The organism is Elizabethkingia occulta (assembly GCF_002023715.1).
Taxonomy (GTDB): Bacteria; Bacteroidota; Bacteroidia; order Flavobacteriales; family Weeksellaceae; genus Elizabethkingia; species Elizabethkingia occulta.
On record NZ_MAHX01000013.1, the window covers coordinates 403,700 to 461,370 of the forward strand.

The following is a 57,671-nucleotide window of genomic DNA, read 5'->3' on the forward strand; positions in this document are numbered from 1 at the left end:
GGATTCGATTTGGGTATCCGCTACCAGCCGATGGATAATCTTTACCTGAATGCTGATATCAATTATTCTCATGCGAGATTTGTAGATGAGGCAAAAGGAGAAGATTATATACCACTGGCTCCTATAGTAACGAGTACAGGATCTGTAAACTGGGATTTTCTTAATGGTTTTTCACTGGGACTTCAGTACAGGTATTTGGGTGGAAGACCAGCCGTAGAGGATAACAGCATTAGAGCAAAATCTTATTTTGTAAACGATCTTATATTGTCTTATAACCGTGCAAAATGGGGAGCAAATTTCCAGATTAGTAACCTGTTTAACGTAAAATGGAATGAAGCGCAGTTCGCTACTGAAACCCAATTGAGAAACGAACCTAATCCAATTACGGATCTTACCTATACTCCGGGAACACCGTTCGGTGTGAAAGTGGGAGTTTATTATAAATTTTAAAAAAAAATAATGCAGGGAATATGTGCTCTGCATTATTTTTGTATAATTCATAAATGAATATTCATAGAATAAATGGAAGTATTATCTAGTTTTCAGTATAAAAAGCAGTTTCTTCCGAATATTACGGAAAAGATTCTGGAAAACAACGCTGATATACAGCTTTACAGAATTGAAGACTATCTGAAAGGAATTCTCATGCCGGTTATACCTTACCGCACGACATTTAATTTTATGATATTCGTTACCAATGGCCGCATCAAGCAATATCTGGATACAACCGAATATGTAGCAGAAAAAGGAGAGGTTATCTTTATAAAACAAGGAACTATTACCGCAACTATAGAGCTTTCCGATGATATTGAAGGTTTCTTTCTGGCTTATGAAAACAGTATCCTGTCCGAGCAGGAACTGCCCAAACATAAGACCAGTATATTCTTTATGACACCGTTTCTACATCTGGATAATCTTACCTATACCACTATTACCCAGCTTCTGGTTATTCTGGAACAGGAGCTTTTGCTGAATAACCTGGATGTAAATGATATTACCATAACCATGCTTCACCTTATTCTGGTAAAAATGCTAAGCTCAGATTCTGGCAGCCATCACAAAATGGCGACAAGACCCATGGAACTATCACTCCAGTTCCGGGATTTACTGTTCAAACATCATATCACCGAAAAGCGTGTTGTATTTTATGCCAATAAGCTTTCTGTTACCGAAAACTATCTGAATAAGTGCATTAAAAGCGTTACCCGAAAGTCGCCGAAACAATGGATTAATGAAATTGATATTAACTACGGAAAAGCATTGCTATACTCTACAAGAGATATTGCAGAAATAGCCTATGAGCTTAATTTTCAAACGGCCTCACATTTTACCCAGCTTTTTAAAAAGATTACAGGAATCACACCTAAAGAGTACAGAACGTTATTTCTGAAGGATAGAACTGCTGTAGATTGATTTTAAAATTCGGTATGGGCTAATTTGAAAATTATAAATGACCTTCATTCATCTTCATCACCGAAAGCCATTTCGATAGCGATATACTGAACAACCAGTTCGCAGATATTTCCGTTTTCGTCATAGCCAAAGTACGCAGGATAGACGCCATCTCCAAAGCCTGTTTGTATCATAGGAACGCTAAGATCGGTACCAGGGATTTTGAAATTGATCCAGTCCCCGTCTGTTCTTTGGAATTCCGGATTATTTTCGTAACTTTTCTTAAATTCCTGAGCAAAGAAATTGTCGTAGATATTTCCTTCCGGATTTTCTTTTTCCCACTTATCCACAAAGCTGCAATAAAGGTCTCTAGTTTCGGTATCTACAATTGTAGCAAGACCGGCATCGACATTGAAACCAAAATATTCTCCCGAATTAAGGGTGCTTAAATCTTCATTGCCGATTAAGGCTTCTGTATAAGATACAGCTTTTTTTTCTGTAAATTTTACACGTGTAGCAACATATCTGTGGTGTCCTTCGTCTACCTCTACCACCAAAGTAGTTAAAGGAAACGTTCCTGTTGGTACTTTAATGAAGTACGGAAGTTCTTCCTGATGTAGGTATACCAAAGGATCTCTTACCATAATATTGCCGGTTGGAATAACTATTTCTCCCATATCCAAACGATGTAGTTTTTTATTACTAATCTCATCCTGAGTGAAATACTCATTGAAGTCACTGACAGGAGATAATAATATTTTTTTTTCGTCGTAATTGTATAGCCATTCTTGGGTTGGTGTAAAATTCATGTGATTTGTTTGTGATGTTGTTTAATATTTCTTTTGTTAAATATATATATTTAATCTAGTTTTCGGGGAATAATTATGTTAATCTTTCATTAATCTTTCATTCAGGTTTGGTGAATAATCATATGTAAATTACGGATTATTATAAATATAAATTCGAATTTTTCTTTTATGATAAAAATATAATTTACCGACGCTTTTTTGTCTGTATTTCACAGGTGTAAAAAGATAAAAATACATAATATATTATTTGTCCGAAAAATTATTGTTTTAGTGCATTATTTTATTAATATACTCCGAATTATTATGCATAGCTCAATATAATACTTTGAAACTTGGATTATTAACATTGTTTTAATTAGAATTAATATACATTACTCAATTTGTTAAAATTTTATTAAAACCGGGTATTGTTTTTTTGCTGAATTTTGACAGAATAAAAAAACATAACCATGAACTCCCTGAAGAGCTGTTTATTTATTCTTATTTCTTTTTTTAGCTGTGGTATTTCTGCCCAGAAAAAAACATCACCAAAAAAAGTAGTTTTTATTATTGTAGACGGTATTGCGGAGGATATGCTGGATAAAGCAGAAATTCCCAGCCTCAACAGAATTAAAAAAGACGGTGCTATGCTGAAAGCTTATGTTGGAGGAGAAAAAGGAGGCTATAGTGAAACGCCTACTATTTCCGCAGTGGGGTATAATAGTCTTTTAACAGGAACATGGGTGAATAAACACAATGTTTTTGGTAACGATATTAAAGCACCTAACTATAATTATCCAACAATTTTCAGGCTTTTCAAAAATCAGTTTCCGAATAAAAAGACAGCAGTATTTTCTACATGGGAAGATAACCGGACAAAGCTTATAGGTGAAAATCTGGATGCTACAGGGAAAATAAAAATGGATTTTGCCTTTGACGGAATGGAAAAAGATACAATGCGTTTTCCACATGATAAGCAGAGTGGATATATCCGTAAAATTGATAGTGTAGTTGCGGGGAAAGCTGCCAGCTATATCAGACAAAATGCTCCGGATGTATCCTGGGTATATTTAGAGTTTTCAGATGATATGGGACACCGCCATGGTGATGGTGATATTCTGTATAAAGCTATTTCTTTTGAGGACAGATTAATCGGACAGATTTATGACTCTGTAAAAGAGCGTGAAGCAAAGTATGGAGAGGATTGGTTGGTTGTTGTAACAACGGATCACGGAAGAACTGCAAATAACGGAAAAGGACATGGAGGCCAAAGCGACAGAGAGCGCAATACATGGATAGCGGTTAATAAACCCAATATTAATACTTATGCGAAGAACAATCGTGTAGCGATTACGGATATACTACCAACGATGACAGATTTCCTGAATCTGAAAGTACCTGTGGATGTCCAGCAGGAAATTGACGGTGTAGATTTACTGAAAAAGATAACAGCTTATCATCTTAAAGCCAGCCTGTCATCCGATAATACACTGGAGGTTAGCTGGAAGACAACAGAGCCGTCTAAAGAAATAGGTGAGGTATATATTGCCGATACCAACAACTTCAAAAACGGAGATAAAGACTCCTATCAGTTACTGGGCAAAGTGAACCTCAGCAATGGAAAGTTTATGTCTAAACTCATGACTGCTAATTCCAATATTTATAAAATAGTTCTGAAGACCAAGGCTGGTTTTCTGAATACATGGATCAGAAGATAAAACACACTAAATAAGAATCTATTCATGAAGTTACAACTTTTAATTGCACTGGGGCTGGTCTCCGGTCTGGAAGCGTATGCTCAAAATGTACCCAGGACAAGTGGTACGGACACTCTGAAAACAGGAGAGAAAAAAATTGATGAGGTTGTTATTACAGCTTTGGGAATCAAAAAAGAAAAGAAAGCATTAGGTTATGCTGTTCAGGAAGTAAAAGGCGATGTCTTTGAGAAGGCGAAAGAACCGAATTTCATTAATTCCCTTTCGGGACGTGTTGCGGGATTGAACATCCGAAACAGTACCGATCTTTTTCAGGATCCGGGGATTAATCTGAGAGGTGCAAAGCCACTGATTGTAATAGATGGTGTGCCGGACAGAACCGCCGATTTATGGAGAGTTAATGCGGATGATATTGACAATATCAGTGTCCTGAAAGGACCAACTGCTTCTGCACTTTATGGTTCTGTGGGTAAAGACGGAGCGATTATGATTACCACTAAAAAAGGTAAGAAAGGAAAGCTAACGGTTTCTTTTAATAATTCCACCATGTTTCAGACTTCCTTTATCCGCATTCCCGAAGTTCAGACGGTTTATGGAGGTGGGAATAATGGAAAGTATGCATATATCAATGGTCAGGGATCGGGTAGTGAAGGTGGCGGATGGATTTGGGGTCCCAAGCTGGATCAGAAAGATCCGAATACTCCCAGTGGATTTTTCGAAACTCCTCAGTATAACAGCATTTTAGACCCGGTTACCGGAAAATTGATTCCGTTACCCTGGATTTCCCGGGGTAAAAACAATATTAAAAATTTCTTTGAAACAGGTCTTATCCAATCCAATAATGTAAGTGTAGACTGGGGGAGTGAGAAAGCAACTTTCAGACTTTCACTTTCCAATATTTATCAGAAAGGTATTGTTCCGAACACGAATCTGAAGACAACATCTATCAGTTTGGCAGGATCTGTAAATCCGGTTAAAAATCTGACAATTAACTCAGCTTTAACTTATAATAAAACATATACTTCCAATTTTCCGGAAGTAGGATACGGACCCACTAACTATCTTTATAATCTTGTTTTGTGGACAGGAGCAGATGTGGATGTAAGGGATCTGAGAAATTACTGGGTACCTGGCAAAGAAGGTTATCAGCAGAGACATTACAATGTGTCTTATTACAATAACCCGTATTTCCAGGCTTATGAATACCAAAGGCCTTACTACAAAGATAATATCATGGGGAACGTAAATCTGGAATATCAGATTGTGCCAAAATTAACTGCTAAGGCACGTGTCGGCGTTAATGTTTATAGCCTGAACCGTGAGTACCGTGAGCCTAAGAGTTATATAGGCTATGGAAATAAATCATTAGGAAACTATAGTCAGGTTAATAATAATTATTTTGATATCACTTCGGAATTAGGTCTGAAATATCAAAACAACTATTCGGATAATTTTACACTGAGTGCGGAAGCTTATGTAGCGAATTATTACAGAGAAATGAAAAATAGTGAAATACGGACTGATGGTTTGGTGACTCCGGGCTGGTATAATCTTTTTAATAGTATTGGTCCGTTATTTATTCCTACAGACGGAAACAGAAACAGGAAAGAATATGAACAAATCAATAGTGTGTACGGTTATGTAGATATGGAGTTTTACAAAACATTCTTCCTGAATATGACAGCTCGGTACGATAAAGTATCAACATTGCCAAAAGGGAATAATGAGTATTTCTATCCATCGGTTTCCGGATCATTATTGCTGAATCAATTGTTTAATCTTCCTTCGTGGATTAATCTGGCAAAAGTACGGGGATCATATGCAAGTGTAACATCCGGAAAAATTGGGAATGACACTTATGGTTATATTTCTGCGTTTGAAAAAAGAGCAGGATGGAATGGGCAGCCAGCATTTGCTTTTGGTAATTCATTGATCGACCAGAATATAAAACCTGAGACAACAGATTCGTGGGAAATAGGAACTAATCTTGTTTTCCTTAGAAACAGAATTAATTTTGATGTCGCTTACTTTAATGCCAGAGATTACAATCAACTGGAAGAAGTTCCATTGTCTGAAGGTTCCGGTTATAAGAGTTTTTTAACCAATGGAAATGTATATAAAAGAAAAGGTATAGAATTTACACTAAGTGCAGATGTAATTAAAAAGACAGATTTCAGATGGAGTACACAAGTTAATTTTAGTCAGTATCGTAAATATCTGACCGAAGCATATGGAGGAAAACCCTATACTACAATTTACAATCAATCCAACGGAAGAAATAATATTGTTATGGTGGGAGAGCGTGCTGATAAGCTGACGGCTGTAGCGTACGAAACCTCACCAGACGGTCAGTTAGTATTGAAAAACGGATACCCGGTGTCTTCTTTAGCACCAATGGAAGCAAATATGGGCTACTCCAATCCGGACTGGACGTATGGCTTCTCTCATAATTTTAGTTATAAAAATTTCTCACTTTCACTATTATTTGACGGTAGAATTGGCGGAATGATGTATTCTACAACCAACCAGAAAATGTGGTGGGGAGGTATTGCACCGGAAACAGTTAATCAGTTCCGGGATGATGCCAATGCCGGAAAAAACACCTACATCGCTCCGGGAGTCAGAGTTACAGAGGGTTTTATCACCTATGATAAAAATGGGAATGTGGTCTCAGATACCCGAAAATTTGCACCAAATGATGTTGCCGTGAATTACAATGCTTATATGCAGAGTACAAGTAATGCCTTTGAAAGCAATTACCATTACTATAAGCAAACGTTTATTAAGCTGAGAGAAGTAACGTTGACTTATAACTTCGGAAAATCTTTTGTTGACAAGCTAAACTTGTCTTCAGCTAGTATTTCTTTGGTAGGCAGAAACCTTTGGTTGTCATCAAAAATTAAGAATGTAGATCCGGATTCAGGATTAGATAATCTTCAGACACCAGCAACGAGGAGCTTTGGGGTAAACATCAACGTGAAATTCTAATTAAAAACACAAAAGAAATGAAATCAACAAAAATATATTTTTTAACAATAATCACGGTATTAGGTTTGTCGGGCTGTAGTAAAGTTGAAGATTATCAGGATGATCCTAATCGCCCGACACGGGTTGGACCTGAATCTTTGCTTCCGGACATCGAAATAAATGCGTTTAAAACTATTGATGCAAGTGCTGCTTTAGCCTCCAGACAGCTGACTTATATTAACGGTGTGAATAGAGAACAGTATTATGACTGGCAACGAAGCTCCAGTTCTTTTGGAAATTATGATAATATCAAGCAGGTACAGAAAATGATAGGTGAAGCCGACAGAACGGGAAGTCCTGTTTATAAGTCTTTGGCCCGCTTTTTTAGATCTTACTTTTTTATCTCACTTACCGAAGCCTATGGTGATATCCCATATAGTGAAGCAGTGAAGGAAGGTGTTTTCTATCCAAAATATGATGATCAAAAAAATATTTATAAAGATGTGCTTAATGAATTGGCTTTAGCCAATACAGAGCTTTCTAAATTCAATACAAATATTAGCGGTGATCTTATCTATAATGGTGATCTGCTTAAATGGAGAAAATTGATTAATTCTTACAGGTTAAGAATTCTAATGGATCTATCTAAAAGAGCTGATGATTCGGATCTGAATGTAAAACAAACTTTCGCTGATATTGTGAATAATCCGTCTCAGAATCCTATTATGGAAGGAAGTGCAGATAGTGGTGCTTTGCCGTTTTATAATCTAGTGAATAACCGTTATCCTTATTTTAACAGCAATGATCTGAAAACAGCCTATTATATGGAGGAGAGTTTCGTGAAAAAACTTAGAGATACAAATGATCCAAGGTTGTTTAAAATGGCCGAGAAGAAAACAAGTAGTGTAAACACAGATCCTGGTAACCCCTTTAGTTATTATGATGGCCTTTATGGTAGTGGTGATTTAGGGGAAAACTCTAAAAGGGCATCTGATGGTCTGGCATCGAGAATTAATCCAAGATATTTTGACGACCCGATTAATGAACCGACGCTTTTGATGGGATATGCCGAATTACAGTTTATTTTGGCCGAAGCTGCTGTAAGAGGCTGGATTGGCGGGAATGCAAATGCTTTCTATACAAAAGGGATTAGCGCTTCTATGGATTTCTATAAAATCAGTAATACAGATGCTGCAACTTATCTGGCACAGTCGGAATTGCAATTGAAAACCGGTAGTGAAATAGAACAGATTATGAACCAAAAGCATACTGCCTTATTCTTTAATACCGGATGGAGAATTTTCTATGACCAGAGAAGAACAGGATATCCCAAGTTTAATACTGATGGAAAAGGTATTCTGAATGACGGAAAAATTCCTAAAAGAAGAATGTATCCTTCTTCAGAAATTACTAACAATAATACAAACCTTACCAATGCTGTTAACAGACAATATCCTGGTGGTGATAATATTAATGGTGTTATGTGGCTGATCAAGTAGCATACATTTTAATGAAAATATACAAGCCTGAATATTATATTCGGGCTTGATTTTTTTTTAACTAAAGCGTTCTTTCTTTTTGCTTTAATAATGAGTTTTAACTAAAGTGTTTAAAAATTCAGAGCCTATTTGGATTTTAATTCAAGAAAGCATTAGGCTCCGATAGATTAGTTCGTCAGGCTTACCATGAACTAAGCTCACTATACACTTAGATCAGCCTGAGATCATTCAATATGAAAATGTTTTGGGAGAACAATGTCACTCTGAGCTTGTCGAAGAGTATTAACTATAAAATTTAAACAGGTTCTTAGAATAAATAGTTGCAGATAATAACAAAACCTGACTAATTAGGATAATGTATTGCCTTGTTTAGCTCAGCAGGATTGTTGTATTTTTTAATAAGCTCCTGCATATTCTTCGTCTGTGTGTTTAGTTCGTCCAGGGTTTGTATTTCTCTTCCGTTGATGTTAATCTTCCAGTCTGCATTTGTTTTTGCAAAATTATTTCTTTCATAGGCAAACGGGTCATTGTAGTATTCCATAAACAACTTTTGTTTCTGTTGCTCGGTAATCGGGACAGCTTTGTTTCCAAAAAATGATTCAACAAAATCCTGGGTGGGATAGGTCTCTTTTAGATTCTGGCTTTTCACAAGCGTGTAAATAAAGTTTTGTTTATCATCCTGAATTTCAAAAATAAGCCCGGGTAATCCGCGGAACTTAAAAGGACCTTCGTTAAAAGGAATATCTTTGCAAAACCACGCGGTCCAGTTTCTGCCACCAAATCCGGTAGTCGCTTTCTGCAGTGTGTAATTCTGAACTTTTTTAGTTTCATTAGAGATTTTCCAGTCTACTTTATCATTTGTTTTATAGGTGTAATAGCCAAATTTAATTGTAGTGAAATTCTCGTTTTCAAAAGAGTTTATTTTACGTTTTACAATTTGTCCGGACATATCGACAAATTTATTATCGCCTCCCGTTTTTTTGTTAATGGAGTCAGTTGTTAGTAGATCTCTTCCATAAAATTTCACTTCTTTGGGGTTGATATCCAGAACCATATTGAGCTTGGCGCGGTCGGTTTCTGTAGAATCATATTTGAATTGTAGCTCGTAAATGTATCGATGTGTTTGCGATTTAGCAAAAGATATAATAAATAAAATTGCTAAAAAAATAGTGTTTTTCATACGATATAAAGCATTAGTGTTGATTAAAAATATTATAAATCATTATGATTCATCTTTATTTACTAAATTATGAAAAATGCTAATATGAAAAAGAATCGTATTAAATAAATAATACGATTCCCAAAAACACACTTGATGAAATGATTATTCATTATTATGAATAATCGATATATAAAAATATATCATTGTAAATTTATAAAAAAATAATGATCTTAACTAATATTTTATGTGTGAAAAAAATCATTATAATGCTAAATAATCTGTTTTTTTACTTTTTTCCTCTTCAATCTTTAATTTTTTTCCATTCATAAAGCTTGGAATCAGATTGTTATCCTTATTCATTGTTAAACGTGTTCCGAAATCAAAAAGTATTTCGGTAAAGTAAATTAGACTAATTCTTAAATGCCAACCACGATTTTTCCAACTGTTGTCCCGCTTTCTATCTGCTGGTGGGCTTCTTTTATTTCGTCCAGCGCATACACTTTATAAATATGCGGCTTTATAATTTCTCTTTCCAGTAAGCCGGCAATATGCTGCATGTCGGTTCCGCTGGAATATACTTTCATATAAAAACTGGCGTGCAGATGTTTGGAGCGTGCTGCCTTCTCATCTTCTTCTTTGTATCCCGAAGGAAGTCCAATAATAGTTCCAAAATGTTTAAGAACCTGTATAGATTTAGCAAAATTATCACCACTAATGGCATCCAATACAAAATCCAGGTCGTGCAAAACCTCCTCAAACTTTACCGATTTGTAGTCTATATGTTCATCTGCTCCTAATCCAAGTACAAAATCTTTATTTTTAGCCGATGAGGTTCCGATAACATAAGCGCCTAAATGTTTGGCTATTTGTACGGCAAAGTGACCAACACCTCCGGAAGCAGCGTGAATAAGTGTTTTGTCATTTGGGCGAAGTTTACCATAACTATTGAAAGCCTGCCATGCGGTAAGTGCTGCAAGAGTACTGGCTGCCGCCTCTTCATGGGATATATTTCGGGGCTTTTTTGCAAGATGTGCAGCAGGAGCAGCAACATATTCTGCATAGGCCTTACCATGTCCGGTAAAGTTAACCATTCCGAAAACTTCATCTCCGGTTTTAAACTGTGTTACTTTTGTACCAACAGCTTCTACAATTCCGGATACATCCCAGCCTAAAATAATTGGATCATAAGCCAATAATTCTGGAGCCCAGCCGATACCTTTGCGGATTTTAGAATCCACAGGATTGATGCTGATCGCTTTAGCCCTGATCAGTACTTCATCCTCTCCGATAGAAGGGACAGGAGTATCTTTGATTTCCAGTTGATCGATATCTCCAAAAGCGTTCAGTACAACAGCTTTCATTGGCTGGTTAAATTTATAAGGATTGATAAATTGGGTAGAAAGTTATTTGCTTTTCAGATTTACCTGAGGAATGTTGAAAGCAGAAACAGCATTCAGGCTTGTCTGAATGTTGGATTTAAGATCCGTCAGAAATTTTTCGATGTCCGGAGCGTATCCTCTTTCACTAAGTCCGAATAAAACTATACCAGGATTACCAGAACTATCGGTAACACTACGGTAACGGTAAATATTGCGCTCGATAATAGCGACACTGCCTTTATTATCATTAGCACTTAGTAAAAAGTCTAAAATAATCTCGCCATTGTTTTCATACATCTGAAACTGAACAATAGGATTGGTTTCCTTTAGTTTTTTCAGTTCATTCAGTTTTAGACCTGCGATATCTTTTACAGCGTAATTGCCAGCGATATAATCTATCATCAGCATTTTTTTGTATTTGTCTGTCTGTTCTCCGGAAGTCAGATATTCCTGTTTGTAATAATTGGCATTCGGATGAGAAGACCAGTTAAGTTTCCATGAGGCATTGTTGAATTGTACAGGCCCGGGAATACTCAGGAAATCTGTCGCCTTTTGCTGCGCTTTTACAGACATGCTGAAGAGTATAGCGATCAGTGCCGGAGCAAAGAGTCTAAATAATTTCATACTAATTGTGTGAGTGGTGTTTTACAAAAATATCGAATTATTATCATCAAACGGTTATTTTATTCATAATTTTTTAAAGCATTTTTCAGATGTGCTGTAATCTGTTCTGAGAGGCATACAGGCTCCAATATTACGGCTTCCTGACCAAATGATAAAACTTCCTGCATAAAATCGTAAGTAGGATGCAGGAAAAACTCGAACCATATATGTTGTGGTGTTTCTCTGAAGCTTTTTTGTGAAGTATGCAGCGGAAAGCTACGGATATACTCACCTTGATGGCGGGAACATTTCAGTACAATGCGTTCAGGTTTTTGTTCCGCAAGATTCATCACACCAAAGGCATTCTGAAAATGTTCTTTAAAATTCAGATTGTACTTTTCACGATATTTTCCATTGCTTACCTCCAGATAATTAATTCTGTCCAGTCCAAAAGATTTCAAGGCTTTGTCTTTGGTATCTACAGCAATCAGGTACCATCTGTTTTTGGATTCTTTTAGAGCTAAGGGTTGTACCTTGCGGGAAGTCATCAGTCGGGTCTGATAGCTGAAATGCTCGAATGTTACCACTCTTTTATTACGAATGGCAAAAAACAGATCGTAGAAATGCTCGAGTCCGGTAGGTTTACGGGTTTCGAAGAATACAAAAGAAGAGAAGTCGGGATGTAGATTCAGAGCATTACTGATCTGAAAAGATTCCAGAAGTTTTTGGTTGTACTCGTCGATTTCCATTACCGGTCGACTCTCTATGTAATAACGGTTGTCGCCTTTCTTTTTGTTATGGATATTAAGGTTGAAAAGGCTGGCGATTTCTTTAATATCCCTTTGCAGGGTTCGGATAGAGTAGCCGGTGATCTTGGCATCCTGAAATTCGAAGGAGCCCAACAGATACTCTTCCAGTTGTGCATAAGTTGCAGGAGAGCTTTCTAATCTCTTAATGATAAGAGCATAGCGGGTAAGATAGAAATCTTTTTTCATGGGGTTATGTTTGTTTTATGGTCACTCTCAACCTCCATGATCACTGAAATCAAGTAGGTTTCGTAGCCATTAATCTTAGATAACAAAGATAAAAGAGTAGAGCGACAAGATGTGTCGTTCTATATTTTGTGGATAACTTTTTTGGAAAAAAGAGGTTTATTTTAACCCGGTCTTGAACTCAGAAAATCGATTATATTTCAATTGTTTTTTCTTTTAGAAAAGCTGTATTGATGTGAGCGTTTCGTTCGTATTAATGAGAATATAGTCTTTTAATAAAATAAGCTGCCTGAAAAGGCAACTTTTTAGATATTTTATTAGTTGTAAACTAGAGGCTCACATGGGCAATTTAGCTTTAGACTTATATTTATCCAGGGATGTTAGATACTAATTTTTTCTTATTTCATATAATAAATATAAGGATAGAATAAAATTACCTATAATAAATATAATAATAGCATAAAAAAATATACTTCCCTTTTTATTTACTCTTTCTGGTAATTGATCAAATTTTTTAATATAATCTTTCCATATACCATTATTATCAAAGGTAAAATAACTAAGTAAAAGGACTAAAATACCTAATATAATAAAATGTATTTTTTTTACTATGAAATTTTCATCAATTAAAATTGTATAGTAATTAAAAAGAGAAGCTACAAACCATACTTCAAGTGCGATCATAGCAAGACTTGCTTTAAAATCTGTTAAAAAAACTCCACCAGATATTGCGGAAGTATAATCTATTAACTTATACATTTTGTAAAAAAAATAATAATAAGCGCGTTTTATATTTGTCATAATTACAATTTTATTGCCGAGTTATTAATATATAACCCCGCCGATGAGAGCGTCTCGCTCGTATCAATGTAAATATACTATGTTTAATAAAACAAGCTGCCTAAAAAGGCAGCTTTTAAATGTTTTATTAGTCATGAGCAAGATGTTTCTGCTAGCGGGGAGCTACTAGTTTGGATATATCAAATTTTATAGGATGAATAAAAAGTATTACCTAAAGGTGTAAAGTAAATACATTCTAATTTTTCATGAGAGATTAATATTGGACAATCGTCATATAATTCTAAAAAATTAAAAATATTTTCTAAAAAGACATGATAAAGGGTTGTTATAATGGTATTCTTATTTATACAGAAGAATACTAGCTCCTCTTTTTCCCAATTTAATATCGATTTTAAAAATTTTTGTAAACCTAAAATATTATTAGAGTCATAATAATTCCTCCAATCTCCTATGTTTTTTGAATTATAAATTATTGGATTATCATCATTTATTTTATAAAAATTATTTGAACTTTTATCAATTTTATCACTCCATAATTTTGAAGCTTCGTCTTCATCTAGTAGATAAATATTTTCGATTTTCTCATCAAAATACTCACTATAAAAAGTTTTCTTAATAATAGTATTACTCATCTTTTAATTTGGTTTGTTATAAAAAATATGGCCTGAGGATTTTCCATCTTTCCATTTTATATGTTGTTTATCATTACCAACTTGTAATTCTCTTTTGTTTTGAACATTATGAGTTTCATAACCTTTCTTATATTGCTTATTTGTATAGTTTTTATACCTATTTATATCACCTTTTGCTTCTTTTAATAAATTTTTAGCATCAGTTGCGGTGTTAGTTAGAATATCAATTTTTTTACTAGTTTTTATACTTTGAATTGCCTTATCCCATGCTTGAGTTCCTTTCTCAACAACATCCATTTTTGTTGTTTTTTTTAACTCTTCCGCAATTTTTATAGCAGGAGCTTTTCCTCCTTGACTCATTAACATCCCCTCTGGTCCACCTAAAGTGGCTAAACCAATGGTTGCTAAATCACTAACTGTGTTAATCAATTTTTCTTTCCCCGACTCTTTAGGAGTACCTGTAACAAGAACTAAAGAACCGTCGTTGACTTCATATTTATTATTAATTCTATCGTTTGTTACCCAATTTATAGCACGGCCCACAAGGTTTGACACAGAAGCTCTAACACTATTAATTCCTCCTCCAATCATTTCAGCAAATTCTATAGGATCACTAGGCAAATTACTTTTATTAATATCTACAGGTTCCAACCCTTCTAATTCTCTAGCATTTACAACTCTATTTCCACTGAATGAATATGGTGTCCATATCTCATAATCTTCGGTTAATGGATCGATGTTAAAGAACCTTCCCAGTTCTGGTATATAGTTTCTCCACTTAAAACTATACCATCCATTCTCCTGTAATTCTTGTCCCTGATATTTGTACTGATAAGCATTATTGGCTAAAGAACTCGAGTTATATCCCTGATGTTTTAAACCAAACGGGTAATAATTATTTTCTTCAATGATCTCCGCTCCTCCGGAAGCACCTTTAGTGTAGCTCAACCTTACATTTCCAAGGTGATCCGTATAATTGTAAATATACTTATTTTTCACTACATCATAATACCCCTCCGAAGTCGGCACAAACTGTAACACACCATTCTCATACTGGAACCCATCCAGGTAATCCGTAGTTTTACCCCCAAATACCTTTCTTACCTTAGTCCCATCCGCGCGGTATACATAATCTGTATTCCCCATAGAAGCTGTAATACTACTCGGTAAATTCAGATAATTGTAAGCAATATTCGAAATCCCCTTATCCAGATGATTCACCATATTACCATTGATATCATAACCAATCGTATTTCCACCTATTGGATAACCCGCTGCATTTCCAGAAGCATCATTCACCCTTATCAGTTTATTACTATTCCCCGATTGATCATACGTATAACTCAGCTGATCCATTACCCCGGCACCCAGACCCGTTCTTTGCAATCCGGTGATATTTCCGTTCAGATCATAATTTAACTTCTCTGCATAAGATCCACTAGCAGCTCCGGCATTATCCCAATAGTTTCCTTCTTTTAATCGGTTTACCCCATCATATTGGTAACTATAACGTCTTAGTGTTCCGTCACTTTGTGTTGCCCAGTCAGTTTCCGCAATATTGCCATTGTACTTTTTAGAAGTTCCCGAAGGATTAATATACTTCAGCTCAAATCCGAAAAGCTTATTCAGCAAATTCTTTGGATCATTCATTTTGGTTAAAGCCCCACGAATATTGTATTCGTTTTTGATGGACTGAATACCATTTCCAATGTTTCGGGCTTCCAACTGTCCAAGCTCATTGTAGATATTCTCCGTCAAAACTTCCACCGGGCCACCATTTAGCTGATGGGTATGTTTTACCAGACGGTTCTGATGATCGTAAGAAAAATCTTCTTTTATGACCATTTCCCCTGATGAAGCATCCCTTTTGTGATAGGTTGTAGTACTGGTAGGTACTCCGGAGAAAGCTAATACAGAACTTGTCCTTGTATAACCGCCAAGATGGTTCTGAGATTCTGTGGCTACAGGTCTTGCTTTATCATCATACCAGGTATAAGATTTTGTCCAGCCATTATCCTCAATATTCTTCACCATAGAAGCGACTGGAAGTCCTTTTGTACTTCTTCCATTTACCGGAGAAGAGCCCAGAACCGAAGCACCATTAAATACAGCCGGACTTCCCGGTGGATATTCATCATAATAATTAACGGTTAACAGAGTAAAGTTAGCAACAGGATAGGCTGAACTGCTGTAATAAACAGTTGCTCCGTTTTGTGCAAAACCGGAAGCACTTCTTTCTTCGTTATTAACGCCAAAATTAACCATATTGCTTTGTTGGGCATCTCTTCCCGGAGCACTATCCAGTAATCCTGTGTAAGCCACTCTTCCGAATTTATCATACTTGGTAAAGAGCCATTTATTCTGCTGGCGGAGTTTTCCGTCCTGGGTTAATACCAGTCTGTCTTGCTTGTCATAGACCATATATTCCCAGTCTTTCCCCGGAAGCTTCTTTTCCACCAGTCTGTTCTGACCGTCATAACGGTACTGATAAGCCAGTTCATTAAGGAGTGTAGCATCAACACCTTTGTGAATGGCTAAAGGCGGAATAACAAAAGCAAGCTGATTGTACTCGTTGTATACATAATAAGTATCCATATCATGGGAGCCATCATTCTTGCGAACCAGAAGAGTTTGTCCCTGTCCGTTTTTAAATTCTATTGTTAAGTTTCCGTCTTCATCGGTAACGACATTCTTGTACAAACTATTGGCTCCATAGGTACCACTCAGTCCTAGAACAGAAACTGTTGCATTATTACTCCAGGAAGTACTGGTGGTATAACGGTAGACTTCACCATCGGCATTAGCAGCATATTGGTATTGTACTTTTTTGCCATCCCAGTCAGAACCCGGAGCAGCCTGAGCGAGAACTCTGTCCAGAGGAGAGTTTTCGAGTGTTTTCTCTCCATAAGCCAGAGGATCTGTAGATCCGTCAGCTTTTTTGTAATGATTTCGGGCTGCAGCCTGAACTCCCGATTGGATATTTCCGTTTAGAGAGTTCATTGGAACCGGAAGCCAGGACTGCACCTGACGCCCGAAGCTGTCATACGGAATGTCAGTAACCAAGTCATTCCCATTTGGTGTAGACTTAATAGAAAGCTCCTGTTTGGGTCTGCCGAGTCCGTCAAAATAGGAGATACTCTGCTGCTGAGGGGCAGCAGGATCCGAAGAAGAGCGCGGAGCCAGATAAGTACGCGAGTAGATGTAATTCTCATTCACCGAAATAGAAGCCGTCGGATCAGGAGCATAATTATTAGGCGTAGGGTTGGGGTTTGAAGACGCCCCCAGAGAAGCCCTGAAGCTATTGACGGCAGGCGAAGCGGCATTGAACCCTGGCAGGAGCCTGATGCTGTAAGGATCCGTAACAGACTTGTTTTGTTCTGTAACCGGATTGGTAAGAATAATTTGGGCATGGGATGAGAGAGTCCCTGCCATGAGAATTCCCATGGTATAAAAATGTTTGAACTTAAACATAACGATTTGGTTTTTAAAGATTAATAATTACTTTTTGCGATTTTTTGTGTTTTTGTTTTTCAATTATAAGTTTCACCAGCTATAAGGTTATAGAAGTTATGGAGGTTAGAAAGGAAGCTATAAGTTATAAGGCCGGACATTGAATGTCTAACTTCTAAAGTCTAACCCCTAACTTCTTTTGTTAAAGCAAAGATCCTAGCTGGTGACGCCAAAACTTGACGTATTAAAAAAGAGTTTTTGCTTTTTGTTTTTTTGGAAAGATCATAATAAAGATTATCAGATATTCAGTTATAAGACTATAAGGGCTAACCTCTAACCTCTAACGTCTAATCTCTAATTTCTAAGTAGAAGAGAGAACAGGTGATGAAAGCACCAACCTGCTTTTCTCTCTTAATTTCAGTATTTTGCACCTCGTAATTCTAACTTCCGACTTCGTACTTAATTCTTATCATATTCAAATGATAGAGATACTTGTTTGCTAAATGTTCCGCTAATGAAGCGTACGCTAACTTCACCGCTTGGATGAATATATACTCTCCATGTATTCCCATTTGAAGAAGCCAGAACTTGTTTTTCACTAGTTGTAGGGCTACACGAACTACCTATATATCCTAGAACGACTGTACTAAATTGGTTTACAGAATCCGAGAATCGTGCACCTATGGTGCCTCTAAAGCGTCCGGGAGTAGTTTCTGCAAATCTGGAACTGATAGAAACAACATCATATGCATTCTCAGAATTAATTTCACATTCTCCTGCAATACAGCTTGCATACATATCCGCAGAATTTTGTCCGTTCTGGTTGATATCATTTTGAGCCTTTTGATCAGCATCTTCTTGGCTAATATTGGAATAATATTTACCTGCAGGGACTGTATAATAATATGTTCCGGGAGTTGTATCATTCGGACAGTTGGATCTGGTAAAAGTTGCTCCTTTTATTACATTATAAAATCCATTAATTCGACATGATGCATTTTGATTAGCTGCATTTTGGCCATTTTGATCAATGTCATCTTGAGCTTTTTGATTGGCATCTTCCTGACTGATTGTTGAAAAGTATTTTCCATTTGGTACAATATAAATGTATGTTCCACCAGTTTCGTTACTTTGACAATTATTTCGGGTAAACATTTTATCGAATTGAGCGTTAAAATATCCTGTACATGATGCATTTTGATTGGTAATATTCTGCCCGTTCTGATTAATGTCATTTTCAGCTTTTTGATCAGCATCCGCCTGACTAATAATTGAATAATATTTACCGACTGGTACTACATAGTTATATGTACCAGGAATAAATCTGTCAGGGCAATTATTTTTAGTGAAAACTTTGTTTTTCTCTGAACTATAATAAGTATGCGGATAATGATACTGATATTCTTTTAAAATCTTATTATTGACATCAGAAACTAGCTCTAACCTATTGGTTATATTGTTGTATTTGTAATTCTCACGAATCCCAGAAGGTGGAGTAATGCTACTAACACCAGCTAAAGGATCATAGGTATAGGTAGTAATCTTATATTCTGAGAGTTCAGCCCGGTTTCTGAATGTATCCAATGCATTAATTAAAGTTTGCTCAGATATCGTACTTCCTTCTGCTTGATCAATATCTGATGCAAATATAATAGGTGCTATATATGCAGAAACTTGATCGTAAGAGGTTCCTTCAATTCTTGCAATTGGCAAAGTCTGATTATATCCCCAAATAACAGTTGTTGTATTTGATCCCTTTTCAGTAAACTGTATAATATTTCCTTTATTATCGTAACGATCATAAGCTATTTCATTTTTTGCAACTGCGGGATTTTGAAGGTCGAAAATCTGAGAAAGGGTTGGCAATATCAAATTATTTGTTTGGGTGTTTTTCAGATAATCTGTAAATGTTTTTGAAACTAATTTATTATTAAATTTGGTTTCTGTTCTTAAAGGAATACTTACCATATTAGCATTAATCATATCAGTTTTGCCTTCTTCTTCAGCATATGTATAAGTTGTTTCACTAACATTTCCGTCTGGAAAAGTTATTTTTTGAGACTTAAGCTGATTACTACCTGTTTCATCATAGCTATAGCTAGTATTGGTTATAAGTGATTTGTCGTCAAGCCATTCTATAAGTGTTTCGGCCGTTTTATATACAGAACCAGAAACTAGTAAATTGATATGAGTTGTAAATTTAGCTTCAGGTTGATAAGGAGTTATAAAAGAAATATCTGGAGTATGATTCTGAAATTTCACCTCGGGATTTATTAATGAAATAAAATAATTAACAAAGTATCCCTGATTTTTATTAACTGATGGAAGTGCTGAGCCTAGTGTTAAATTTGAATAATCAAGATTTAAATCTCCAAATTTGTATGTATTCATTATACTTTTTATTGGTGTTATGAAATCTCCGGCTTTGAAAGTTGTAGTAGATTTCAAAAGTCCCCTTTTCCAACTGTTATCTGTGAGAGGTATTGTAAAATGATGAGAACCATAGCTGCTATACTCCGGATCTTTTTCATAAGTAAAACGATACTTGGTCATACCTTTATTATTATTATCCTTGTCATAGGAATATTCTTCTACTGTTTCATAAAAATTTGGAAATCCATTAAAAGCGATTAACTGATTGATTGCACTGGAAGAATAAGATGTAAAAGAATAAGATCTTACAGCATCTCGTAGGCTTAATGGTATTCCTTCATACTCACCTTTAAATACATTTGCAAAAACAATGTTTGAATATTTTGGCTCAATACTATGACTGTCATAATATTTGAATTTTTTATAAGAGCTGGGTATTGTGTTGTTAATATTTTCATATGTTTTTATTGATTCTATATTCAGCCCTCCGCTGGTACCTAATGCATAGATAAATTCATCTTTGCTTTTAGTAGGATATTCAATAGATTTGAGTACGGTTAGTTGAGAAGTTTCCAGATTTGATGATTTATATGGAGCTGTTGCCATTTCATAAACTTCATCTTTGGTTTTGTATGCTGTATAAAAATGACTTTGATTATTAAAATAACCTAAATGATCCTTTTTATCCGCGGCATTTTTATCTGGTAAAGTAATATTGTTGTCCTCGTAATAGTTAAAATTGTACAAAGCTCCATCATTAAAAGCTACGGAGTTTAGCTTTAATCTGTACTTTTTTGAAGTAATAACGTTATCATTGGGATTGTTAACCCCTGTCTTACCAAAATAATCATAGTCTAAATTACAGATGATTTTTCTACTCCCTTCAGTAATAGTAATTTCTTCTATACTTCTTGGCTTTTGATTCTCTGGTACAGCTACGATATTTTCAGGTGGAATACCTAGTTCAAGATGTGAATGATTTAAATCTTTCCGGGCTTCAGCACTATATTTTAGGTTTACAATTTCTTTTCCATTTACAGTTATTTTATCAAGCCTGTTAGTTGTAATAACAGTTCTTCCCCAAACCTTTGAATCTCTATAAGTACTATTAATTTGTGAAAAATCATCCATGGATGATATTCCAATTCTAGGATCAGAATTGACACTGGTTATATAATTGAAAACTTCAGGATGCTCTATTCTGTAAGTAACAGGACTGTAATTAAAAGAGATAATATCTCCATTACTCGTTTCTATTTTCTTTAAAAAATATTTGGCTACTCCTGCAGTAGGATTTCGGGGAATACCTTCATTATGTTCTGTACCATTTGAATAATATGTTGCCATAGAAAATGCATCTTGCCATTCCGGATTTTCAGTTTTAGAAAAATAGTATTTATTACCTTTGGAATCTTTCATTATATAAAATTCGGATGTGTGCTCTATTTCATTTCTTGTATAAGGAATTGTGAGATACTTCTTTTTATTAGAATCATAAAAGAATTTTCCGGATTCACCAGGAAAAGAATAATAGAATATATCTTGTTCTGTTTTAAGGTCATAGGTAAGGGTAGGTAAAAATGATTTTCTTGTTACATAACCATCAATTGGATTCCCAGTTCTTAACTGTGACGCATATAACGTATAATTTTGATTACCACCAAAGGCAGAATTCATTACCCATTCGTAATCTGAATTTGAACACCTAGCCTGTACTAGTGGATTAGAATCATCTCCATTACATCTTGGATCGAGAATTCGATTTTCATCGAAATTAATTCGGTTTTCAGGGCCACTACCTTGTTTTTTTGTTTGGGTAATTGATCCTCCTATTTCTAAATCCCAACCCAGTCCTACAGATGTGGCATTTTCATTGATCTGAAATCCTGAACTTCGGTAGTTCAGCTGAATAGGGATTTCAATGTTTTTTAACTTTATGGTATAAATAGGTAATGAATAATTGATTCCTCCTGTTGAATAGTTTACAGGAATATCTACTTTTTGAAATAGTTTACTAGTTTCCGGAGATGTTTTGAATAAATTCATCTTTTCAACGGAAGTTGTTTGCCCTTTAATATTGTCAAGTTTCAACAAAGGAGCAAATATGGATAGTAATATTATTGTTTTGTAAAATTTATAATATCGTTTCATAATATATATTATTAAGTAATGTTATTAATATTTGATTGAGTTAGTAAGAAGGCTCCTAAGGCGACCTGCTTTTGTGTTTTTTTAGTGGTTTCATAATATTTTATTTTTTTAGTGTTTTTCTTTCTGGGACAAAGATCATAGCCCGTGGCGACAGAACTTGACGCATTATATTTTTATTTTAAAAATTTTTAAATAATTAGAAATATTGGGATGAGAAGCCCTAGGCATACCGGATTTTCGGTATGCTAAAAAGGGAGCGAAAAATTGAAGAAGCTTATAGAGAGGTAATCCGAAGTGTTTTTTGTCGGATTCGTTTCAGGTGTCTATGTGGCTGTCAAAATTTTGAAAAAGCTTTATTTTTTAATCACTTTAATCTCATTTCGCAAATCCTGAATTTCCTGTTGCTGCTGACGCAGTAATTCTGATTGCTCTTTATTCAGCTTATTTTGCTCAATAGAATAAAGCGTCAGTTCCTCTATTTTCTGTAAAAGTAATTTCTGACTTTCTCCAAGTGATATACCATTTTCGGTGACTTCTTTGGTATTGGGAATGTTAGGCAAATGTCCTTTTTCATGGATATGCTGTTCTACCTCATCCAGTGTTGGAAGCTGATAATCTTTCTCGAATACAAAGTCAGCCCATCCGGTCATATCTACTTTTACTTCTTTGGCATGCACCGTTCCGTTTACATCCAGTTTGTTTTGCGGATTGGTTGTGCCAATGCCGACATTACCATCTGTGGCAATCGTCATTTTAGGTGTTTTATTTGTGACTAAACTATAAGGATGATTGGTAGATGTTCCTGCCATTCCGCCTGCTGGAGAACCATAAAAACCATAGTCATGAGACCAAATTCCTGTAGTGATCATAGAAGTAGAATTAATAAACTTGGAAGTCTCATTTCCTTTTACCTCCAAAACTTTATTCCAGCTTTCTGAGTTTTCAGGATTAGTGGTGCCAATTCCAATATTTCCATCCGCAGAAATAGTCATTTTAGGTGTTTTATTTGTGATTAAGCTATATGGATGGTTTGTAGAAGTTCCTGCCAGGCCACCAATTGGAGAATCGTGATAGCCAACCTCGTGAGACCATATACCTGTTGTAATATTTGCAGAAGATGTAATTATTTTTGAATGTATATTCCCTTTTACTTCTAAAACTTTATCCCAGCTTTCTGAATTTTCAGGATTTAATGTACCAATGCCAATATTCCCATTTTTACTGGAAATTGATGAGCTATATGAAGGCAGTGTACTGCATATAATCCACCATTGTGTTCCCGTTGATTTATATTTGTCAAATTCTTCCTGGCTTGTGACAACGGAACTGTAGCCTGTAAAATTAGAATCATCAAAAGACTGATTGAAATATTGTCCTTTTACAGCTGCTTGTGCATGCCAACTTATGTTAATCTTATTATTAGCATTTTGTTCAAGACTATTGATGCCATCCCAAGGAATTACATAAATAGAAAAATCGACTCCTGGGTTTTTAGCAGCTACGATAGCATAACCGGTAGCTCTTGCATTTTGCATTTGGGTTTCACTTAGTGTTTGGGACTTCAATACAAATGCACATGATAAGGTTAGTAATAATAATATTTTTTTCATTTTTTCTCTAATTTTAAAATACGTTTCTCTAGTTTTTTATTTGTTTCAGAATATTCCTTTATCAGCTTGTTTTGCTCAATAGAATAAAGCGTGAGTTCTTCAATTTTCTGTAAAAGTAATTTCTGGCTTTCTCCAAGTGATAGACCATTTTCTGTTACTTCTTTGGCATTGGGGATATTAGGTAAATGTCCTTTTTCATGGATATGCTGCTCTACCTCATCCAGTGTTGGAAGATGATAATCTTTTTCGAATACAAAGTCAGCCCATTCAGTCATATCTACTTTTACTTCTTTGGCATGCACCGTTCCGTTTACATCAAGCTTGTTTTTAGGATCTGTTACCCCAATCCCTACATTATCATTGTAATAAACACTATGCCTGTTATTACCATTCAAAGGATTGGTATAAATGTTACTAAGGACTGCTGTACTAATAGTAGTACTTTCCGCTGAATGTTGAGTGAGCCTGATATTATAAGGGTTGGCATTAGGTGAGGTATGATAAATCGTTAATTTGTATTGATTGATTGCAGGATCCCATACGATGTCACCAATATAAATATTGTCTAATATTGGACCGGCAGCTTCTACAATTCTGGATGTCGGGGGATACCATATAAAATTAGAGGGACTGACTCCGATTTGGAATAGTTTTTTGATAATCCCAACACTATTTTGATAGATATATGTTCCTGTAATATCAACTTCGATCCAGCCGTTGATATAGCTATTTCCGAATAATATATCAACAGCTTGATTAGGTTGTTCATGTGGAAATCCCACACTGAAATCTTTTTGCTGGAATGTTTGTGCATTCAATGAAACGGCAAAAAGTAAAAAAAGAATGTATATGCTATTTTTCATGATTATTAATTTTTTTGGTTATTGTTTTCGAGATTTTGGAGGCGTTGTTCCAGTGTTTTATTAATCTGGATTTGTTGATGCAGTAATTCTGATTGCTCTTTATTCAGCTTATTCTGTTCAATAGAATAAAGTGTCAGTTCTTCAATTTTCTGTAAAAGTTTAATCTGAAAATCACCGATGCTTACCCCATCTTTTTGCATTTCGGCAGCTGAGGCAATCTCCGGTAAATGTTTCTTTTCTTTAATGTGTTTTTCCACACTTTCCAGATCGGGAAGCTGATAAGAATCTTCAAACACAAAATCAGCAGTTGGAGTAGTGGTCACTTTAATTTCTTTGGCTTCGAGTTTGCCATCTAAAAGAGCATTTCCGTTGCTATTTAATAACAGTAGTCTTTTTCTTTGCCCTTCATTGGTATAATCATAAAAATCAAAACCACCAGCACTTCCTTTTCCTCTGTTAGCTATGAAATTAGTTTCCCCACCTCCTCCGGATAGGTTCCAACCAATAGCAAGTTTGCCCGTATTTTTAAGCATATCCAAACTATTAGGTAAGCTGGTTATATCAAGATTTCCAGTATCTCCACCGACCATTATAGTTCCATTAATATCTAATTTGGATTGTGGGGAATTGTTACCAATTCCGATATTTCCATTTTTGCTATACAGATTGTTTATATTCATACTTTGTGTATGAGCATTAATTTCCCAATTGGAAACATATACTCCTGGAGGAATATTAAAGTTAGGTTCAGTGATAGGAACAGCTGAAAGGTTTATTTGACTCCCCGCAGTTGCTGTATAGGTGCCATCATTTTTTTTAATAATTCCATCTGTATTATAAGTAGTACCTCCCCGTAGATAAACAATAATACCAGACTCTGCCCATTCGGCTAGTACTTTCCCTATGTAGCTGTATACTCCACCTGTATAGTCACTATTTTTCATTCCATAAGTATAGTTTTCCAGTTTAATCATGGTGTTGCCAGAACCCCAGGCATAACCAATTCCGTTAATCGTTGCTGTGCCGTAGGCCAGCCAATCCCGGTTATCATGTATCATTGGTCGGGAGATTGAAAAAGGTTTATTGTTGAAGCTGAATAGTACCGGAACATACTGGTCTTGGGTTCCTGCTGAGGTAAATGTTTGAACGGTTTGAGCTTTCAATAAGCTGACAAATGCTACTGAAGCCAATAGTAAAAGGTTAATAAGATTTTTCATGATTTTGAATTTTTTGTAGTGTTTCTTTTAATTGTATATTTTCCTGCTTAAGGTTTGTGACCTCTTTGTTGAGCTGTATCTGATAAAGAGTGAGCTCTTCAATTTTTTGTAAAAGCTTAATCTGAAAATCTCCGATGTTTACACCCTCTTTCTGCATTTCCGCTGCGGAAGCTATTTCAGGTAAATGTTTCTTTTCTTTAATGTGTTTTTCCACACTTTCCAGATTAGGAAGCTGATAAGAATCTTCAAAAACAAAATCAGCAGTCGGAGTAGTGGTCACTTTAATTTCCCTGGCTTCGAGTTTGCCATTTAACCTTGCATCATCACCTTTTACTAAAAAAGAAGTTCCTAGCAAAGTTCCGCCGGAAAAATCATTTGCATAATTTAGTGTTAGCGTATTGTTATTGTCATGTACGATAGCTCTTCCTCCTGAACCTCTTCCCAAGTATCTCAAGAAAATATCAGCACCACCATTGTAACTGAAAAAATTATCTAGCCCAACCCTGAAGCTGCCATTGACATCAAGTTTGTATTGAGGGGACGCATTGCCAATTCCTACATTACCGTTATCATTTAGTTGCAATGCAATATCACATATGCCTCCTTCACAGCGATTTACGGCGTCGTATCTCATAAAACTTAGCCCCTTTGAAAAAGTATTTCCTTTCCAGATTGCCCATTCTTTTACCTGTCCGGGTTGAGTATAAGAATCATCAATGAAGCGCAATCCGGAAGATATGTAACTATCACTCCCACGTATAATTGGTGAGCTTATTCCTCCACCAACTTTAAGATCTATATCTAGTTTGCTTAAAGGGTTGGTAGTACCAATTCCGATAAATCCAGTGTTTGGATTTTCGGTTGCTAACATTTGTCCCTGGGGTGTTGCCAGTTGGGCAAAATAAAAACCGGGAATTGTGAGTAGTAGTATGCTTATTTTTTTCATAATATTTTATTTTTAAGGTTAGTAATGAATTGATTTTTGTAATTGCCTGTTACGGCGGTTTCGTGATGTTCATAGGTGTAAGGTTTTAAATGAGAAGGGGAGTGAGTTGTTGGTTATCAGTTGCCAGCTGTCAACCATCAACAGGACAAAGATCCTGACCCGTGGCGACAGAACTTGACGCATTAAAAATTATTTTCAATTTTTTTGCTTTTCTGTGTTCTTAAGGGATAATAAATGGGAAGATTTCAATTCCGGCAACCAACAACCAACAACTATTCACCATTAGCCCGTTTTATTCCGGATGAGTTTCTGTACAATCTGATTCAGCATTTCTTTGTTCTCGTCAATATAAGCAAGACCCGCCTGAATAAGATTTTCAATGTTTTCTTCCCTTACATTGTCCATAGATGGAGACGCGTTTTTCAGAGAAGGATTAATCCGATAGTAATTTTTCTGATTACGGCTTCCCAATGTCTGAAACATCTGAGAAAGCTGATAATCTACAGTTTCCGCGTTGGCAGAAAGAAGAATGTCTATTAAAGGTCCTATCCATGCCAGTTTTCCTGCATTTTCCATTTTCTTGAATGGATAAGATTTCGCTTCAGATCCTGTTCCGATAGAAATAATTATCATATCATTTACTGTAGGATAATCTGGCTTTTGATCGGTTTTAAAAATTTGGCCGAATGGCATTTTCCGGGCTTCGGCATAAGCACATAAAGCCGGATTATTAGCGTAAACACCACCATCGATAAGACTGAAATTCTGTCCATATTGCGACTGAATTCTTGCCGGACTAAAATAGGTAGGTGCTGCAGATGTAGCACGACAGATATCTTTCACCAGAAAATTATCTGTGCTAATGCTTGCATCGGCAGAGTTAAAAAGCTTTGCCCTTCTGTTTTCGATGTCGTAACTTGTAATCAGGCAAGGTTTTATCAGTTCTTTTAATTCCAGTTTTCCGAAGAAGTCGTTGAGGTTTTTTTCCAGGGCTTCCTGCGAGATCTTTTCATTGAAAAGCCCAAAAGGGTTGATTAGCCGTTTAAAAAAAGAAACCTGAAAGATATCTTCTCCTTTTTCCGAATACAGTTCCAGGCCTTTTTGTATGGAATATCGTGCATTCCGGTTTTCATCCGGATAAAGCATAATCGATGTAATCAGGCCACCGGTGCTGCTTCCGGCTACCAAGTCGAAATAATCACCCAGTTTATTTTGGGAGTTGTCTTGCTTCTGAAGCTGTTCCTCAATATATCTGAGGATAATACAGGAGATAATTCCCCTTATGCCTCCCCCGTCAAGGGAGAGGATACAAATCTTTTTCATAATGTTTTGTTTGATGTTTGTTTTAAAAATGGGTGTATGAAACGCTGTCTGGTTTCATTAATTTGAATGCAAGATCATTCGGGAATTTCCAGAATATCATGCATAAAGGAAAAATCAGAGATTTTTCTGGTCATACATTGAGTCATTATCTGACGATAAAACTTTTGTGTGGGAGTCAGGAGAGAGGGCAGTGTATTTTATGCCCTAGCTATCGATTAATTTAAATAAGGATATATCCTGATTTATCTTTAGGCATTTTTGAAAGTACTTTCCAGTCTGTGGAAATGATACCATATCTGGTGCGTAGATTTTTCTTTTCAAAATGTGGATAATCCTTAAAAGTCTTCCAGTTACCTCCCCATTCCCAGCCATAGCGGGCGAAAATCTTTACACATTCCTGCCAGTCGGCAATACGATCGCCATCCCAATCCTTTGCAATATCCCAGCTTGCTGTTTTGCCATCAATAATCAGACAGATATCCACAGCCAGACCATAATTGTGAATACTTTGTCCAGGTCTTGCATTGGTTACTTTTAGCCCTGGTGCAGTTCTGCCTTGTGCATATAGTTTAGCCTGTTCTGCATGAGTTCTGAGCCCCTGTGTAATTCTTATTTTTGCCCTTCCGGTCAATGCCGCATCGCAATCCCTGATAATCTGCATGACTTCCTCCCTTATCGCGGGGTGAAGTTTTCCAATGTGTGTTTGTGTAATCTTATCCATAATGTTGGTTATTTTGGTTATGGAGCAAATGTAATCGGGGGTGGCGTCAAAACTTGACGCATTATATTTTATCTTTAATTTTTTATAAAAAACCCCGCTGAATAATTATTCAGCGGGGTTTTAACTTGGAACAAGATTAGGAATGGTTTTTATGAGGTGTGTATAGTAATAATAATTTAATGGTCATCTTTATTCTGAGATAGTATTCCTCCAGAATACACACTTTCCTATATCCATGTTTTCTCAGAGTGACATTGTTTTCTCAAAATATTTTCATGTTTAAAGATGTCAGACTGAGCTTATAGAAGTCTAATTTTTTTTTGAATTAAGATTTAAACAACTCTGATATTTTTGGAGTTTTATACAGAAAATATAATTTATCAAAGTAAAGACAAGTTCCTTTAGGAACTTTATCTCCATAGAACCTATAGTCACTATAATCCAGAGCGTTCCGGAGGAGCGTTATCTTGGTGCTTTCGGGAATATCAATTTTTACAAGTCATTTAGTCGGAAGAGCTAAAACCTGAGTTTAATCAATCTTTAGTATTAGAATTAATTCTAGTTTTAATAGATTTTGATCTAATGTTTCATGGACTATGATCTGAAATTTGCTTCGGTAAAAATTTTTCAGAATTTAACCTTGACAAAGTTGATTATTACATTATTTAACGGGTTTTCCGTCTTCACCGAGAAGTTCTATTTTGGCTTCATTATTTTTATCAACATATATTTTTATTCTTGGTTTTCCTTGCTGGTCTTTTATAAACAAGCCAACATCCTTGTTGAAGTTTTTACCAATGAAAAGGCGGTCTTCCATTAGAAGGCTGTCTGCTTTCATTTTCTTTAGAGCTCGTTGCTGCTCTTCTTTATTCTTGAGCTTATCCAATGCGTTGAATCTCTTCATTCTTTCACTGAATGTTTTTTCTTTCGGATAATCCCAGATCTGCAATCCATATTTCCGGTCATAATTCTTAGTGTTTTCCATATATTGGAGCTGCATAATCTGATCGTCCCTAAACTTATCCACAGAAAGTACCATTCCGGCATCTTTTTCATTGCCATCATAGACCAGTCCTCCGCATTCGTCACCCGAAGAGTTGAAAAAAATAATTCCTGAAGATCGTTCCCTGTCCGGAAGTTTTTCACCATTCATAATTCCCGGATGTTGGCGGTGTTCGTTACTAATTACCATACGCAGATCTCCCTTTTCACTTACTATATTAATCTTCTTTACAGTTAGTTCATCAAAGTTTTCTTTTTTCTCTTTGTCTCTGAAGCCACTGAGTATGAAAATAATAAATGCCAGTGAGCTAACTATTACATAAGTGGTTAGGAAGTCTAGTTTCCTTTTCATTGATTTTTCTGTCATGATACTATAGTTTAAAGATATTTGTAAATAGGACGTTTTCATTGATGAAATGTTACAGTAATCAAATAAAATCACTTGAAAGTGAAAAGTATTATTAGAATTATTTAAAGAAAAAATATGATTTTAGACATATGTATTAATTTAGAATAATTTAAAATAATAAATTTGCAAAAAATCTTGATAAAGTTTAAAGCGATAATACATGGATTCGGATGACATAAACGAGTATATAGCATCCGTAATGTTTACTTGTTATAAGTTTTGTAAAAGGCTTATTTCTGATTTTTTTAGAAAATAAAAGATTTAAAGAAGCTATTACTTGTATTTGTACAGATCTGGTAGAATTTCTGATATTTCTTTTATCCCGGAATGTAAAACAACATTATAAATAAAAAAGACCGTATAATATGAAGAAGTTAATACTAAGTGCATCTGTACTTTCCGGTATTATGATTTTTGCACAGCAAAAAGATTCAGCGAATGCAAAAAAAATCGATGAGGTAATAATTAAAGCCTATATTAAAAAAGATAGTGATTACACAAACAAAATGCCATTGCGGGCTATTGAGAATCCGCAGGTTTATTCCTCGGTGGACAGAATTGCGCTGGAAAATCAGATGGTATTTACTGTAGACGATGCCTTCAGAAATGTAACAGGTCTACAAAAAATGTGGAATGCAACAGGTCGTGCAGGAGATGGTGGAGCTTATGTTAACCTGAGAGGTTTTATCTCCAATAACTCGCTTAGAAATGGACTTGTAGCGCCGGTAAACGGAACAATGGACGCTATTAATATTGAAAAAATTGAGGTATTAAAAGGTCCTTCTGCCACATTATATGGAAGTAATGTAACGTCTTACGGGGGTGTAATCAACAGGATTACCAAAAAACCGTATGAAACTTTTGGCGGAAGTCTTTTGGTTACAGGTGGAAGTTATGATTTTTACAGAGCACAAGCCGATATTAATACACCGCTTACAAAAGATAAAAAATTGCTCTTCCGTGTGAATACTGCCTATACTACAGAAGGAAACTTCCAGAATAAGAAAGTACAAAATACTTACCTGGCATTTACCCCTAGTTTAACATGGAAAATAAATAATAAGCTGGATGTAAATGTAGAATATGAAATGTATGATAACAGAACACAGGCAGAGCAGAACTTCTTCTTTATAGGATCTCCCACTCAGTCTGGTTACTCCAATATGAAAGATCTGGAAAGAGCAGGACTTAATTATAAGAACCCTTATATAGGCTCCGGATTGTATAATACAGGGCGTACACGCAATATTTTCGGACAAGTCAATTACAAGATTAATGAGCATATAAAATCGTCTACATCAATAAACAGTGCTTACAATTATTCTAATGGGTATAATCCTTATTTTTATATTACAACCAAGTCTTATGGTGCAGATCCTAATGATAAAGCAATAGGTTTACACAGAGGAGATCAGTCTACCCGGGATAGCAACCAGCGCTACTTACAGGTACAACAGAATTTTAATTTTGATTTCCATATTGGGAGTATGAGAAACCGTACTGTTGTAGGGGCAGATTTTCTTAGAACGCGCAATGATCAGTTCTTTTATTCCGGAGTAATAGATTTTGTTCCTTTTACCGGTGGAGTAGATTATTCTAATTTCAATGCAGATTATGTTACAGCATACTATGATGCAAACAAAGCTACATTGTCCACATGGCCGTTGAAAAATAAATCGAATACCTACAGTGCCTATATTTCCAATGTATTGACATTGATACCAGGGCTCAATGTAATGACTTCCATCCGTTATGAGAGTATAGACTTTAAAGGTGGAGTAAGAGGAAGTAATGATACACCAGCTTATACACAGGGAGCCTGGTCACCTAAGCTGGGAATTGTATATGAAATTATCAAAGATAAGTTTTCGGTATTTGGTAATTATCAAAACAGTTTTACCAGCAATGGATATTATATTGCCGATAAAGCATCGAATTTGAAGCTTTCAGATCCGGAAAAAGCAAATCAATGGGAAGGCGGTTTTAAAGCGAATCTACTGAATGGAAAAATAAATGCAACAGTAAATTACTATAATATCAATGTTCGAAACTCTCTGCAAATTATAGATTATACACCAGCACCAGAAGTAAGAGCAATCGAGCAACAAATGGGGAAACGCAATAGTAAAGGAGTTGAGCTGGAAATCAATGCTTATCTTGTAAAAGGATTTTCATTAATTGCGGGAGTAAGTTACAATGACTCCAAGTTTACAGAAACAACCGATGCCAGTGTATTAGGAAGAAGACCAAATACAGCTTCATCTCCATGGCTGGCAAACTTCAATGCAAGTTATCAGTTTTCAGAAGGAAATCTTAAAGGTCTAGGTTTCGGAATAGGGGGTAATTATGCGAGTGCCAACAGAATTATTAATACAACTGCAGGTGTTTTCGAATTGCCGAAGTATTTTGTAATGAATGCGAATGTGTTCTATGATACCCGAAAATTCAGAATTGGATTTAAAGCAGATAACCTGACGAATGAACATTACTGGATTGGGTATACAACAGCTAATCCGCAGAGATTATTAAGCATAGCAGGAAGCTTTACTTATAAATTGTAGAGAAATCATCCGATCCGGATGATTAACAATTACAGATGTCAAAAATCCGGCTGCTATATGCGGCCGGATTTTTTTAGATTTTGATGTATGAATTACTGATAAGTTATTTTCAGAACAGAAGAAACCTGTGGTACCGGGTAAGTGTTATCAACCTTAATAATATTTTTATCCTCAGGAGCTGGAGTTCCGCCAAATAAAGCCTGCTTATTTCCGGCACCAGGATACTGATCTACACCAGTTCCGTCATCGAATAATGCTGTCTTGGCAGTTAGATCTCCTTTTGTATTTGCTGTAACCTCGCTTTCATTAGCATAGAACCAGTCATTTGAATAGCCAAACATCGTTACATAGGCAATTTTATCTCCGGGAGTTGTGGTAATATTCGCAGAAACTTTTGCACCAGGGGCTATAGGAGCATTTCCTAATACATAAACGCTTACTCCAGGTCTGGTTAAAGCATCTTTTAGTTTTGTAGCATCACCTTTCTGGGCAATATCTTTTAGCCCCATTCCCATATCCTTCGCTCCAACTTTGTATATAGGATTTGTATCTCCTTTGTAAACTACCACTAATACGGGCGAAAGTCCTGTAATAATTCCGGTATTGCTCTTAGTTTTGCTTGCCAGAGAAGCGTTGTTTCCGCTTTCCGCAATAGCTGTAATCTCAGGATTGGATTTCTCTCCGGCTTTATAGAAAGGCATTTCATTTAATAATTTTCCGCCTAATATATTGGATACAGCCCAAACACCTGGAGAGAAAGGCGTTTCGTTCATGGTACCTCCCGAAGTATTGGTAATGCTAAGGGTAAATTCAGATGCTGTATCATCATAAGTCAGATTCAGTTTCATCAGTTTAGATGCATCAACATTCGGAACCATGGCAACAGGATTAGATTCCGGATTCCCGGTAATATTATCTTTGCTGCCATTATCCCACAGTTTGATCTGTGCAGAAATGTCTCCGGTTACAGGAGTTCCGTTGTCGTTATACAGCTTTATTCCAGGATTTTCAGGTGCAAAGAACCAGTCCTTAGAAGCACCATACATCGTCGCAAACATCAGTCGCTGGCCTTTTCCTGCATTGAATTTAAAGCTGATGCTTTGTCCCGGTAGTACAACCGGTAATTGGACTGTTGCACTTCCTGTTCCCCGGAAGTCACCACTTTGTACAAAATCTTTGGTTTGTACTACATTTTCTACTGTGAATGTACCTTGCTGTGGCTGAGGTGTCACGTCGTTGGTGCTGTCGTTGCAGGAAGATAATATTCCCGCAGTACCAGCCATTAGAATGGCTGAAAGAAATACTTTTTTCATAAGTGTTGCTTTTGGTTTGTGCTTATTTTTTTATTGGTTTTATTAATGAAAGGTATTTTCCATACCCTTGTTTTTCCATTTCATTTTTCGGAATAAATTTTAATGATGCACTGTTGATGCAGTATCTTAGACCACCCTTGTCCTGAGGACCATCATTGAAGACGTGGCCTAAATGCGCATTTCCGGTTTTGCTTCTTACTTCGGTACGTTCCATTCCATGAGAGTTATCTGTTTTTTCCTGAACAAGAGCCTCACTAATGGGGCGCGAAAAACTTGGCCAGCCACAGCCTGATTCATATTTGTCTGTGGAAACAAACAATGGTTCTCCGGTGGTAATGTCCACATAAATTCCTTCCCGAAACTCGTTCCAGTACTGGTTTTTGAATGCCTGTTCAGTGGCATTGTGCTGGGTTACTTCATATTGCTCGGCCGTTAGCTTATTGCGTAGTGTTTTGTCATCCGGTTTCTGATAGCTGTGAGGAGGATTGGCTTTTCTTGCCAATTCAAATAATCCGGGTTCTATATGGCAATAGCCGCCGGGATTTTTCCCCAGATAATCCTGATGATAATCTTCCGCTTTATAGAAATTTTTCAATGGCTTTACTTCTACAACAACAGGCTTTTTATAGGCTTTTGATAATTTATTCACATCAGACTGTATTGTGGATAAGTCATTTTTATTGTTGTAATAGATTCCCGTTCTGTAACGTGTGCCCATGTCATTTCCCTGCTTATTCATACTGGTAGGATCTATTGTTTTGAAGTACAATTCTATTAGCAGATCCAGACTGATAATATCAGGATTGTAGGTTACCTTTACTGTTTCTGCAAAGCCAGTGTCATCCGACGAAACTGTTTTATAATCAGGGTTCTTTATGTTTCCATTGGCGTAGCCCGTTTCAGTTCTTGTTACACCTCTTACCTGTTTAAAGAAATGTTCGGTTCCCCAGAAGCAGCCTCCGGCAAAATAAATGTCCGCAGACGGCATTTTGGGATCAGTCATTGTTTTAGCTTTTTGAGCTGGTTTGTCCTGCTTCCAGCTGATGAGTAATATAAGTCCTGTTATAAGGATCAGGAAACCTGTTGCTATTTTTTTCATTTTGATGTGTATATTGGGAATTGTAAAATCATAAGTCCGAATCCTAGAGAAACAAGGTCTTTCAGGATAAAAAAGTCAGTTACCGGAATTCCGTCTACAATCCTCCATGTTCCCGGAGTTGTAAACAGAAAGCTAAGGGTGGTAATGAACGTGATCAGTATTCCTGCAGAAGCAATTAATCTGAAAAAATGTCTGTAAGGAGCAAATAGAATTGCCAGCGCTGTCAGAATTTCGACAATACCGATGAGGTTAGATACTCCCCGAATGCTGAATATATGGTATAGCCATCCCATTAACGGATGATTCTCTACTAATGGTTTTATAGCGGCAGCTTCAGTAGGAGTAAATTTGAAAATTCCTATCCATAATAAGACAAGTGCTACTCCGTAGAGTGAGATGTAATAACCAGTTAAAAAATTGCGGTTAGATGAAGAAGGTACTTTGGTCAGCATATTCGTTGTGTTTTTTGCGGTTTATATTCCTTTTGGAACTATAGTCGGCAGAAAAACAAAATCCTGACAGCAGAAAGTAATTATTTTTTTATTTTTTTTAGTACTTCTTCTTTAAGTTGTTTATTATCAATGGTATAAATTGCTGCTTCAGATTCTTTTTTTCTGATCATATTGCGGAGTGCCACATGAATAAACTGTGCTTTTTTCTCATAAACCATACACCATTTGCATAAAAATAAATGAGCATTCAACTGAGTTTTTTCAGAAAAAGTCAATGGCGAATGCATCCTTTTTTCTATTAAAAAAGTTGCTTTACTGCAAGGCAGTATCAGGACATGTAATATTTTCTTTAAGGTGCTCATTTTCCTTTTCCGAACCAGTTAAATTGTAAACACTCCCGAAGCTGGAGTCGGCTGCGTTGTAATATTTTCCAATAATTAGTCGGAGAAACATTGGTTTCCTGACAAATTTCTGTTGATTTTTTTTCCTGTAGATAAGTAAGCTTTACCAATGTAAGCCATCTGTCCGGCAATTCTTCCAGACATTTTTTCAGATAGGCATTAAAAGCTTCGTTATCCAGAAGTGAAGTTTCATTCATATCCCATTGCAGGAGAACGCCGTCGGGATCTTTCCAGAATTCATGGTTGTCAAAAAAATGATCAAGACTTACCTGTGGATTTCCTTTATACTTCTTTCTGTAGAGGTCTGTAATTTTATGGTGTAAAATGCCCATAAGCCATGTAAGCGGAGCACTTTTTTCCTGAAAACCATCCATTGCTGAATAGGCTGCGACATAAACTTCCTGAACGGCATCTTCGGCATCTTCCCGGTTAGACAATAAATAGAAAGCACGGTCAAAAAGCTTCTGACCATACATATCGATCCATTCTTCCAGTTTTTTTGTTGTGTGCATTAAAATTACCGGGTTCTAAATTAGTAAAATTAGAACGGAGCATACTATTATTTACCCAGAATTTTATTTTTAATCCGGGATGCAGGCCTTTCAATAACATAGCGATAGAGAATTCCGGTCAGGATACAACCTGCCAGACAGATAGAAAGCATCAGTATTCCGGAGGTAGGAATTATAGAACTTTCAGCAAGGTTTTGAATGATATGAATAATCCCTTTATGAGAAAGATAAACAGCATAGGACAGGCTGGCAAGCTGAACTGTAATCCATGAATGAGAACGGTAAAGAAATGAAGATTCCGAAATTGCTGATAGTAGAATGATACCAAAACTAATGGCTACAGCCGTAAAACCAAAAATGGAAGCATGCATGGAAGCCTGATCACTGCAGAACAAAAGTGATAGCCCGAGAAGTATAGCTCCACTAAAGAAAAGAATATTTCCGTTTGAATGGATAAATCTTTTGAATGTAGCTGAATGATGGTGAAGATAGCCGATAAGTACGCCGATTGCTAAGCTATCCAGTCGGGTGTAAGTCGGGTAATAAATTTTCATATACCACTCTAACCAGAATTTATCGGAATTGAGATGTGGAATAATGTATTCATTCCATGCTATAAAACGAAGAATAATTGAAATAATGATCAGAAGCGGAGCAAGCCACATTATCCACGGTAGTTTCTTTGTTTTTATTAACAATAAAAGAGAGAAAGGCAGGAATAAATAAAACTGTTCTTCGATACACAAAGACCACGCATGTGAAAAAGTACCACGGTTAATAACGTCCAGTCCATAATTCTGAGTGAAAGTAACAAACTTCCATAAAGGTGATAATGCTTCTCTTTCCCGGAAGACAGGGATGCAGAAATAAAGAAACAGTGTGAAAAAATACGGCGGAATAATCCTGAAAAATCGTTTGATAAAAAAAGACCGGAGAGGAATGTTGTTGTATTTTTTTATGCTGTCAAATAGCTGGCCGGATATAAGAAAACCACTCAGGACAAAGAATAGATCGACCCCAATCCAGCCAAATCTTCCAATAGTGTCTATCCAGTCAGGATGATCAAAGGCCCGGTAATGATACATAAGCACTAGTACAATGGCTAATGCCCGCAGATGGTCTAGCCCGTTTAATCTTTCAGATGGAGTAGTATTCATTGTTTTTTTAGCAAAGATTTAGAAATAGAAGACAGAATTTTGTCTATGCAGACAGACAGCACCAATTCTAATGTGGATAACTTTAAAAATCGTTTGACATTTTATTTGCGTTGTCTATCCTTAATTATTCAGATTTTATCACAGCAGTGTTGATTGTAGGGGCGGAATTTTTAATTTTGAGTATGGTAAAAATATTATCCGGAAAACCTGTCAGGCAATCTCTATATTTTCAGGTATTCTTTTGGGTTGCTTTATTTCTGCTTGTTACAGCCAGAAATTATGGTGAGCACGAGAATCCTGATTTCCGTGAAATGATTATCTATGATTTCTGCCATTGGATTTTTCAGATTATAGGTGCCAATTTTATTTATTACATTCTGGTCCGGAAGTATTTTGACAACAGAAGATATGTTGAATTCTCAGTATATCTGCTATTGTCATTATATGGTATATCGGTAATTAACCGGTTATTTATTATATATGTAGCCGAGCCTTTCTTTGTGAGTTATCCACAGGATAGATTGCTCAGCATTTTTACAGATTTAAAATATCTTTTTTTCCATTATACACTTCCTATTATTACCGGATCTTTTATTTTTATTTCCATCATGTTTATGCTGAGGTATCGTAATGAGAAGCAGAATCATGAAAAGTTATTAAAGGAAAAAGCAGAACTGGAGCTTCAGGCATTAAAATCCCGGTTGAATCCCCATTTTCTGTTTAATACTCTGAACAATATTTATTCATTGTCATTGTTAGACCCGGAGAAAACTTCGGAATCCATTAGCCGCCTTTCGGATATTCTGGATTATATTTTATACAAAGGTCAGGATAAAATGACCACTGTTTCCGATGAACTGACGATTGTAAATAACTATATCGAACTGGAGAGACTGCGTTATGACGAAAGACTTCAGCTGAATTTGCATACACAACTGGAGAGTCCGAATGTTATTCCGCCCCTGATTTATCTTTCACTTGTAGAAAATGCTTTCAAACACGGAGCCGGCAAAATGAGTGAAGGAGCAGAAATTTATATTGATATAAAAACAACTCCGGAACAGTCCGTTTTGAGAGTTGAAAATACATGTCCCCCAAATATTGAAAGTAATGCTGGCGGGATAGGACTGGATAATATGAAGGAACAACTGAAATTGTATTATAAAAATAATTTTACATTTAGTATTTTGCATAGGCAGAACAGATTTATTGTAGAATTGATTACTCCGGCCTTTCATGATTAATTGTATTGTTGTAGATGATGAGCCTTTGGCAATAAAACTTTTGGAAAATCATATTTCCAAAATCGAAAACCTCTGTATTGTTGGTACCGCCAGAAATGCAATGGAAGCATATCGGTTGTTGCAAACCCAAGCAGTCGATCTTATGTTTCTGGATATTCATATGCCGGATCTGAATGGAATAGAGTTTTTAAAATCTTTATCACAGAGACCTAAAACAATTTTTACAACGGCATATCGTGAGTTTGCATTAGAAGGTTTCGAACTGGAAGCTGTGGATTATCTTCTGAAGCCCGTAACCTTTGAACGCTTTTTCCGTTCTGTAGAGAGAGTACTCAGAAATAACCAGAAAGAAGAAACTGCAGAATTTATCATTCTGAAATCTGAAGGCTTGCAAAGAAAAGTAATATTGGCAGATATAGTTTGTCTGGAGAGTCAGGGGAACGATATCAAGGTCATTCTGAAAAATAAAACAGAGATTATTACAAAAAGTACAATGACAGAGATGGAAATGTACTTGTCTGGCGAAGGTTTTATCAGGATTCATCGGTCTTTCATGATCAATTCAGAATATATTACAGCATTTGGCCCTGATGAGGTTGTGGTAGATGTACAATCTGTCCCGATAGGAAGGAGCTATAAAAAAGCTTTTGACGATTTTATTCAGAACCTTTTTTCAAAAGGACTTCGTGGATAACTTTTAAAGATGTTTTCCAATCCAGCTGATAATGTCTTTGTAGACATCCTGTTTATCAGTTTCATTAAGTATTTCGTGGCGCATTCCGGTATACAGTTTCATGCTAATATTTTTAAAACCGTCTTGTTCCAAATATGAAACGGTTTGTTGAATACCCTTGCCGAAATTACCAATCGGATCGTCGCTGCCACTAATAAATAGCATAGGAAATGTTTGGGGTAAAGTTCTCGCCCAGACTCTGTCTGTAGCTTTTACATTAACCGATAACAGCGTGTAAAATCCATTGATACTGAAAGGAATACCACATAATTCATCCTGTAAAAACACTTGTCGGTTGTTTCTGTCAACACTAAGCCAGTTAGTGCCGTTTTCTGCGGGCTCATTTTTGAAACGCAGGTTATTTTGTTTATTGAAGAAAGTGTTGATAAAATTACTGCGGTAATGAGGTGTGATTTTATTTAACAATGCGGAAATAGCCTTTCCAAATTTTGCACCGGGAACTTTGCCTCCTGTTCCTACAATAATGGCTCCGCTGAATCTGGAATATGCCTGTTGCAATAAGCAGCGTGCAATAAAAGATCCCATGGAATGTCCTAAGAGAAAATGTGGAACGTCGGGATATAATTTCTCCAGATAATCGGCTATATTTTCAGCATCATTTACCACCTGCTGTGCCGGATTGCTGATCTGGAAGAAGCCCAGGTCTTCACGGTTTTTGGCTGTTTTGCCATGCCCGAGATGATCGTAAGTGATAACAGCTAATCCCTGTTCAGCCAGATATTGAGCAAATTCGGTATAACGTCCGCTGTGCTCCTGCATGCCATGCAAAATAAGGAGCGTTGCTTTTATATTTCTACCTTCCGGACGAAACAATGTATAGAAAGATTCTGTAGCTTTCGATTGTGATATTCCGTTGTGCTGAATATAATCTGAAGTTTGTGTAACCATATCAGGGATTAGCTGTTATAAAATATTCTGAAGCTAATTTACTTTAAAAAATCATCTTTTTTATAAGCAGGATTCGGATAAGTATAAAAACCTTCACCGGTTGAAACACCAAGCTTATTTTTATCGATAAAGTTTGTTTTCAGATATTCCACTGTTTTTATTTTTAACGGATCATTTGTAGCATCTGCCGCCATTTTGTTGATGTTGTATGCAGTAGTAATTCCTACAATATCCAGAATTCCGAAAGGTCCTGTCGGAGCTCCGGTAGCTACCATCCATGTTTTGTCTATTGTTTCCGCATCAGCTACTTCATTTACAAGTAGATTAGTTGCGGCACTTAGTAAAGGAACGAGCAAGGAGTTTACAATGTATCCGGGCTGTTCTTTTTGTAACGGAAGCGCAACCATACCTATGGCTTTTGAAAAAGCGACAACATCATTAAATACATTTTTATCTGTACCCGGATGTCCCATAATTTCGGCGGTATTGTGTTTCCAGATTTCGTTGGCAAAATGCAGTGCCAGAAATTTCTCCGGCCGTCCGGTGCTTTCTGCAAACTGACTTGGTAGCATCGTAGAAGAATTGGTCGCGAAAATTGTTTTCTCTGGTGCTACACTTTTTAGCTTTTCGTAGAAGTCTATCTTTATCTGTGGACTCTCCGGTACAGCTTCAATTAATAGATCAGCATTTTTTACCGCTTCAGCCAGGTTTGCTGTATACTGTAGATTTTTAAAAGTAGCATCTAACTGCTCCGGTGTTGCTTTCAAGTCTGTTTTATAGGCTTCACTCAGAATGTTGAATTTGGCTTTTGCTTTTTCCAGCACCTCGTCGTTAATATCATAAACGGTTACATTAAATCCGTGAAATGCGGTTTGAAAAGCAATCTGATAGCCCAATACACCGCTTCCTGCTACGGTTATGTTTTGAAAGTTCATATTAAATGTTTTTTATAATTTGTTTTTAATGCAAATATTCAGAAGCGGTAATTAATCTATTACCGCCTCTGAAAGTATTTATTATCCTCTTATTCCTTTTACCCATTCTCTGAACTTATTTACATGTTCAGCAATGAAGGATTCGTGTTCTTCTTCCTCTTCTGCGCCTGCAGGAAGTACATGCTCAAAATAAGTTCCTTTAAGGACTTTTTTCAACAAGCCTTCACCTACAAATGGTTTGTCATCATTCAGTGTTTTTGCAGCTTTCAGCAGATGTCGGATGTCGTACTGAAGCGGATTAATGTCCGGAACCTGTTTGTTGAGGTTTAGTAATTTGTATACGGCAATTCTTGCTGTTCTTACAGAGCTTTCCATGGTGAAAACTACATCATTGTTGGTTTCTACAAACTGACCTACCAGTCCCAGGTTTTTACAGCCTTCAGGAACTACTCTTGGACGATCGCCTTTGGCTCTTGGCATAAACATAGAAGTTATATAAGGCATGAATGCCGTTCTTACAATTGTATTTTCCTGTACATTTTCTAGCTGATCCTCGATTCCTAAATGGTAACATAACTCAGCAAGGATTTCGTCTCCGGTACATTCCGGCATTGACTTTTTAATATAATTTCCTTCTTTGTCCATGAATAATGCATAAACCCAAAGTACCAGTACATCATCCGGTTGTTCCGGGAAGTGTGGCTGTCTGTTGCATGTAAAGCTCATTAACCAGTTGGAATCTGTAATCGTAATAATCCCACCAGTAACGGTTTTTCCGGAATAAGGATCATTAACAGAGTATTCTTTCAGTTTGTCGATAAGTGCTGAGGGTTTACAGGTAAGCGTTGCAGATTCCCATGCAGACTTCTCGATATTGCTACAGAACTTCTCCGGTTTACCGAAAATTTCTGATTTTGCAGCCAGGTTTTTCCACAATTTCCATCCGGCACTTTGTCCGCTTGTACTATTATCTATACCAATAATAGGGGCTGTTTTATTATTTCCGTAGAAAGTATCTTCCGTCATAGAACCTGTGGTTACAATTACATAGTCATTCTTACCAACAGGAATTTTTACTTCCTTACCATCTTGCTCGGTGATAATTCCTTCTACAACTTTTCCTTCGGTATTGATGTGGATGTCCAAATCTTTTACCAGGGTATTCAGATGAATATTAACACCTTTCTCCTGAAGAAATTTACGAAGAGGAGTTACAAAAGTATCGTACTGATTGTATTTAGGGAATACCAGTGAAGATAAATCGTTTAGTCCGTCTATAGCATGAAGGAATCGGTGCATATACAGCTTTAGTTCCAGTAAACTGTGCCAGTTTTCAAAGGCAAACATCGTTCTCCAGAAAGTCCAGAAATTACTTTTCAGGAAGGATTCACTAAAATAATCTTCGATTGCTAAATCGTCCAGCTCTTCTTTATTTTTTAGTAACAATCTTATAATAGCTAACTGATCCATTTTGTTCAGTCCAAACTTACTAAAGTCTTTTATTTCGCCTTTGTTGTTGATTAACCGGGCTTTGGAATAGTTGGAGTCGTTATCGTTTATTAATCTGTACTCGTCCAGTACGCTGTAAGGAGCCGGCATTTCTAATGCTGGAATATCCTGGAAAATGTCCCAAAGATTTTCGTACGTCATATCCATTTCACGGCCTCCACGGATAATATAACCGTCTGTTGGATTTCCGGCACCGTCCAATGAGCCGCCATCAATATGCAATTGCTCCAGGAAGGTGATGTTTTTTGCAGGAACATGCCCATCGCGTATAAAATAATAAGCTGCAGACATTCCGGCGATACCACTTCCTATAATATAGATCTTACTGTTGTCATATGATTGTACAGGGATACCCTTGTTTCTTTGATAATTTCCGATCTGATCAGAAAAAGGCATAGACTTTTGTGGCGTGTTGCGTTGCTGTTCTTTGCTGGAATCCGGTTCGTGGTTCACATGTCCGTATTCAGGAGAAGCATTTAGTACTTTGTCGAATTTTGAAGTTATTGGGTTCATATTGCAGTTGTTTGTAATTCTTGTAACGAAGTTACTGCCATATCAGGCTTTCACTGCAAGCCAAAGTTCGCCAAAGTTGTACTCAATTTCCTTACCTATAAATTTTGCTGTTTTCTATATTCCGTAGGGGAAAGTGAGGAATAACGCTTAAAGAATCTTCCGAAGGCGGAAACTGAACTGAAGTTGAGCTGATAAGCTATTTCGGTGAAAGTAATTCCGGGGTTATTCAGCAATATAAAAGCTTCTTTTAGCAAGGCTTCATTGATGATTTCGTGGGGCGTTTTTCCGGAAGCTCTTTTTACTAATTTAATAAGATGCTTCCCGGTAACAAATAACTGGTCTGCGTAATACTGAATATCTTTATGCCGGATTACATTATTCTGCACCAGTTGTGTGAATTTAAGGAACAGATTATTCCCTTCAGAGAAGATTTCTTCAGAAGTATTTTCTTTTTCTGAATTAATAATTTCTGCGGTTTCTAATAACAAATTGAATATTATAGTACGAACAATATCTTCAGAAAAGCGCCCGTTTATTCCGGTTTTATCCTGCAAATATTTTAATAATCGGAGCAACTTGAACGCCTGATCCTGGTCCGGACTGATAATACTGAACGTTAAACTTCTGAATAAGCCCAGTTTTTCAATGAAAAAAGGATCTATAATATTTTTAAGTAGAAAGTTCTTGTCAAAAAACAAAAGCTTCATCCTGAAATCTTTGCTTGTGTGCAGAAACTTAATAACTGTGGATGGTGCCGAAATAAGAAAACTATTCTGGGTTATATTGTACTTCTGATTGTCTATTTCTACATCAGTATTGCCTTCAGTACAAATACAGAAAGCATAAAAATCTATACGGAAAGGTCTTTTCGGAAACTGGAAAATAGGATTCCCTGAAGAAATATAATAAGGCTTATGACAATTAATACCATAAAATGAGAGTGTTTCCTGAAGGTTCTCGTACATTTTTGTTTCCATATTGTATAAGTCAGGCACAAGCCAGAAATGGTGAGAGGATATAATTAGTTTTCAAAAACTACTAATTTACGTTTTTTTAGAGTTATCACGGAATATTTTATATGTGATATTCCGCATGGATAATGCTTTTGTGAAAAATAAGATGAGGTTTTATGAAAAAAAGCTGCTATTACTTCATGAAGTAATAGCAGCTATAAAATGCTAATATGTGAATGTTGTTTTATTAAGGCAGTGTGGAGAAATCTATATCAGGTGCCTGCGTAGGTGCCGTAACAGAAAACTGAGTGCCTGGAGCTACGATAGTACTAAAGAAACCTCCGTTTTGTAAAAAGAAACTGTTTCCGTTTGTTCCGCCCATAGCATCAATTCTTTGCTGTGCATTATAAGTAGCATCTACAGTAAACTTAGCTGCAGATACAGCCTGCCAGTTTCCTGCTGATGTTCTTACCCATTGGTTTTTAAATTTAGCCTTTCTTCCCATGTATCCGTTTTCAGGATTGAAGTTTTCCACAAAACTATAGAAACCTTTCAGGTAAGTACTGGTTTGTGGTCTCTTCCAGCTGGCGATAAGCTTCCATGTTGTTGTATCCGGAGAAAGGAACCATGCTGTATAATCCGTTTTTCCAGTTCCGTCTGGTTCACCTTTTAATAAGAATTTATAGGTTTGTCCGGCTGTCCAGTTGTATTTATAATAACTCTGTCCTCCGGAGCCTTCGTTACCAAACTCGCCAATTGTAACACCACTTCCGGCTTTGTTTAATATTATTTTGTGGTCCGGTGGAATATTGTTAGGATCATCCGTAGGGAAGGGGCTCCATACTGAGAACAAGACTCTTCTTTCTGTAGCCGAATTTACCTGAATACCAAAATAACCCTCACCAAAACCATTGGCCATAAAGTAAGAACCGATTTTGTCTTCTCCAACCGGAACAGTTACTTCATTATAATAATAGCTTACATTGCTGCTTGTAGGGATTGTATAACCTAAGTGACATGAAGGTCCTCTGCGTGCCCAGTAATAATAAGATGTATCATTACTAAAGATGTTGGTTCCCGAGGCTGCGGTACCACCGAATGTAATGTCGGTTACATCGGCAAAGTAACCTCCGGTTTTAGAAACTCCTTGTAAATCTACTTTTACATATCCCGGAGAAGAAATGTTGAAATCTCCTGCAGTGTAGCTGGTATTGGCAGATCCGGTTAAAGTAACATTTTTTGAAACATTTCCCACAGTTACTTTTACAACACTGGTTCCGGACGGAACAGATGCTTTTAGTCCGATACTTATGGTTCCGGGATTGCTCACCCTGAAATATGTACTGATAACAGTGTTGGAATTGGTCCAGTTACCCAGCTTGGTGGAAGTAATCACCTCATTGGCTCCGGAAGGTTTTACTGTTAGGAATGAATTCCCTGCGACAGGTACGCTGAATGTAGAACCAGTGACAGCGGAAGCTTTAGCTTGTGGTGAAACAGACTCTTCTGCTGTGATGTTGTTTTCTCTGCACGATTGTAAAGCAAATAGTGCAATACCCAAAAAGGTACCGGTTAATAGTTTAGATCTCATAATTTATTTGTGATTTAGTTTACTGATACTAAAATAACTATTTTTTTGAATGAAACGAAAGTTTATTCTGTTAAATGTTGATTTAATGATAATTAAAAGCTTTTAGTTGTTACGAAAAGTTAAATGAACAAACGCGGAATAATGGTGGGAAATGTGGAAATATAGAAAAATAGGATTGGGGTAGATTACTGTGCCGCAAGGGCTAAGAGTTATTTTATACCTTTAACTTCTAATTTAGAATCAATTTAATTATATTGTTGTCGAATATTTATTAATTTTAGTTAATTTATTGAAATAATATACATAATAAAAGTTATTAGCTATGTAATAAATCATATGTCGACCTGAAATATAACAGGTCGATATGCTTGAAAAAGGAGAAGGAAAATCGGAACTTTAAACAACAGAAATAACAAATGATTAGCCCGCTAATCTCAAAAATTGCTATATGAGTAATAGGAAGTATCGAAAATTTATTTTTATTCCCTTATTATTGGGAGCGCTTTTCAGTAATGCACAAACCAAAGATTCAGTAAAGGTTCCTGTAAAGGATTCATTAACTGCTAAGAAACAAGAAGTAGCTGAAGTAAAATATCCTCAGTTTCAATTCAAAGGTCTTTTTCAGGGACGTTACCTGGTAGGTATGACAAAAGATGTAGACGTAAATGGTCTTCATCATAGCGACCACAGCGGTACCAGTAATAATTTTATGATTAAGTACATGCGGGTGCAGATGAAAGCACAGATCAGTAAACGTACTGAGGTGGTTGCACTTGCGAACCTGGCCGATTTCAAAAATGATCCTAAAGGCCGTGTATTGGAGAATGCTTACATTAAGTATACCTTCAATCCTAAAATAGCTATTACCGTGGGGCAGTTCCGTCCATGGTTTGGTATAGAAGAAACTTATCCGGTAGATATTATTAAATCACTGGATTGGTCCAATCAGTACACAGAATTCGGAAAACTGGGATGGACCAGTTTCCAGATAGGGGCCTCAGTCGGCGGACAGGTACAGCTTGGTAAAATGCCTTTGCAGTACGCGGTGTCCGTAGTTAACGGAAACGGAAAGAATCAGATCAATGACAATGATAATGGCAAACAATATTCAACACGTTTGGTATTGGGATTGTCTCCTAAATACAATTTCAATCTTGGTTTAAATGGTGGTGTAGGTGAAGTTTTTAGCAAAAAAGTATATGCTGTTGGCGTAGACGTTACCGGAGATATTAAGTTTGATTCCCGCTGGAGTCTGGATATGCAGCTGGAAGCTAAGCAGGCAACCAATCATATATTATACAATTCTCTTGCTGAAGACGTAAGAACTTCTAATCCGGATGACTATCTGGTACGGGGTGTTTACTTTCTTCCCAATTTCAGATACGAGATTAACCATAAAAATCTAAGCGCTTTAGAATTCTCTTGCCGCTACGAATATCTGGATAACAATTTCCGCCGGGATTCTAATCCACGACAAACTATTACTCCAATGTTCGGACTGGAGTTTCTGAAAAACTACGGAGCAAGAATACAGCTGGGGATGCAGATAGACCGTTATAAAAAACAGGTAGAAAATACCAATCAATATAATAACAACTTATTTATTGTTCAGGTACAGAGCCGGTTTTAGTCAGAAAATATCACTTATTTAAAATAATAAACAAAAATATACTCATGAAAGAGATTAATATCAGGAACATTGCATTCACTTTTGCAATTGCGGTAGTCATCTGGTTTATTCCGGTTCCGGATGGTGTAACTCCGGATGCATGGCATTTGTTTGCCATCTTTGCGGCAACAATTTTAGGAATTATTCTAAAAGCTGCTCCAATGGGAACAATGTGTATGATGGCTATAGGCTTTACTGCACTTACACAGGTGTTGGCTCCCGGAGATGCAGGTAAGTCAATTACAAAAGCACTTACCGGATTTGGAGACAAAGTAATTTGGCTAATAGGGATATCCTTCTTTATTGCCCGCGGATTTATCAAGACCGGATTAGGTAATCGTATTGCCTTTTTATTCATTCGGGTTTTTGGGAAAAGCTCTCTTGGACTTGCTTATGGATTAGGTCTTGCAGATATGTGTCTGGCACCTGCTATTCCAAGTAATACAGCCAGAGGTGGCGGAATTATTTACCCTATTATGAAATCTATGGCGATTAGTTTTGGTTCCGTACCGGATCAGCCGGAAACTCATAGAAAACTGGGTTCTTTTCTTACATTGAACAGTTATTACATGAATCTGATAGCATCTTCAATGTTCCTTACCGGTACAGCGAGTAATCCGATGTGTCAGAAATTTGCAGCCAATCTGGGAATCGATATTACATGGATGTCATGGGCTGTCGCAGGTTTTGTGCCAGGATTAGTCGCATTCTTTGTCGTTCCTTTGGTGCTTTACAAATTGTATCCGCCTGAATTAAAGAAAACTGATGGTGCTCAGAAAATGGCTGCCGAAAAGCTTAAAAAAATGGGAGCTGTTTCCCGCCATGAATGGTTAATGTTATTGGCTTTCTTTATTTTATTGTTCTTGTGGATTTTTGGAGGTTCTCTTTCTATAGACGCTACAACCACTGCATTTATCGGGCTTACATTGCTTTTACTAACTTCTGTATTGACATGGGAAGATGTGAAATCTGAAAAAGGAGCATGGGATACCATTGTATGGTTCGCAGTGTTGGTGATGATGGCCAGTTCTCTTAACGAGTTAGGATTTATTGGTTGGTTTAGCGACCTGATTAAAGTGAAAATTGGAGGATTGAGCTGGCAGGTAGCTTTCCCGGTTATTATACTGGTTTATTTCTTCAGTCACTACATTTTTGCCAGTGCTACAGCTCACGTAGCTGCTATGTATGCAGCCTTGCTGGGAGTGGGTGTTTCTTTAGGAATTCCACCAATGTTATTGGCTATGATGCTTGGTTTCATGGGATCTATATATGGTGTGCTTACACATTACGGACATGGCCCGGCACCGGTATACTTCGGTAGTGGCTATGTTGAACTAAAAGCATGGTGGCTGAGAGGTTTGGAAATAGGAATAGTTTTACTCATCATCTATATGGTCATAGGAGGTCTGTGGATGAAGGTACTGGGATATTATTAATCAATTAATTATAATTATGCTGAATACACTTTCAAGAAAAATGCTGATGTGCCTTACAGGGCTGTTCCTGGGTTTCTTTTTACTGATTCACTTTTTAGGAAATTTACAACTCTTCCTTCCGCAGGAACAAGCACACTTACAGTTTAATGCTTATTCTCACTTTTTGTCCGGAAATATTGTTATAAAAATTGTTTCATTGGTTCTGTATACCAGTATTCTTTTACATGCAATAGACGGCCTGGTGATTACAATAAAAAATAAAAAATCAGGCGGTACATATCAGTCCGACCGAAGAGGAAGAGCCAGTAAATGGTACTCCCGTAATATGGGAATATTGGGAACGCTGATTCTTATTTTTCTGGTGATTCACTTTCAGAATTTCTGGTATGTATACAAATTCGGAAGCCTTCCGTTGGATGATAAAGGAAATAAAGATCTGTATATTCTGGTGATCACAGTTTTTAAAGAATGGTGGTATGTGGTCATCTATGTGATTTCTATGATTGCACTTTGTTACCACCTTATTCATGGGATTTACAGTGCCGTAAGAACATTGGGATTATTCCATCCTAAATATGTAAAATGGATTAAAATAGCAGGAATTGCCTACTCGGTAGTTATCAGTGTCGGATTTGCGCTGATGCCTGTTTATGTATTTCTTACCGTTAAATAAAAATATGATAACATTCAAACCACATAGCGTTTTATGATTAGAAAAGATTCTTCTTTAGGAATACATAGATTTAAGAAGCAAAGCTTCTTGCTGCTGTTCTGGGAATTTATTTCCCTATGTAACCTTCGTAGAATATCCTATTGTATCTATGTGGTAAAAGATGATGAATGTGTTTGATATTAATTAAATAATAAAAGAGCAAATGATGTTAGATTCTAAAATACCAAAAGGCCCGTTAGAAGAAAAATGGGAAAACTATAAAAAAACAGCTAAGCTGGTTAATCCTGCCAACCGAAAAAAACTTGACGTTATTGTGGTTGGGACAGGATTGGCAGGAAGTTCGATTGCTGCATCCCTTGGCGAGCTGGGATATAATGTAAAAGCTTTTTGCTTTCAGGATAGTCCGAGGAGAGCACACTCAGTAGCTGCACAGGGAGGAGTGAATGCTGCTAAAAACTATAAAAATGATGGTGATAGTGTATACCGGATGTTTGTAGATACCTTAAAAGGAGGTGACTTTAGAGCACGCGAAGCCAATGTTTACCGTATGGCGGAATGCTCTCTTAATCTTATAGATCAGGCGGTAGCACAAGGTGTTCCGTTTGGTAGGGAGTATGGTGGTTATCTGAATAACCGTTCATTTGGTGGTGTACAGGTGAGCCGTACGTTCTATGCCAGAGGACAAACGGGTCAGCAGTTGCTGCTGGGGGCTTATCAGGCGTTGATGAGGCAAGTAGGTAAGGGAAGTGTAGAATTGTTTTCCCGTCACGAAATGTTGGATTTGGTAGTGATTGACGGAAAAGCACGCGGGATTATTGTACGTAATCTGGATACCGGAGAAATAGAGCGGCATGCAGCACATACCGTTGTATTGGCAACCGGAGGTTACGGAAAGATTTACTATCTCTCCACTTTGGCAATGGGCTGTAATGGCTCAGCGATATGGCGGGCGCATAAAAAGGGTGCATTAATGGCTTCTCCAAGCTGGATACAGATTCACCCGACTTCATTACCGCAATCGGGAGATTATCAGTCAAAATTAACGCTGATGTCTGAATCTTTGAGAAATGACGGAAGAATCTGGGTTCCGCTTAAAGAAAATGAAACCAGAAAACCTAATGATATTCCGGAAGAGGAAAGGGATTATTATCTGGAAAGAAGATATCCTGCATTTGGGAATCTGGCGCCAAGAGATATATCATCGCGGGCTGCAAAAGAGCGGATTGATGCAGGTTTCGGAATCGGACCACTAAAAAACGCAGTTTACCTGGATTTTTCCAAAGCTATAAGAGAACAGGGTAAAGATAAAATCAAAGAGAAATACGGAAACCTGTTCGATATGTATCTTAAAATTACGGGTTATGATGCTTATAAAGAACCGATGATGATTTCTCCTTCCGCCCACTTTTCAATGGGAGGTTTGTGGGTAGATTATGAACTCATGACAACAATTCCGGGATTGTTTGCATTGGGGGAGGCTAACTTTGCAGATCACGGAGCCAATCGTTTAGGAGCTAATTCGCTTCTTCAGGCTTCTGTGGATGGTTACTTTATAGCTCCTTATACAATTGCTAATTATCTTTCCGGAGAAATTCATATCGGAAAAATATCGACCGAACATCCTGAATTTGAAAAAGCTGAAAAAGAAGTGAAAGATCAGATTCAGAAATTTATGGAAGTTAAAGGAAATAAAACAGTAGACTACTATCATAAAACCTTGGGTAAAGTCTTATATGATTATTGTGGATTGGCCAGAAATGAAGAGGGATTAAAATATGCAATTGAAGAGATCAGAAAGCTGAAAAACGAGTTTTATCAGAATATTACAATTCCGGGATCCGGGGACCGTATGAACGGAGAGCTGGAGAAAGCAGGAAGAGTTGCTGATTATTTTGAGATCGGAGAACTGATGTGCTACGACGCACTTACCCGTAAGGAATCCTGTGGAGCACATTTCCGGGAAGAATATCAGACTCCGGATGGTGAAGCACTTAGAAATGACACTGAATTTCAGTTTATTTCTGCCTGGGGCTGGAAAGGAGAGGGGCAGGAACCGGAGCTGGTAAAAGAACCTCTTGTTTTTGAAGAAATACAGCCTGTAGTACGTAGTTACAAATAATTTAAATCTAAAAAACTATGCAATTATACCTTAAAATATGGAGACAGAAAGACAGAAATACTGAAGGAAAGCTGGAAGAATATAAACTGGATCAGCTTAATTCTCATATGTCATTTCTGGAAATGCTGGATACTCTGAATGAAAAACTTATTCTGGAAGGAAAAGAACCTGTAGAATTCGATCATGACTGTCGGGAGGGAATCTGTGGACAATGTGGAATGATGATTAACGGGATTGCTCATGGACCGTTGAAAAATACGACTACCTGCCAGTTGCATCTCAGATCTTTTAAAGATGGTGATACTATTGTGATCGAACCATTCCGTGCGACAGCTTTTCCTGTGAAAAAGGACCTTAAAGTGGATCGGTCGGCATTAGACAGAATTATTGCTTCCGGCGGATTTGTATCTGTGAATACCGGGCAGGCACCTGATGCAAAGACAATTGCTATTACTCATCAGCTGGCAGAAGAAGCTTTTGATGCGGCTGCATGTATTGGTTGTGGTGCATGTGTTGCTACCTGTAAAAATGCAAGTGCAGCATTGTTTACTTCTGCAAAGATCTCTCACATGGCTCTTTTACCACAAGGAAAAGAGGAGCGAAATGAAAGAGTTGTAAGTATGGTAAAGCAAATGGATGAAGAACTTTTCGGTCATTGCTCCAATACAGAAGCTTGCGAGGTAGAATGTCCACAAGGAATATCTGTTCTGAATATTGCCCGTATGAACTATGAATACAGCAGAGCATTGTTTTATAAGAAGAACTAACAAGTACCGGATAATACTGTAAACCCTCAGAAATGAGGGTTTTGTTATTTAGATATTAAAGTGCAAAGAAGCCTTATCAAGATTTACAACCTTGATAAGGCAAAAGTTAATTATTTGTGATTTAATTGGTAACTAAGAAAGCTAAGTTCGTATAACAAATATAGGTTTAGTATATTTGTATAAACACAAGCACGCTTGAAGCTGAAAATAAATAAAAAGAAACTTTTAAAACGTATTGTTATAACCATTATTTCAATAGTGGTTTTTCTCAGTTTACTGATATTCAGTTTAAGACTTCCGGTTGTTCAAAACTTTATCAAAGACAGGCTTATTGTTTATCTGGAAAAGAAAATAAAAACAAAAGTAAGCCTTGAAAAAGTTTATGTAGCATTTCCGAATAGTCTGCAAATACAGAATCTTTATCTGAAAGGTCAGGATGTGGATACGCTTCTGGCAGTTAAGAAACTGGATGTGGGATTGAATATGTTGAAACTCATGAATTCTACAGCAGATATTACGTCTGTTGATTTAGAAGGAGTTCAGGCCAATGTGGTTCGTAATCCTGAAGGAAAGTTCAACTTCGATTATATTATCAATGCTTTTGCATCCAGTGATAAGGAAGAAAGCTCCTCGAAGCCATTTATTATTTCACTCAATAAGATAAATCTTAAAGACATTGGGGTTACATTCAAAGATCAGCAGTCTAAGAATGATATTAAACTGTATTTTAAGTCTTTTGATACCCGTGTGAAAACTTTCGATTTACAGAAAAATAACTATGCTGTAAACGATATTAATCTGGATGGTTTAAAGCTGAAACTAAAGCAAGACTTAGTTGCAGAAGTTTCTGAAAAAGTAGCAAAAAAAGTAGATTCACTGAACAAACAGCAACCAATGAAAATTGGTCTTCAGGGAATTAAATTAACCAATTTCAATATTGACTATGGTGATGAGAATACCAAAACTTTTGCAAAAGTTCTGTTTAAAGAACTAAGTACTAAAGTCAATCAGCTTGATCTGGAAAACAATGCCTACAATATAGACAATGTTTTACTTTCCGGGGCGGACATCCGTGCAGACCTTTATCTTCCGACAAAAAAAGCAGATTCTAAAAAAGAAAAGGAGGATCCTGCTGTTTCCGGAAAAGAAAAAGCAATGAAAGTATTATTGGGTAATCTTAATTTTAATGATGTAAAGGTTGTTTATAATAATACAGCTGTTGCTCCAAGTAAGCTGGGCATGGATTACAATCATCTGAATTTTTCCAGAATGAATGTAGATGTCCGCAGCTTTAAAATGGAGAATAATGAATTTGCGGGAACTGTGAAATCTGCTGAGATCAAAGAGAGCAGAGGATTGGACATTCAGCGTCTGACGACCAATTTTACATACGGTGCGAAAGAAGCGTATCTTAAAAACCTGTATCTGCAAACGCCAAAAACAGTTCTGAGAGATGAGGTTATTTTAGGTTATGACTCTGTTGAGCAATTAACAGCCAATCCCGGAGCGATAAAGGTATCGGCAATGATCCGTGATTCTAAAGTTGGTTTTTCGGACATCCTGAATTTGGTTCCGACACTTAGAAATATAGTGCCTTTCAATAAATACCCCAACGCAGTATTGTTAGTAAATGCTAATGCAAAGGGAAGTGTTAATGATCTAATGATTCAGAATTTTAAACTTTCAGGTATTGATCAGCTAAAAGTTGCAGCTTCCGGCCGGATAAAAAATGCTATGAAGCCGGATCAGTTGTATTATGATCTGAAGATTGGAGAACTTTCTTCGTCTGATAAAACTATTTTTAATCTGGTTCCTAAAAATACAATTCCTTCAAATATCTCCTTGCCATCATTTTTCAGTGTGAAAGGTATAGCAAAAGGTACCACGAAGAATGTAAATACCAATCTCAACCTTACTTCTACACTCGGAAATGCTGAGGTAATTGCACAGGTAGATATGCGCCGTAAAAATCATGAATTATATAATGTAAAGGCCGAAATTCATAATCTGCAAATCGGTAAAATTATTCAGAATAAAGATGTTGGAGCAATTACAGCACGAATTGCAGCTAATGGTGAAGGTTTTGATCCTAAGATAGCAAAGGCTGATGTAAAAGGTTATGTACATTCGGCTGTCTATAAGGCTTATCATTACCATGATATGGATCTTACCGGAAAGATAAATCACGGTGCTTACAATGTTGTTTTAGATTCCAAAGATCCGAATGCCAACATGAAATTGGCAGCTTCTGGTGTTTATAATGAGAAGAATCCTACCGTAAAAGTAAATGGAGCTATTACCAAGCTGGATCTGAATAAACTGGGATTCTATGAGAAGCCTATGATTATTGCAGGAAAACTGGATGGTGATTTTAGCAACCTTAATCCGGATGAACTAAATGGCTCTCTGAATCTTCAGAACTTTGCGATTTCAGATACAAAAGAAATTTTTCCGATTCAGGAAATTAATTTCAAAGCGACATCTTCAGGCGATTCCAACGAACTGAATCTCAATTCACAAATTGCAGATGTAAAGCTTACCGGAAAATATAAACTGACACAAATCTTTGGTGCTTTGCAACAGACACTCAATCAGTATTATCAGTTTCAAAAGCCAACCAAAGGTCAGAAAATTCAGCCTGGGCAGCATTTTACCTTCAATGCAAAAATTAAAAACGATAATCTGATCCGTAAGTTTGTTCCGGATCTCAAAGATTTTGAAACAATTACACTGAATGGTAATTATGATGCTGACTCTCAGAAAATAGAAGTAGATGGAAGAATCCCACAGCTGCAATATGGAGAGAACAGTATCCAGAATGCGGCACTTAAAATTACCAATGAGAATCAGGCATTACAATATAATCTGGGTGTAAAGACATTGAAAAGTTCGAGTCTGGCTCTGAATAAAATCAATGTTAATGGTGATGTAGCCAATAATACAATCAATTATAATATCACCACAAAAGACGAAAAAGATAAAACACAGTTCCTGATTGCAGGTAAAGCGAAATCACTAAATGATATTATAGAAATATCGCTTAATCCAAATGGTTTAAAGCTGAACTATGATGACTGGACAGTAGCAGAGAATAATAAAATCCAAATCAGTAATAAAGGAATCTTAGCAGATAATTTCAGGCTTTCAAATTCAGGAAGTGAGATTTTGTTACAGTCAGAAAACAGCTCTCCCAATAGCCCTTTAAATGTTTCGCTAAAGGATTTTAAAATTGAAACCATTACAGAAGTCATAAAGAAAGATTCTCTTCTGGCTAAAGGAACAATTAACGGAACAGCACAGCTGCGCGATCTGACGAAAAAAATGACCTTTACTTCGGATCTTAATATTTCGGATCTTATGGTATATGGAAGTCCGGTTGGAAATGTAGCGGTGAAAGTGAAAAATAATTCGGCTAATATTCTGAATGCCGATGTTGTACTTTCCGGAAATGATAACGATGTAAAAGTACTGGGAGATTATAATATTTCAGCGGGCACATTCGATTTGAATATGGCAATTAACCAGCTTCAAATGAAGACCGTTCAAGGGCTCTCCATGAATGCAATTCATCATACAGAAGGCTATTTATCAGGAAACCTTAAGCTGACAGGAAGTGCGGATAAACCGAATATTTTAGGAAAAGTAAAATTCAATAAAGTAGGATTGGAAATCGCAAAAACAGGAAGTGATTTCAGAAATATAGACGATGAAATTGATTTTACTAACAGAGGAATAGAATTTAATCGTTTCAAAATTAAAGACAAGGACGGAAATGCTCTGACTGTAAACGGACAGGTGCTTACCCAGACTTACAGAGATTTTGCGTTCAACCTGAATGTGAATGCAAAAGATTTTAAAGTTGTAAACTCCGAAAAGACCAATGATGCTATGATGTACGGAATTCTGGCAATTGATGCCGGATTGCGTATCCGTGGAAATCTGGATTTACCGAAGGTTGAAGGAAGGCTGGCTGTTGCCGAAAATACTGACTTTACATTTGTACTGCCACAGTCATCACCTGCATTACAGGAAAGAGACGGAATTGTAGAATTCGTAGATCAGGATCAGGTGGTACTGAATAAAACAATAAAAACAGATTCTCTGAATGCCCAAAGCCGGATTAAGGGAATGGATGTAAGCGTGAATATCGAAGTGAATAAAGAAGCGAAAATGTCTATTGTAATTGATAAAGCCAATGGAGACTTTGTTAAACTTCAGGGTGAGGCACAGCTGACAGGCGGTATTGATCCATCCGGAAAAACAACTCTGGTAGGAGTATATGAAGTTGAGAAAGGAGCCTATGAACTTTCTGTAAGTATGCTGAAACGTAAATTCGATATTCAGAAAGGAAGTACAATAACCTGGACCGGAGAACCAACGGCAGCTATTATGGATCTTACAGCTGTTTATAAAACAGAAACAGCACCAATTGACCTTGTTGAGCAGCAGATTAATCAGGGAGAAACCAATCTCTTTAAACAAAGAATGCCATTTAATGCGTTATTAAAGATGAAGGGTGAACTTCTGAAACCGATATTGTCTTTTGATATTACAACAGATGAAAACAACAATTCCGTTGCTACAAATGTAAAACAGCTGGTAGATGCAAAACTGGCACAGCTGAGACAACAGGAACCGGAAATGAATAAGCAGGTTTTTGCGTTATTATTACTGAACCGTTTTATAGGCGAGAATCCATTCCAAAGCAGCGCCGGACTTTCAGCAGAGACAATGGCCAGACAGAGTGTGAGTAAAATTCTTTCTCAGCAGCTGAATAATCTTGCTTCTGATCTGATAAAAGGAGTTGATTTAAATTTCGGTCTGGAATCAACAGATGATTATTCTACCGGAAATAAAAATACAAGAACAGATCTGAATGTGGATATCAGTAAAAAGTTATTAAATGACCGTCTGAAGGTAACGGTAGGCAGTAACTTCGGATTGGAAGGGCAGGCCCGTCAGAATGAAAATATGACCAATATTGCAGGCGATGTAACAGTAGATTACAGTTTGTCCAGAGATGGCAGATATATGTTGCGTGCTTATCGCAAAAATGACTATCAGGTAGCTTTGCAGGGACAAATTGTAGAAACCGGAATCGGATTTATTATCACGCTGGATTATGATAAG

41 protein-coding genes (2 of these 41 running past the window's edge) are annotated in these 57,671 nt (G+C 36.7%); 14 read left to right on the forward strand and 27 right to left on the reverse strand.

From position 1 onward, the window contains the following. Together BAZ10_RS08260 and BAZ10_RS08265 are read left to right on the forward strand one after the other, a co-directional pair. Positions 1 to 450, forward strand: the 3' portion of a protein-coding gene (locus tag BAZ10_RS08260) for a TonB-dependent receptor (protein ID WP_078771638.1). The gene continues 1,803 nt to the left of window position 1, outside the view; only the last 450 of its 2,253 coding nucleotides appear in the window; the start codon falls outside the window, past its left edge; the stop codon is at positions 448 to 450. Between the two features lie 72 nt (positions 451 to 522). Further along, complete coding sequence (locus BAZ10_RS08265; protein WP_078771639.1) at positions 523 to 1,413, forward strand: helix-turn-helix domain-containing protein; 891 nt, start codon at positions 523 to 525, stop codon at positions 1,411 to 1,413. A 44-nt stretch (positions 1,414 to 1,457) separates the two neighbouring features. Here BAZ10_RS08265 and BAZ10_RS08270 read toward each other — a convergent pair whose 3' ends face one another. After that, entirely contained in the window at positions 1,458 to 2,201 is a 744-nt protein-coding gene (locus BAZ10_RS08270; RefSeq protein ID WP_078771640.1) for a DUF4241 domain-containing protein, read from the reverse strand. A 449-nt stretch (positions 2,202 to 2,650) separates the two neighbouring features. Between BAZ10_RS08270 and BAZ10_RS08275 the strand changes: the two genes are divergently transcribed. The 3 genes from BAZ10_RS08275 to BAZ10_RS08285 are packed head-to-tail and all read left to right on the forward strand — an operon-like array spanning position 2,651 to position 8,361. After that, positions 2,651 to 3,898, forward strand: coding sequence for an alkaline phosphatase family protein (locus BAZ10_RS08275; protein ID WP_078771641.1), 1,248 nt, complete (start codon positions 2,651 to 2,653; stop codon positions 3,896 to 3,898). 24 nt (positions 3,899 to 3,922) lie between these two features. Next, positions 3,923 to 6,883, forward strand: coding sequence for a SusC/RagA family TonB-linked outer membrane protein (locus tag BAZ10_RS08280; RefSeq protein ID WP_078771642.1), 2,961 nt, complete (start codon positions 3,923 to 3,925; stop codon positions 6,881 to 6,883). A gap of 17 nt (positions 6,884 to 6,900) precedes the next feature. Next, on the forward strand, positions 6,901 to 8,361 hold the full coding sequence (locus tag BAZ10_RS08285) for a SusD/RagB family nutrient-binding outer membrane lipoprotein (protein WP_078771643.1): 1,461 nt from the start codon (positions 6,901 to 6,903) through the stop codon (positions 8,359 to 8,361). Positions 8,362 to 8,704: 343 nt separating this feature from the next. On the opposite strand, the gene BAZ10_RS08290 is transcribed toward BAZ10_RS08285, so the two are convergent. The 15 genes from BAZ10_RS08290 to BAZ10_RS08360 all read right to left on the reverse strand — a co-directional run bounded on the left by BAZ10_RS08290 (position 8,705) and on the right by BAZ10_RS08360 (position 29,953). Continuing rightward, positions 8,705 to 9,541 (reverse strand): GLPGLI family protein, encoded by an 837-nt coding sequence (locus BAZ10_RS08290; protein ID WP_078771644.1) that lies wholly within the window; start codon positions 9,539 to 9,541, stop codon positions 8,705 to 8,707. Between the two features lie 398 nt (positions 9,542 to 9,939). Further along, positions 9,940 to 10,884, reverse strand: coding sequence for an NADP-dependent oxidoreductase (locus BAZ10_RS08295; RefSeq protein WP_078771645.1), 945 nt, complete (start codon positions 10,882 to 10,884; stop codon positions 9,940 to 9,942). A 42-nt stretch (positions 10,885 to 10,926) separates the two neighbouring features. After that, entirely contained in the window at positions 10,927 to 11,526 is a 600-nt protein-coding gene (locus BAZ10_RS08300) for a hypothetical protein (RefSeq protein ID WP_059323485.1), read from the reverse strand. 59 nt (positions 11,527 to 11,585) lie between these two features. Beyond that, positions 11,586 to 12,500: a helix-turn-helix transcriptional regulator gene (locus BAZ10_RS08305; RefSeq protein WP_059323484.1), complete on the reverse strand. Its 915-nt coding sequence runs from the start codon at positions 12,498 to 12,500 to the stop codon at positions 11,586 to 11,588. Between the two features lie 384 nt (positions 12,501 to 12,884). After that, positions 12,885 to 13,298, reverse strand: coding sequence for a hypothetical protein (locus tag BAZ10_RS08310; RefSeq protein ID WP_078771646.1), 414 nt, complete (start codon positions 13,296 to 13,298; stop codon positions 12,885 to 12,887). 179 nt (positions 13,299 to 13,477) lie between these two features. Continuing rightward, a complete protein-coding gene (locus tag BAZ10_RS08315) occupies positions 13,478 to 13,930 on the reverse strand; it encodes a DUF2947 family protein (RefSeq protein WP_078771647.1) in 453 nt (150 codons plus the stop codon). Positions 13,931 to 13,933: 3 nt separating this feature from the next. After that, positions 13,934 to 17,401, reverse strand: a complete 3,468-nt coding sequence (locus tag BAZ10_RS08320; protein ID WP_245803777.1) for a DUF6443 domain-containing protein — start codon at positions 17,399 to 17,401, stop codon at positions 13,934 to 13,936. 438 nt (positions 17,402 to 17,839) lie between these two features. After that, positions 17,840 to 21,904 carry a DUF5977 domain-containing protein gene (locus BAZ10_RS08325; protein ID WP_131828255.1) on the reverse strand — a complete coding sequence of 1,355 codons (4,065 nt, stop codon included), beginning with the start codon at positions 21,902 to 21,904 and terminating at the stop codon, positions 17,840 to 17,842. A gap of 353 nt (positions 21,905 to 22,257) precedes the next feature. After that, positions 22,258 to 23,514, reverse strand: a complete 1,257-nt coding sequence (locus BAZ10_RS08330) for a hypothetical protein (protein ID WP_078771649.1) — start codon at positions 23,512 to 23,514, stop codon at positions 22,258 to 22,260. Continuing rightward, a complete protein-coding gene (locus BAZ10_RS08335; protein WP_078771650.1) occupies positions 23,511 to 24,377 on the reverse strand; it encodes a hypothetical protein in 867 nt (288 codons plus the stop codon). Before BAZ10_RS08335 ends, BAZ10_RS08330 begins: the two co-directional genes overlap by 4 nt. A 5-nt stretch (positions 24,378 to 24,382) precedes the next feature. Continuing rightward, the gene (locus BAZ10_RS19260) at positions 24,383 to 25,594 is read right to left on the reverse strand and encodes a hypothetical protein (RefSeq protein WP_245803778.1); all 1,212 of its coding nucleotides are present in this window, start codon (positions 25,592 to 25,594) and stop codon (positions 24,383 to 24,385) included. Further along, positions 25,578 to 26,540 (reverse strand): hypothetical protein, encoded by a 963-nt coding sequence (locus BAZ10_RS08345; RefSeq protein ID WP_078771651.1) that lies wholly within the window; start codon positions 26,538 to 26,540, stop codon positions 25,578 to 25,580. Before BAZ10_RS08345 ends, BAZ10_RS19260 begins: the two co-directional genes overlap by 17 nt. Positions 26,541 to 26,822: 282 nt before the next feature. Further along, positions 26,823 to 27,863: a patatin-like phospholipase family protein gene (locus tag BAZ10_RS08350; protein WP_078771652.1), complete on the reverse strand. Its 1,041-nt coding sequence runs from the start codon at positions 27,861 to 27,863 to the stop codon at positions 26,823 to 26,825. 220 nt (positions 27,864 to 28,083) lie between these two features. Beyond that, a complete protein-coding gene (locus tag BAZ10_RS08355) occupies positions 28,084 to 28,584 on the reverse strand; it encodes a M15 family metallopeptidase (protein WP_078771653.1) in 501 nt (166 codons plus the stop codon). A 661-nt stretch (positions 28,585 to 29,245) separates the two neighbouring features. After that, complete coding sequence (locus tag BAZ10_RS08360; RefSeq protein WP_078771654.1) at positions 29,246 to 29,953, reverse strand: hypothetical protein; 708 nt, start codon at positions 29,951 to 29,953, stop codon at positions 29,246 to 29,248. Between the two features lie 407 nt (positions 29,954 to 30,360). On the opposite strand from BAZ10_RS08360, the gene BAZ10_RS08365 reads away from it, so the two are divergent. Then, positions 30,361 to 32,556 carry a TonB-dependent siderophore receptor gene (locus tag BAZ10_RS08365; protein WP_078771655.1) on the forward strand — a complete coding sequence of 732 codons (2,196 nt, stop codon included), beginning with the start codon at positions 30,361 to 30,363 and terminating at the stop codon, positions 32,554 to 32,556. 92 nt (positions 32,557 to 32,648) lie between these two features. On the opposite strand, the gene BAZ10_RS08370 is transcribed toward BAZ10_RS08365, so the two are convergent. The 6 genes from BAZ10_RS08370 to BAZ10_RS08395 form a co-directional block, all read right to left on the reverse strand. After that, the gene (locus BAZ10_RS08370; protein ID WP_078771656.1) at positions 32,649 to 33,869 is read right to left on the reverse strand and encodes a spondin domain-containing protein; all 1,221 of its coding nucleotides are present in this window, start codon (positions 33,867 to 33,869) and stop codon (positions 32,649 to 32,651) included. 22 nt (positions 33,870 to 33,891) lie between these two features. Beyond that, positions 33,892 to 34,968, reverse strand: coding sequence for a peptide-methionine (R)-S-oxide reductase MsrB (gene msrB / locus BAZ10_RS08375; protein ID WP_078771657.1), 1,077 nt, complete (start codon positions 34,966 to 34,968; stop codon positions 33,892 to 33,894). Beyond that, positions 34,965 to 35,420, reverse strand: a complete 456-nt coding sequence (locus BAZ10_RS08380; protein ID WP_078771658.1) for a DUF417 family protein — start codon at positions 35,418 to 35,420, stop codon at positions 34,965 to 34,967. Before BAZ10_RS08380 ends, msrB begins: the two co-directional genes overlap by 4 nt. A gap of 80 nt (positions 35,421 to 35,500) precedes the next feature. Further along, positions 35,501 to 35,782, reverse strand: coding sequence for a hypothetical protein (locus BAZ10_RS08385; protein ID WP_078771659.1), 282 nt, complete (start codon positions 35,780 to 35,782; stop codon positions 35,501 to 35,503). Then, positions 35,779 to 36,333 (reverse strand): sigma-70 family RNA polymerase sigma factor, encoded by a 555-nt coding sequence (locus BAZ10_RS08390; RefSeq protein ID WP_078771660.1) that lies wholly within the window; start codon positions 36,331 to 36,333, stop codon positions 35,779 to 35,781. Before BAZ10_RS08390 ends, BAZ10_RS08385 begins: the two co-directional genes overlap by 4 nt. Before the next feature lie 47 nt (positions 36,334 to 36,380). Then, positions 36,381 to 37,490, reverse strand: a complete 1,110-nt coding sequence (locus tag BAZ10_RS08395) for an acyltransferase family protein (RefSeq protein WP_078771661.1) — start codon at positions 37,488 to 37,490, stop codon at positions 36,381 to 36,383. A gap of 182 nt (positions 37,491 to 37,672) precedes the next feature. Between BAZ10_RS08395 and BAZ10_RS08400 the strand changes: the two genes are divergently transcribed. Together BAZ10_RS08400 and BAZ10_RS08405 are read left to right on the forward strand one after the other, a co-directional pair. Next, positions 37,673 to 38,734, forward strand: coding sequence for a sensor histidine kinase (locus BAZ10_RS08400; RefSeq protein WP_078771662.1), 1,062 nt, complete (start codon positions 37,673 to 37,675; stop codon positions 38,732 to 38,734). Beyond that, complete coding sequence (locus BAZ10_RS08405) at positions 38,727 to 39,428, forward strand: LytR/AlgR family response regulator transcription factor (protein ID WP_078771663.1); 702 nt, start codon at positions 38,727 to 38,729, stop codon at positions 39,426 to 39,428. The genes BAZ10_RS08400 and BAZ10_RS08405 overlap by 8 nt, the downstream gene beginning before the upstream one ends. A 3-nt stretch (positions 39,429 to 39,431) precedes the next feature. Here the strand turns inward: BAZ10_RS08405 and BAZ10_RS08410 are convergent, their stop codons facing one another. From BAZ10_RS08410 to BAZ10_RS08430, 5 genes are all read right to left on the reverse strand, one after another. Next, a complete protein-coding gene (locus BAZ10_RS08410; protein ID WP_078771664.1) occupies positions 39,432 to 40,376 on the reverse strand; it encodes an alpha/beta fold hydrolase in 945 nt (314 codons plus the stop codon). Positions 40,377 to 40,414: 38 nt separating this feature from the next. Then, on the reverse strand, positions 40,415 to 41,311 hold the full coding sequence (locus BAZ10_RS08415; RefSeq protein WP_059323461.1) for a 3-hydroxyacyl-CoA dehydrogenase: 897 nt from the start codon (positions 41,309 to 41,311) through the stop codon (positions 40,415 to 40,417). Between the two features lie 81 nt (positions 41,312 to 41,392). After that, on the reverse strand, positions 41,393 to 43,333 hold the full coding sequence (locus tag BAZ10_RS08420; RefSeq protein WP_078771665.1) for an oleate hydratase: 1,941 nt from the start codon (positions 43,331 to 43,333) through the stop codon (positions 41,393 to 41,395). A 95-nt stretch (positions 43,334 to 43,428) separates the two neighbouring features. Then, positions 43,429 to 44,310: a helix-turn-helix domain-containing protein gene (locus tag BAZ10_RS08425; protein ID WP_245803779.1), complete on the reverse strand. Its 882-nt coding sequence runs from the start codon at positions 44,308 to 44,310 to the stop codon at positions 43,429 to 43,431. 223 nt (positions 44,311 to 44,533) lie between these two features. Next, positions 44,534 to 45,877, reverse strand: a complete 1,344-nt coding sequence (locus BAZ10_RS08430) for a DUF3472 domain-containing protein (RefSeq protein WP_078771666.1) — start codon at positions 45,875 to 45,877, stop codon at positions 44,534 to 44,536. A gap of 448 nt (positions 45,878 to 46,325) precedes the next feature. Between BAZ10_RS08430 and BAZ10_RS08435 the strand changes: the two genes are divergently transcribed. From BAZ10_RS08435 to BAZ10_RS08460, 6 genes are all read left to right on the forward strand, one after another. After that, positions 46,326 to 47,507 (forward strand): porin, encoded by a 1,182-nt coding sequence (locus BAZ10_RS08435; protein ID WP_078720833.1) that lies wholly within the window; start codon positions 46,326 to 46,328, stop codon positions 47,505 to 47,507. Positions 47,508 to 47,551: 44 nt separating this feature from the next. Next, positions 47,552 to 48,982 (forward strand): anion permease, encoded by a 1,431-nt coding sequence (locus tag BAZ10_RS08440; protein WP_078771667.1) that lies wholly within the window; start codon positions 47,552 to 47,554, stop codon positions 48,980 to 48,982. A gap of 16 nt (positions 48,983 to 48,998) precedes the next feature. Continuing rightward, positions 48,999 to 49,655, forward strand: a complete 657-nt coding sequence (locus tag BAZ10_RS08445) for a succinate dehydrogenase cytochrome b subunit (protein ID WP_078771668.1) — start codon at positions 48,999 to 49,001, stop codon at positions 49,653 to 49,655. Positions 49,656 to 49,857: 202 nt separating this feature from the next. Beyond that, positions 49,858 to 51,774 carry a fumarate reductase/succinate dehydrogenase flavoprotein subunit gene (locus BAZ10_RS08450; RefSeq protein ID WP_078771669.1) on the forward strand — a complete coding sequence of 639 codons (1,917 nt, stop codon included), beginning with the start codon at positions 49,858 to 49,860 and terminating at the stop codon, positions 51,772 to 51,774. A gap of 17 nt (positions 51,775 to 51,791) precedes the next feature. Next, entirely contained in the window at positions 51,792 to 52,541 is a 750-nt protein-coding gene (locus tag BAZ10_RS08455) for a succinate dehydrogenase/fumarate reductase iron-sulfur subunit (RefSeq protein WP_078771670.1), read from the forward strand. 195 nt (positions 52,542 to 52,736) lie between these two features. Further along, on the forward strand, positions 52,737 to 57,671 hold the 5' portion of the coding sequence (locus BAZ10_RS08460; RefSeq protein ID WP_078771671.1) for a translocation/assembly module TamB domain-containing protein. It continues 84 nt past the right edge of the window; the window shows 4,935 of its 5,019 coding nt (coding positions 1-4,935); it begins with the start codon at positions 52,737 to 52,739; its stop codon lies off the right edge, out of view.

What these genes read in the sequence shown, in the direction of transcription:
- BAZ10_RS19260 (WP_245803778.1), bottom strand. Translation starts at nt 25,594, where the DNA reads ATGAAAAATCTTATTAACCTTTTACTATTGGCTTCAGTAGCATTTGTC.
- BAZ10_RS08450 (WP_078771669.1), top strand. Translation starts at nt 49,858, where the DNA reads ATGATGTTAGATTCTAAAATACCAAAAGGCCCGTTAGAAGAAAAATGG.
- BAZ10_RS08300 (WP_059323485.1), bottom strand. Translation starts at nt 11,526, where the DNA reads ATGAAATTATTTAGACTCTTTGCTCCGGCACTGATCGCTATACTCTTC.
- BAZ10_RS08330 (WP_078771649.1), bottom strand. Translation starts at nt 23,514, where the DNA reads ATGAAAAAAATATTATTATTACTAACCTTATCATGTGCATTTGTATTG.
- BAZ10_RS08405 (WP_078771663.1), top strand. Translation starts at nt 38,727, where the DNA reads ATGATTAATTGTATTGTTGTAGATGATGAGCCTTTGGCAATAAAACTT.
- BAZ10_RS08420 (WP_078771665.1), bottom strand. Translation starts at nt 43,333, where the DNA reads ATGAACCCAATAACTTCAAAATTCGACAAAGTACTAAATGCTTCTCCT.
- BAZ10_RS08320 (WP_245803777.1), bottom strand. Translation starts at nt 17,401, where the DNA reads ATGTTTAAGTTCAAACATTTTTATACCATGGGAATTCTCATGGCAGGG.
- BAZ10_RS08395 (WP_078771661.1), bottom strand. Translation starts at nt 37,490, where the DNA reads ATGAATACTACTCCATCTGAAAGATTAAACGGGCTAGACCATCTGCGG.
- BAZ10_RS08435 (WP_078720833.1), top strand. Translation starts at nt 46,326, where the DNA reads ATGAGTAATAGGAAGTATCGAAAATTTATTTTTATTCCCTTATTATTG.
- BAZ10_RS08445 (WP_078771668.1), top strand. Translation starts at nt 48,999, where the DNA reads ATGCTGAATACACTTTCAAGAAAAATGCTGATGTGCCTTACAGGGCTG.
- BAZ10_RS08425 (WP_245803779.1), bottom strand. Translation starts at nt 44,310, where the DNA reads ATGGAAACAAAAATGTACGAGAACCTTCAGGAAACACTCTCATTTTAT.
- BAZ10_RS08360 (WP_078771654.1), bottom strand. Translation starts at nt 29,953, where the DNA reads ATGACAGAAAAATCAATGAAAAGGAAACTAGACTTCCTAACCACTTAT.
- BAZ10_RS08335 (WP_078771650.1), bottom strand. Translation starts at nt 24,377, where the DNA reads ATGAAAAATAGCATATACATTCTTTTTTTACTTTTTGCCGTTTCATTG.
- BAZ10_RS08280 (WP_078771642.1), top strand. Translation starts at nt 3,923, where the DNA reads ATGAAGTTACAACTTTTAATTGCACTGGGGCTGGTCTCCGGTCTGGAA.
- BAZ10_RS08325 (WP_131828255.1), bottom strand. Translation starts at nt 21,904, where the DNA reads ATGAAACGATATTATAAATTTTACAAAACAATAATATTACTATCCATA.
- BAZ10_RS08410 (WP_078771664.1), bottom strand. Translation starts at nt 40,376, where the DNA reads ATGGTTACACAAACTTCAGATTATATTCAGCACAACGGAATATCACAA.
- BAZ10_RS08350 (WP_078771652.1), bottom strand. Translation starts at nt 27,863, where the DNA reads ATGAAAAAGATTTGTATCCTCTCCCTTGACGGGGGAGGCATAAGGGGA.
- msrB (WP_078771657.1), bottom strand. Translation starts at nt 34,968, where the DNA reads ATGAAAAAAATAGCAACAGGTTTCCTGATCCTTATAACAGGACTTATA.
- BAZ10_RS08415 (WP_059323461.1), bottom strand. Translation starts at nt 41,311, where the DNA reads ATGAACTTTCAAAACATAACCGTAGCAGGAAGCGGTGTATTGGGCTAT.
- BAZ10_RS08355 (WP_078771653.1), bottom strand. Translation starts at nt 28,584, where the DNA reads ATGGATAAGATTACACAAACACACATTGGAAAACTTCACCCCGCGATA.
- BAZ10_RS08390 (WP_078771660.1), bottom strand. Translation starts at nt 36,333, where the DNA reads ATGCACACAACAAAAAAACTGGAAGAATGGATCGATATGTATGGTCAG.
- BAZ10_RS08455 (WP_078771670.1), top strand. Translation starts at nt 51,792, where the DNA reads ATGCAATTATACCTTAAAATATGGAGACAGAAAGACAGAAATACTGAA.
- BAZ10_RS08295 (WP_078771645.1), bottom strand. Translation starts at nt 10,884, where the DNA reads ATGAAAGCTGTTGTACTGAACGCTTTTGGAGATATCGATCAACTGGAA.
- BAZ10_RS08380 (WP_078771658.1), bottom strand. Translation starts at nt 35,420, where the DNA reads ATGCTGACCAAAGTACCTTCTTCATCTAACCGCAATTTTTTAACTGGT.
- BAZ10_RS08270 (WP_078771640.1), bottom strand. Translation starts at nt 2,201, where the DNA reads ATGAATTTTACACCAACCCAAGAATGGCTATACAATTACGACGAAAAA.
- BAZ10_RS08430 (WP_078771666.1), bottom strand. Translation starts at nt 45,877, where the DNA reads ATGAGATCTAAACTATTAACCGGTACCTTTTTGGGTATTGCACTATTT.
- BAZ10_RS08440 (WP_078771667.1), top strand. Translation starts at nt 47,552, where the DNA reads ATGAAAGAGATTAATATCAGGAACATTGCATTCACTTTTGCAATTGCG.
- BAZ10_RS08265 (WP_078771639.1), top strand. Translation starts at nt 523, where the DNA reads ATGGAAGTATTATCTAGTTTTCAGTATAAAAAGCAGTTTCTTCCGAAT.
- BAZ10_RS08400 (WP_078771662.1), top strand. Translation starts at nt 37,673, where the DNA reads ATGGTAAAAATATTATCCGGAAAACCTGTCAGGCAATCTCTATATTTT.
- BAZ10_RS08370 (WP_078771656.1), bottom strand. Translation starts at nt 33,869, where the DNA reads ATGAAAAAAGTATTTCTTTCAGCCATTCTAATGGCTGGTACTGCGGGA.
- BAZ10_RS08385 (WP_078771659.1), bottom strand. Translation starts at nt 35,782, where the DNA reads ATGAGCACCTTAAAGAAAATATTACATGTCCTGATACTGCCTTGCAGT.
- BAZ10_RS08290 (WP_078771644.1), bottom strand. Translation starts at nt 9,541, where the DNA reads ATGAAAAACACTATTTTTTTAGCAATTTTATTTATTATATCTTTTGCT.
- BAZ10_RS08275 (WP_078771641.1), top strand. Translation starts at nt 2,651, where the DNA reads ATGAACTCCCTGAAGAGCTGTTTATTTATTCTTATTTCTTTTTTTAGC.
- BAZ10_RS08315 (WP_078771647.1), bottom strand. Translation starts at nt 13,930, where the DNA reads ATGAGTAATACTATTATTAAGAAAACTTTTTATAGTGAGTATTTTGAT.
- BAZ10_RS08310 (WP_078771646.1), bottom strand. Translation starts at nt 13,298, where the DNA reads ATGACAAATATAAAACGCGCTTATTATTATTTTTTTTACAAAATGTAT.
- BAZ10_RS08365 (WP_078771655.1), top strand. Translation starts at nt 30,361, where the DNA reads ATGAAGAAGTTAATACTAAGTGCATCTGTACTTTCCGGTATTATGATT.
- BAZ10_RS08345 (WP_078771651.1), bottom strand. Translation starts at nt 26,540, where the DNA reads ATGAAAAAAATAAGCATACTACTACTCACAATTCCCGGTTTTTATTTT.
- BAZ10_RS08285 (WP_078771643.1), top strand. Translation starts at nt 6,901, where the DNA reads ATGAAATCAACAAAAATATATTTTTTAACAATAATCACGGTATTAGGT.
- BAZ10_RS08305 (WP_059323484.1), bottom strand. Translation starts at nt 12,500, where the DNA reads ATGAAAAAAGATTTCTATCTTACCCGCTATGCTCTTATCATTAAGAGA.